This is a genomic window from Cryobacterium fucosi, from assembly GCF_004403515.1.
Classification (GTDB): domain Bacteria; phylum Actinomycetota; class Actinomycetes; order Actinomycetales; family Microbacteriaceae; genus Cryobacterium; species Cryobacterium fucosi.
In genome coordinates this window covers 57,672-107,569 of sequence record NZ_SOHH01000068.1, presented here as the reverse complement: position 1 = coordinate 107,569, position 49,898 = coordinate 57,672, and the positions used below count along the sequence as shown (strand labels likewise).

At 68.0% G+C, this 49,898-nt stretch carries 51 protein-coding genes, 1 tRNA gene and 1 pseudogene (1 of these 53 only partly in view); 24 read left to right on the top strand and 29 right to left on the bottom strand.

What is annotated here, in order from left to right:
- The 3 genes from mshC to E3T48_RS10150 form a co-directional block, all read right to left on the bottom strand.
- A partial coding sequence (mshC, locus tag E3T48_RS10160; RefSeq protein WP_134523943.1) for a cysteine--1-D-myo-inosityl 2-amino-2-deoxy-alpha-D-glucopyranoside ligase occupies window positions 1-1,203 on the bottom strand: 1,203 nt, incomplete at its 3' end.
- Between the two features lie 13 nt (window positions 1,204-1,216).
- Complete coding sequence (locus E3T48_RS10155; RefSeq protein WP_134523942.1) at window positions 1,217-2,071, bottom strand: undecaprenyl-diphosphate phosphatase; 855 nt, start codon at window positions 2,069-2,071, stop codon at window positions 1,217-1,219.
- 18 nt (window positions 2,072-2,089) lie between these two features.
- Entirely contained in the window at window positions 2,090-3,415 is a 1,326-nt protein-coding gene (locus E3T48_RS10150) for a M20/M25/M40 family metallo-hydrolase (protein WP_134523941.1), read from the bottom strand.
- A gap of 116 nt (window positions 3,416-3,531) precedes the next feature.
- Between E3T48_RS10150 and E3T48_RS10145 the strand changes: the two genes are divergently transcribed.
- From E3T48_RS10145 to E3T48_RS10130, 4 genes and pseudogenes are all read left to right on the top strand, one after another.
- Window positions 3,532-3,614 (top strand) — tRNA-Leu (locus tag E3T48_RS10145).
- Window positions 3,615-3,824: 210 nt separating this feature from the next.
- Entirely contained in the window at window positions 3,825-4,871 is a 1,047-nt protein-coding gene (locus E3T48_RS10140; protein ID WP_134523940.1) for an NYN domain-containing protein, read from the top strand.
- A gap of 260 nt (window positions 4,872-5,131) precedes the next feature.
- A pseudogene (locus E3T48_RS17250) lies at window positions 5,132-5,343 on the top strand (cobalt transporter); the annotation flags it as partial.
- Window positions 5,344-5,429: 86 nt separating this feature from the next.
- The gene (locus E3T48_RS10130; protein ID WP_134523939.1) at window positions 5,430-6,110 is read left to right on the top strand and encodes a M23 family metallopeptidase; all 681 of its coding nucleotides are present in this window, start codon (window positions 5,430-5,432) and stop codon (window positions 6,108-6,110) included.
- Between the two features lie 31 nt (window positions 6,111-6,141).
- Here E3T48_RS10130 and E3T48_RS10125 read toward each other — a convergent pair whose 3' ends face one another.
- The gene (locus E3T48_RS10125; RefSeq protein ID WP_134523938.1) at window positions 6,142-7,020 is read right to left on the bottom strand and encodes a bacteriorhodopsin-like; all 879 of its coding nucleotides are present in this window, start codon (window positions 7,018-7,020) and stop codon (window positions 6,142-6,144) included.
- Window positions 7,021-7,410: 390 nt separating this feature from the next.
- Between E3T48_RS10125 and E3T48_RS10120 the strand changes: the two genes are divergently transcribed.
- Window positions 7,411-9,027: an isocitrate lyase gene (locus E3T48_RS10120; RefSeq protein WP_134523937.1), complete on the top strand. Its 1,617-nt coding sequence runs from the start codon at window positions 7,411-7,413 to the stop codon at window positions 9,025-9,027.
- Between the two features lie 247 nt (window positions 9,028-9,274).
- Here E3T48_RS10120 and E3T48_RS10115 read toward each other — a convergent pair whose 3' ends face one another.
- The 3 genes from E3T48_RS10115 to E3T48_RS10105 all read right to left on the bottom strand — a co-directional run bounded on the left by E3T48_RS10115 (window position 9,275) and on the right by E3T48_RS10105 (window position 12,815).
- On the bottom strand, window positions 9,275-10,087 hold the full coding sequence (locus E3T48_RS10115) for a family 1 encapsulin nanocompartment shell protein (protein ID WP_134523936.1): 813 nt from the start codon (window positions 10,085-10,087) through the stop codon (window positions 9,275-9,277).
- Window positions 10,084-10,479, bottom strand: a complete 396-nt coding sequence (locus tag E3T48_RS10110; protein WP_134523935.1) for a ferritin family protein — start codon at window positions 10,477-10,479, stop codon at window positions 10,084-10,086. The genes E3T48_RS10115 and E3T48_RS10110 overlap by 4 nt, the downstream gene beginning before the upstream one ends.
- A 68-nt stretch (window positions 10,480-10,547) precedes the next feature.
- Complete coding sequence (locus E3T48_RS10105; RefSeq protein ID WP_134523934.1) at window positions 10,548-12,815, bottom strand: MMPL family transporter; 2,268 nt, start codon at window positions 12,813-12,815, stop codon at window positions 10,548-10,550.
- Between the two features lie 301 nt (window positions 12,816-13,116).
- Between E3T48_RS10105 and E3T48_RS10100 the strand changes: the two genes are divergently transcribed.
- A complete protein-coding gene (locus E3T48_RS10100) occupies window positions 13,117-15,633 on the top strand; it encodes an FAD-dependent oxidoreductase (RefSeq protein ID WP_134523933.1) in 2,517 nt (838 codons plus the stop codon).
- 115 nt (window positions 15,634-15,748) lie between these two features.
- Here E3T48_RS10100 and E3T48_RS10095 read toward each other — a convergent pair whose 3' ends face one another.
- On the bottom strand, window positions 15,749-16,111 hold the full coding sequence (locus E3T48_RS10095; RefSeq protein ID WP_134523932.1) for a hypothetical protein: 363 nt from the start codon (window positions 16,109-16,111) through the stop codon (window positions 15,749-15,751).
- A gap of 72 nt (window positions 16,112-16,183) precedes the next feature.
- On the opposite strand from E3T48_RS10095, the gene E3T48_RS10090 reads away from it, so the two are divergent.
- A complete protein-coding gene (locus tag E3T48_RS10090) occupies window positions 16,184-17,059 on the top strand; it encodes an HAD family hydrolase (protein ID WP_134523931.1) in 876 nt (291 codons plus the stop codon).
- Here the strand turns inward: E3T48_RS10090 and E3T48_RS10085 are convergent.
- On the bottom strand, window positions 17,056-17,991 hold the full coding sequence (locus tag E3T48_RS10085; RefSeq protein WP_134523930.1) for a J domain-containing protein: 936 nt from the start codon (window positions 17,989-17,991) through the stop codon (window positions 17,056-17,058). The two genes, E3T48_RS10090 and E3T48_RS10085, sit on opposite strands and share 4 nt — an antisense overlap.
- 132 nt (window positions 17,992-18,123) lie before the next feature.
- Between E3T48_RS10085 and E3T48_RS10080 the strand changes: the two genes are divergently transcribed.
- Window positions 18,124-18,771, top strand: a complete 648-nt coding sequence (locus E3T48_RS10080; RefSeq protein WP_241986758.1) for a DUF1345 domain-containing protein — start codon at window positions 18,124-18,126, stop codon at window positions 18,769-18,771.
- Between the two features lie 4 nt (window positions 18,772-18,775).
- On the opposite strand, the gene E3T48_RS10075 is transcribed toward E3T48_RS10080, so the two are convergent.
- The 3 genes from E3T48_RS10075 to E3T48_RS10070 all read right to left on the bottom strand — a co-directional run bounded on the left by E3T48_RS10075 (window position 18,776) and on the right by E3T48_RS10070 (window position 20,600).
- Window positions 18,776-19,621, bottom strand: a complete 846-nt coding sequence (locus E3T48_RS10075) for an SMP-30/gluconolactonase/LRE family protein (RefSeq protein WP_134523929.1) — start codon at window positions 19,619-19,621, stop codon at window positions 18,776-18,778.
- 6 nt (window positions 19,622-19,627) lie between these two features.
- Window positions 19,628-19,792 (bottom strand): hypothetical protein, encoded by a 165-nt coding sequence (locus E3T48_RS16740; protein ID WP_166789690.1) that lies wholly within the window; start codon window positions 19,790-19,792, stop codon window positions 19,628-19,630.
- A 94-nt stretch (window positions 19,793-19,886) separates the two neighbouring features.
- On the bottom strand, window positions 19,887-20,600 hold the full coding sequence (locus tag E3T48_RS10070; RefSeq protein ID WP_134523928.1) for an SOS response-associated peptidase: 714 nt from the start codon (window positions 20,598-20,600) through the stop codon (window positions 19,887-19,889).
- 118 nt (window positions 20,601-20,718) lie between these two features.
- Here E3T48_RS10070 and E3T48_RS10065 point away from each other — a divergent pair, with 118 nt between their 5' ends.
- The 4 genes from E3T48_RS10065 to cspE all read left to right on the top strand — a co-directional run bounded on the left by E3T48_RS10065 (window position 20,719) and on the right by cspE (window position 23,058).
- Window positions 20,719-21,522, top strand: coding sequence for a slipin family protein (locus E3T48_RS10065; protein WP_174844149.1), 804 nt, complete (start codon window positions 20,719-20,721; stop codon window positions 21,520-21,522).
- Window positions 21,523-21,552: 30 nt separating this feature from the next.
- Window positions 21,553-21,681 carry a hypothetical protein gene (locus E3T48_RS17410; protein ID WP_255455821.1) on the top strand — a complete coding sequence of 43 codons (129 nt, stop codon included), beginning with the start codon at window positions 21,553-21,555 and terminating at the stop codon, window positions 21,679-21,681.
- Between the two features lie 74 nt (window positions 21,682-21,755).
- The gene (locus tag E3T48_RS10060; RefSeq protein ID WP_134523945.1) at window positions 21,756-22,607 is read left to right on the top strand and encodes a DUF3097 domain-containing protein; all 852 of its coding nucleotides are present in this window, start codon (window positions 21,756-21,758) and stop codon (window positions 22,605-22,607) included.
- A 247-nt stretch (window positions 22,608-22,854) separates the two neighbouring features.
- Window positions 22,855-23,058, top strand: a complete 204-nt coding sequence (gene cspE / locus E3T48_RS10055) for a transcription antiterminator/RNA stability regulator CspE (RefSeq protein WP_035840308.1) — start codon at window positions 22,855-22,857, stop codon at window positions 23,056-23,058.
- A 183-nt stretch (window positions 23,059-23,241) separates the two neighbouring features.
- Here cspE and E3T48_RS10050 read toward each other — a convergent pair whose 3' ends face one another.
- Complete coding sequence (locus E3T48_RS10050) at window positions 23,242-23,721, bottom strand: Lrp/AsnC family transcriptional regulator (RefSeq protein ID WP_134523927.1); 480 nt, start codon at window positions 23,719-23,721, stop codon at window positions 23,242-23,244.
- A 106-nt stretch (window positions 23,722-23,827) separates the two neighbouring features.
- On the opposite strand from E3T48_RS10050, the gene E3T48_RS10045 reads away from it, so the two are divergent.
- Window positions 23,828-25,057, top strand: coding sequence for a trans-sulfuration enzyme family protein (locus E3T48_RS10045; protein WP_134523926.1), 1,230 nt, complete (start codon window positions 23,828-23,830; stop codon window positions 25,055-25,057).
- A 45-nt stretch (window positions 25,058-25,102) separates the two neighbouring features.
- On the opposite strand, the gene E3T48_RS10040 is transcribed toward E3T48_RS10045, so the two are convergent.
- Window positions 25,103-26,917 (bottom strand): DEAD/DEAH box helicase, encoded by a 1,815-nt coding sequence (locus E3T48_RS10040; RefSeq protein WP_241986757.1) that lies wholly within the window; start codon window positions 26,915-26,917, stop codon window positions 25,103-25,105.
- Between the two features lie 57 nt (window positions 26,918-26,974).
- On the opposite strand from E3T48_RS10040, the gene E3T48_RS10035 reads away from it, so the two are divergent.
- Window positions 26,975-27,763: an SGNH/GDSL hydrolase family protein gene (locus E3T48_RS10035; protein ID WP_134523924.1), complete on the top strand. Its 789-nt coding sequence runs from the start codon at window positions 26,975-26,977 to the stop codon at window positions 27,761-27,763.
- A gap of 44 nt (window positions 27,764-27,807) precedes the next feature.
- Here E3T48_RS10035 and E3T48_RS10030 read toward each other — a convergent pair whose 3' ends face one another.
- The gene (locus E3T48_RS10030) at window positions 27,808-29,043 is read right to left on the bottom strand and encodes a D-alanyl-D-alanine carboxypeptidase family protein (protein ID WP_134523923.1); all 1,236 of its coding nucleotides are present in this window, start codon (window positions 29,041-29,043) and stop codon (window positions 27,808-27,810) included.
- Window positions 29,034-29,873: a TrmH family RNA methyltransferase gene (locus tag E3T48_RS10025; RefSeq protein ID WP_134523922.1), complete on the bottom strand. Its 840-nt coding sequence runs from the start codon at window positions 29,871-29,873 to the stop codon at window positions 29,034-29,036. Before E3T48_RS10025 ends, E3T48_RS10030 begins: the two co-directional genes overlap by 10 nt.
- A 117-nt stretch (window positions 29,874-29,990) precedes the next feature.
- Between E3T48_RS10025 and E3T48_RS10020 the strand changes: the two genes are divergently transcribed.
- Window positions 29,991-30,842: a Sir2 family NAD-dependent protein deacetylase gene (locus E3T48_RS10020; protein WP_134523921.1), complete on the top strand. Its 852-nt coding sequence runs from the start codon at window positions 29,991-29,993 to the stop codon at window positions 30,840-30,842.
- 33 nt (window positions 30,843-30,875) lie between these two features.
- Window positions 30,876-31,475 (top strand): histidine phosphatase family protein, encoded by a 600-nt coding sequence (locus E3T48_RS10015; protein ID WP_134523920.1) that lies wholly within the window; start codon window positions 30,876-30,878, stop codon window positions 31,473-31,475.
- Window positions 31,476-31,532: 57 nt separating this feature from the next.
- Here E3T48_RS10015 and E3T48_RS10010 read toward each other — a convergent pair whose 3' ends face one another.
- Both E3T48_RS10010 and E3T48_RS10005 read right to left on the bottom strand, forming a co-directional pair.
- Entirely contained in the window at window positions 31,533-32,603 is a 1,071-nt protein-coding gene (locus tag E3T48_RS10010) for a glycosyltransferase family 4 protein (RefSeq protein ID WP_134523919.1), read from the bottom strand.
- Window positions 32,600-33,499: an alpha/beta fold hydrolase gene (locus tag E3T48_RS10005; RefSeq protein WP_134523918.1), complete on the bottom strand. Its 900-nt coding sequence runs from the start codon at window positions 33,497-33,499 to the stop codon at window positions 32,600-32,602. Before E3T48_RS10005 ends, E3T48_RS10010 begins: the two co-directional genes overlap by 4 nt.
- Window positions 33,500-33,612: 113 nt before the next feature.
- On the opposite strand from E3T48_RS10005, the gene treS reads away from it, so the two are divergent.
- On the top strand, window positions 33,613-35,310 hold the full coding sequence (gene treS / locus E3T48_RS10000) for a maltose alpha-D-glucosyltransferase (RefSeq protein ID WP_134523917.1): 1,698 nt from the start codon (window positions 33,613-33,615) through the stop codon (window positions 35,308-35,310).
- 61 nt (window positions 35,311-35,371) lie between these two features.
- On the top strand, window positions 35,372-36,058 hold the full coding sequence (locus E3T48_RS09995) for a 3'-5' exonuclease (RefSeq protein WP_134523916.1): 687 nt from the start codon (window positions 35,372-35,374) through the stop codon (window positions 36,056-36,058).
- Window positions 36,059-36,148: 90 nt separating this feature from the next.
- On the opposite strand, the gene E3T48_RS09990 is transcribed toward E3T48_RS09995, so the two are convergent.
- The 3 genes from E3T48_RS09990 to glgA all read right to left on the bottom strand — a co-directional run bounded on the left by E3T48_RS09990 (window position 36,149) and on the right by glgA (window position 38,573).
- The gene (locus tag E3T48_RS09990) at window positions 36,149-36,400 is read right to left on the bottom strand and encodes a type B 50S ribosomal protein L31 (RefSeq protein ID WP_134506572.1); all 252 of its coding nucleotides are present in this window, start codon (window positions 36,398-36,400) and stop codon (window positions 36,149-36,151) included.
- Between the two features lie 158 nt (window positions 36,401-36,558).
- A complete protein-coding gene (locus E3T48_RS09985; protein ID WP_134523915.1) occupies window positions 36,559-37,341 on the bottom strand; it encodes an ABC transporter ATP-binding protein in 783 nt (260 codons plus the stop codon).
- 50 nt (window positions 37,342-37,391) lie between these two features.
- Window positions 37,392-38,573 carry a glycogen synthase gene (gene glgA, locus E3T48_RS09980; protein ID WP_134523914.1) on the bottom strand — a complete coding sequence of 394 codons (1,182 nt, stop codon included), beginning with the start codon at window positions 38,571-38,573 and terminating at the stop codon, window positions 37,392-37,394.
- A gap of 80 nt (window positions 38,574-38,653) precedes the next feature.
- Here glgA and glgC point away from each other — a divergent pair, with 80 nt between their 5' ends.
- Both glgC and serB read left to right on the top strand, forming a co-directional pair.
- Window positions 38,654-39,898 carry a glucose-1-phosphate adenylyltransferase gene (glgC, locus tag E3T48_RS09975; RefSeq protein WP_134523913.1) on the top strand — a complete coding sequence of 415 codons (1,245 nt, stop codon included), beginning with the start codon at window positions 38,654-38,656 and terminating at the stop codon, window positions 39,896-39,898.
- Window positions 39,895-40,542: a phosphoserine phosphatase SerB gene (serB, locus tag E3T48_RS09970; RefSeq protein ID WP_134523912.1), complete on the top strand. Its 648-nt coding sequence runs from the start codon at window positions 39,895-39,897 to the stop codon at window positions 40,540-40,542. Before glgC ends, serB begins: the two co-directional genes overlap by 4 nt.
- Here serB and fabG read toward each other — a convergent pair.
- Complete coding sequence (gene fabG / locus E3T48_RS09965; RefSeq protein WP_134523911.1) at window positions 40,539-41,249, bottom strand: 3-oxoacyl-ACP reductase FabG; 711 nt, start codon at window positions 41,247-41,249, stop codon at window positions 40,539-40,541. The two genes, serB and fabG, sit on opposite strands and share 4 nt — an antisense overlap.
- A gap of 127 nt (window positions 41,250-41,376) precedes the next feature.
- Between fabG and E3T48_RS09960 the strand changes: the two genes are divergently transcribed.
- The 3 genes from E3T48_RS09960 to E3T48_RS09950 are packed head-to-tail and all read left to right on the top strand — an operon-like array spanning window position 41,377 to window position 42,736.
- Window positions 41,377-41,667: a DUF3099 domain-containing protein gene (locus E3T48_RS09960; protein WP_134523910.1), complete on the top strand. Its 291-nt coding sequence runs from the start codon at window positions 41,377-41,379 to the stop codon at window positions 41,665-41,667.
- Window positions 41,664-41,891, top strand: coding sequence for a hypothetical protein (locus tag E3T48_RS09955; protein ID WP_134523909.1), 228 nt, complete (start codon window positions 41,664-41,666; stop codon window positions 41,889-41,891). Before E3T48_RS09960 ends, E3T48_RS09955 begins: the two co-directional genes overlap by 4 nt.
- On the top strand, window positions 41,888-42,736 hold the full coding sequence (locus tag E3T48_RS09950) for an SURF1 family cytochrome oxidase biogenesis protein (RefSeq protein ID WP_134523908.1): 849 nt from the start codon (window positions 41,888-41,890) through the stop codon (window positions 42,734-42,736). The genes E3T48_RS09955 and E3T48_RS09950 overlap by 4 nt, the downstream gene beginning before the upstream one ends.
- 24 nt (window positions 42,737-42,760) lie before the next feature.
- Here the strand turns inward: E3T48_RS09950 and E3T48_RS09945 are convergent, their stop codons facing one another.
- The 7 genes from E3T48_RS09945 to sufB all read right to left on the bottom strand — a co-directional run bounded on the left by E3T48_RS09945 (window position 42,761) and on the right by sufB (window position 49,455).
- Complete coding sequence (locus E3T48_RS09945) at window positions 42,761-44,359, bottom strand: ABC-F family ATP-binding cassette domain-containing protein (RefSeq protein ID WP_134523907.1); 1,599 nt, start codon at window positions 44,357-44,359, stop codon at window positions 42,761-42,763.
- Window positions 44,360-44,453: 94 nt separating this feature from the next.
- Window positions 44,454-45,080 carry a TetR/AcrR family transcriptional regulator gene (locus E3T48_RS09940; protein ID WP_134523906.1) on the bottom strand — a complete coding sequence of 209 codons (627 nt, stop codon included), beginning with the start codon at window positions 45,078-45,080 and terminating at the stop codon, window positions 44,454-44,456.
- A gap of 171 nt (window positions 45,081-45,251) precedes the next feature.
- Entirely contained in the window at window positions 45,252-45,581 is a 330-nt protein-coding gene (locus tag E3T48_RS09935) for a metal-sulfur cluster assembly factor (RefSeq protein WP_134506592.1), read from the bottom strand.
- 4 nt (window positions 45,582-45,585) lie between these two features.
- Window positions 45,586-46,350 carry a Fe-S cluster assembly ATPase SufC gene (gene sufC / locus E3T48_RS09930; protein WP_134523905.1) on the bottom strand — a complete coding sequence of 255 codons (765 nt, stop codon included), beginning with the start codon at window positions 46,348-46,350 and terminating at the stop codon, window positions 45,586-45,588.
- Window positions 46,351-46,456: 106 nt separating this feature from the next.
- Window positions 46,457-46,783, bottom strand: a complete 327-nt coding sequence (locus E3T48_RS09925) for a non-heme iron oxygenase ferredoxin subunit (protein ID WP_134523904.1) — start codon at window positions 46,781-46,783, stop codon at window positions 46,457-46,459.
- A 2-nt stretch (window positions 46,784-46,785) separates the two neighbouring features.
- On the bottom strand, window positions 46,786-47,955 hold the full coding sequence (gene sufD, locus E3T48_RS09920; RefSeq protein ID WP_134523903.1) for a Fe-S cluster assembly protein SufD: 1,170 nt from the start codon (window positions 47,953-47,955) through the stop codon (window positions 46,786-46,788).
- An 81-nt stretch (window positions 47,956-48,036) separates the two neighbouring features.
- Complete coding sequence (gene sufB / locus E3T48_RS09915) at window positions 48,037-49,455, bottom strand: Fe-S cluster assembly protein SufB (RefSeq protein WP_134523902.1); 1,419 nt, start codon at window positions 49,453-49,455, stop codon at window positions 48,037-48,039.
- Window positions 49,456-49,723: 268 nt separating this feature from the next.
- Between sufB and E3T48_RS09910 the strand changes: the two genes are divergently transcribed.
- On the top strand, window positions 49,724-49,898 hold the beginning of the coding sequence (locus E3T48_RS09910; RefSeq protein WP_134523901.1) for a COX15/CtaA family protein. It continues 767 nt past the right edge of the window; the window shows 175 of its 942 coding nt (coding positions 1-175); it begins with the start codon at window positions 49,724-49,726; the stop codon falls past the right edge of the window.

Sequence of the window (49,898 nt, the reverse complement as noted above, 5' to 3'; positions counted from 1 at the left end):
GTCGAGCGCGGCCAGCGCCCCCGGGGTGTCGAGGTCGGCGACCAGGGCGGCCCGGAGCGCGTCGATGACCGCGCGGGCCTCCGCCGGTCCAGGCGTGGCTCCGACGCCGAACGCGGCTGTCCACGCCGCCAGCCGGGTGGTCGCGGCGGCCAGGTGCGCGTCGGTCCATTCCCAGTCGGCCCGGTAATGCTGGGCCAGCAGGGCGAGCCGGATGGCCCGCGGGTCGACTCCGGCGGCGCGCAGCCGTGAGACGAGCACCAGATTGCCGAGGGACTTGCTCATCTTCTCGCCCTGGTACGCGACCATTCCGGTGTGGCTGTACAGCCCGGCGAGCGGATGCCCGGAGAGGGCCGCGGCGTGCCCGGCGCTCATGTCGTGGTGAGGGAAGACCAGGTCGCTGCCGCCGCCCTGCACCGTGAAGTCCGTGCCGAGTTCCTTGAGCGCGATCACCGAGCATTCGATGTGCCAGCCCGGGCGGCCGGCGCCGACCGACGACGGCCAGGACGGCTCGTCGGCCCGCGCGGCGCGCCAGAGCAGCGGGTCGAGCGGGTCACGTTTGCCCGGGCGCTCGGGGTCTCCCCCACGCTCCGCCGACAGGGCGAGCATCTCGGGCCGGGCCAGGTTGCTCTCCTCGCCGAGCGTCCACGGCGCTAGGCGTTCCGCCGCCGCGATGTCGAAGTAGATGTCCGAACCGGCGGAACCGATCGTGCCGAACCGGGTGGTGTCGACGATGGAGTCGTTGGTCGGCACCGTGTAGGCGATCCCGGCATCCCACAACTGGGCGACGGCGGCCGCGATCTCGTCGATGACCTCGGTGACGGCGACGTAGTCGTTCGGCGGGATGATCGCCAGCGCCTCCATGTCGCCGCGGAAGAGCTCGACCTGCGAAGCGGCGAGTTCGCGCCAGTCGGCACCGGTCGCGGTTGCGCGCTCGAGGAGCGGGTCGTCGACATCGGTGACGTTCTGGGCGTAGTGAACCCGGTAGCCCGCGTCGAGCCAGACGCGCTGAAGGGTGTCGAAAGCAAGGTAGGTGGCCGCGTGGCCGAGGTGGGTCGCGTCGTAGGGGGTGATGCCGCAGACGTAGAGCCGGGCCGCGGCGGACGGCTTCGCCTCGACGAGGGTCTCCGTGGCGGTGTCGTAGAGCCACGGTGCGCCGGACCGGCCGGGGAGTTGCGGGATCTCGGGTCGTTGCCAGGCGCGCATTGAACCAGCCTAACTAGGCGGCGATGGTGTTGGTCGCCAGGAGGACGAACAGGGCCAGGCCGAGAACGATCCGGTAGATCACGAACGGGAGGAAGCTGCGCTTGGAGATGTAGTTCATGAAGAACCCGATCACGAACAAGGCGACGACGAACGCGATGACCGTGGCGACGAGGGTTTCGAACGGGCCGAAGACCTCGGGGGTGCAGTTGGTCGCGGCGGTGAGGCACGGCTGCGCGATCGACTTGTACATCTGGTAGAAGCCGCTGCCCAGCACTGCGGGGATGGCGAGCAGGAAGGCGTACCGGGCGGCGGCGCGGCGCTCGTAGCCCATGAACAGCCCGGCGGTGATGGTGCCGCCGGAGCGGGAGACGCCGGGGATGAGCGCGAGCGCCTGGGCGAAACCGTAGACGACGCCGTGGCTGACAGTGATGTCCTTGAGCCGGCGCTTCTTGGCCCCGACATGGTCGGCGATCCCGAGCAGGATGCCGAAGACGATCAGCACCGTCGCGGTGATCCAGAGGTTGCGGAGCGAGGACTCTATCTGGTCCTGGAAGAGGAGCCCGAGGACGACGATCGGCAGGGAACCGAAGATGATCAGCCAGCCCATCCGGGCATCCGGGTCCGTGCGCGGCACCTTGCCGACGAGCGAACGCGACCACTGGCCGATGATGCGCACGATGTCGCGCCAGAAGAAGAGCACGACGGCGGCCTCGGTGCCGATCTGGATGATCGCGGTGAACCGTGACCCCGGGTCGGCGCCGGTGCCGAGGAACTCGCCCACGATGCGGATGTGGGCGGTCGAGGACACCGGAAGGAACTCGGTCAGCCCCTGGACGAGTCCGAGGATGATCGCGTTGATGAGATTCACTTGCCGCCCGCTTTGCTGTCAGTAGTTCGAGAGCAGGTCGGTCAGGACCTGCCTGCCAAACACTAACGCGTCGAGCGGGACCCGCTCGTCGACGCCGTGGAACATGGCCGGAAAATCAAGATCTGCTGGGAGTTTCAACGGGGCGAACCCGTACCCTTTGATGCCCAGCGTGCTGAGCGCCTTGTTGTCGGTTCCGGCGGAGAGAAGGTATGGCAGCACCGGCGCACCCGGGTCGTGCCGACCGAGCGTGTCGACGACGGCGTCGACCAGCGGTCCGCCGAACTCGGTTTCCAGGCCGATATCGCGGTGCATGACGACGATTTCGATGTCGGGCCCCACGATCTCGGCCACCTCTGCCAGCACCTTGTCCTCGTCGCCGGGGAGGGTGCGGATGTCGATCAGCGCCTCCGCTCGGTCCGGGATGACGTTGTGCTTGTAGCCGGCGTGCAGCACCGTGGGGTTCGTGGTGGTGCGCAGGCTGGCCTGGATGAAACCGGAGGCCGTGCCCGTGGCCAGGGCCAGTTCGTCGGGGCCGACCCGCTGCGGGTCGACGCCCAGCACACTGGCCAGTTCGGCCAGGAGCGCGCTGGTGGTGTCGGTGAGCCGGATCGGCCACTCGCGCCTGCCCACCCTGGCCACCGCCTCGGCCAGCCGGGTGACCGCGTTGGCGTGGATCAGGCGCGATCCGTGGGCCGCCTCGCCGCGGGCGATGAGCTTGATCCAGATGAGAGCTTTCTCACCCGTTTGCAGCAGATAGGCGCGCTGGCCGCCGAGGGTGATCGAATAGCCGCCGACCTCGCTGATGGCCTCGGTTGCCCCCGCGAACACTTCGGGGTGCGTGTCGACCAGGTAGTGCGAGCCGAGCACTCCCCCGGCCTCCTCGTCGGCGAAGAAGGCCACGACCAGGTCCCGGGCCGGCTGCTGCCCCGAACCGAGGATGTCCTGCAACGCGGCGAGGATCATCGCGTCCATGTTCTTCATGTCCACGGCTCCGCGGCCCCAGAGGAGTCCGCCCTCGATCACGCCCTCGAACGGGTCCACCGACCATGCATCGGGGTCCGCCGGGACGACGTCGAGATGACCGTGCACCACGAGCGCGCCTCGGCTCGAGTCGCGGCCGGGAACACGGGCGACGACACTCGTGCGGCCCGGCTCGGAGTCGAACAGCTGCGGGGCGAGGCCGAGGGTGCGGAGGTTGGCGGCGACGTACTCCGCGGCATCCGTCTCGCCGTTGGAACGGCCCTCCCCGTAGTTGGTCGTGTCGAAACGGATGAGGTCGCGGGCGATCTCGGCCGTCAGGTCCAGACGGGCGTCGGCCGGGGTGTTCTCAGCGGAGGAAAGCATGGCCTTCACGCTACCGGGCGGCGTCGGATACCGGGGACGGCGGGTGCGGCCGGAGGGCGCCAAAATCCGTGCTAGATTATCTATTCGGCGGCCGGACAATGGCGGCCGAAGCACCAGCCCGGGTGGCGGAATGGCAGACGCGCTAGCTTGAGGTGCTAGTGCCCTTATGGGCGTGGGGGTTCAAGTCCCCCCTCGGGCACAGAGAGAAGTTCGGATAGTTCCGGACCTGCATTGGAAATAGGCCGTGATACGGATTCTTCGTTTCACGGCCATTTTTCATGCCCGGCTGCGGCCCGGCCACCCGATAAGCCTGGACCGCGCACCCGAGTTGCCCTCGCCACGTCGCTCGCAGCAGACTAGAGGCACCGGATCGCTATTGAGTCTTCCGCCCGCGGCTGAGGAGCTCACCATGACTGAACCGAACGACGCACGCGTCGGCCTCTACATCGACTTCGACAACATCGTCATCTCGCGCTATCAGCAGCTGCACGGGCGCAATGCCTTCCAGCGCGACGGCATCCGCGATTTCGATAAGTCGAGCCGGGATGCCGACCCCGAGATCGCCGCGAAGCTCGTCGCCGCGACGGTCGACTTCAACGCCATCATCGACTTTGCCGCCTCATTCGGCACCCTGGTCGTCAACCGCGCCTACGCCGACTGGTCAGTGCCCGTCAATGCGAGTTACCAGCGCCAGCTCATGTCTCGGGCGGTGGACCTGACCCAGCTGTTCACCACGACCACCAGGGGAACCAAGAACGGGGCAGACATCCGCCTGGCCGTCGACGTGGTCGAAGACCTCTTCCGGCTGCCCGACCTCACCCACGTCATCATCATCGCCGGCGACTCCGACTATATCGCCCTCGCCCAGAAATCGAAGCGGCTGGGTCGCTTCGTCGTCGGCATCGGCGTCGCGGGCTCGACGAGCACCTCGCTTGCGGCCGCGTGCGACGAGTTCGAGGACTACGCCTCGCTTCCCGGAATCGACAAGTCCGCCTCTACCACCGCCGTGGAGAGGCCCACGGCAAGCAGGAAGGCCGCGGAACCAGCCGACACTGCACCGGGCACTGCACCGGACACGGCCCCCAACAAGGCCCGCAGGCTCACGACGATTCCCATGTTCTCGCACACCGAAGACGCCCAGTTCGACGAGCCGGAGGCCGGCGACGACACCGACCCGCAGACCCTGGCGACGGAGCTCCTCGTGCGCGCGCTGAAGATCGGTCACGCCAAGGGCGACGCCGACGAGTGGCTCAACACGGGCACCGTCAAGAACCAGATGCGCCGGATGGACCCCTCCTTCAACGAGAAGCCGCTCGGCTTCCGTTCCTTCACCGACTTTCTCTCCTCGCGCAGCGATCTGGCCGAGCTGCAGGAGGACGGCCCGCAGCGGCTCATCCGGCTGCGCCCCGGGGCAGAACCAGACGCTAGGCCGGGATCCGCCGGTCGGCTTGGTTGAGTCGGGTCGTCAGCGTTTGATCTGAAATTTCTGGCGATGGGGACGACGGTGCAGCCGTCGCGTGCGGGGGCTGGATCTACCCCGCTCGTGCTGCTCATCAGAACGCCACATCATGTGCTGGGGCTACTACGGACGGCGCCCGCCCTGGGCAGGCTGCACGCGGCGTGATCGAGGCTGCCATCGCACTTGCCGCCTGACCGCAGCCAGCGATCGCCTGGTAGTTCGCAGCGCCTGACCCGGAGAAACCTGAGAAAATGCTAGAACGGCGTACCGGGCGCGAGCTGGGGTCTGTCTCGGCTGTGGCGGACTCGAAGCAGACCCGCATCTGCAGCTACCTGTCCGCGGCGCTCCTGTGCGGGTTGCTGCTCAATTCCCTCCTGGGGTGGGCGTGGGCGGATTCGATCGCGGCTGTCGTTCTTGTCGGGTTCGCCCGTCGGGAGGCCTGGAGGCATGGAAGGGTGACGGCCGTTAGTCGGTCCGGGTCTACTCGTGCTCCTCGATACACTGAGCGTGTCGCTCGGACGGGCCACACCACTTTGCTCGGCCGGAGGTGCTGGAATGTTGCAAACTTCTCCAGTCGTGCTGCGATTACCATTCCAGGGCCGATGGATCGCGCAGAACAGCCCGGCGAACCGCGTTCCTAGCCATGGCACTCATCTGTTCGGCACGACATTCGCGATCGACTTCGTCGCTATCAACGAACGCGGTCATTCGGGAAAGCGCGGTTGGCGCTCGGTGCTGGCTACTGAGTCCCCCGAGGTCTTTGTCGGATTCGGCGCACCTATCCTGGCGCCGGCATCGGGCACGGTCGTCGCCGCGATCGACGGCGAACTTGATCACGAGGCCCGCCGCTCGCAATTGGCGCGGATTCCTTACGCGGTCTCCCAAGCTCGCCGGATTCGGAAGGGCGTCCGCGCGATCGCAGGGAATCACGTGGTTATTGCGATGGATTCGTCCGGGCCCTTTGTGCTCATCGCCCATCTGCAGAGTGGATCGGTGAGCGTCGAAGTTGGATCTGCGGTCGAGGTGGGCGACACCATTGGTTCGTGCGGAAATTCGGGTAACAGCACGCAGCCGCACGTTCACGTGCAAGTCACGGACTCAACAATCTGGCCGACGGCTCGCGGCCGGCCGGTCATCTTTGAGCGCCCTCAGCTCGACGGTGGCAACTGGCTACCGAGGAACGGTGAGGCTTTCAACACTCCGGGCCCCAGTACCACGGCACGAAGGCGGGCCTGAAGCCGGGGCACTTGCGGCATCTACCCCACTCCTAATCGGTGCCGCGACCCGGCGCCCGCTTGGGCGCGGGCACCCCGCTGCGGGTCGGGGCTCCAGCCGTCACCTCCGGCGCCTCGTCGACCGACAGCTCCCGGGCGGCGAACGAGTCGTCGTCTGCGAACGACTTCATCCGGGCGATCCGGTAGATGATCAGGCCGTAGAGCGCCTTGGCGAGAATGTCGGCAATCGAGTAGCCGAGCTGTTTTCCGACCCAGGCATCCGCCCCATCGAGGCCAAGCATCGGCAGGAGGTAGGCGATCGGGTAGACGCCCCAGGTCAGGAGGAGCAACAGGCGAAGCTGACTGATCGTCCTGCGCACGCTCGCCGGCTGCCGGTCGAGTGAGCGGGTCAACTCGACGAAGAGCACGTACAGAATGTACGCGAACGGGATGGTGGAGAGCAGGCCGAACAGTCCACGAATACCGTTGTCCCCACTGATCTCCCCGGGGTAGCCGAGAGCGATCATCAGGGCCGACGCCGGGATGAGACGCGCGAGGAGACTCGTCTGCACGCGGCGGGCGAGGGCGAGCACCGCGATCAGTTCGAGGAGGAGCAGCGGCACGGTCAACAACCAGTCGACGTAGCGGTAGCCCTCGTTAAAGCCGGCGCCTGCGACCTGGAGGTAGTCCCCACGACCGCCGACGGCGTCGGTCACGAAAGCTGCCTTGAACGAGTCGAAAATGCGGAAGTAGTGGTAGGCGGCAATGCCACAGACGACAGCCGCCACGGTCATCGCCTGCCGGTACCTCGGCAGCACCCTGGTCAGGCTGACCAGCATGAAGATCGAAGCGAAGAGCTGCGCCGCGATCACGAGGGAGAAGAAGTTGTAGACGGTGTCGTACTGGGCCTGGGTCAGCGAATCGGGTATCACGGTGTCCTCCGGTGAGCGAAAAGATCGTCGAGTAGTGCGCCTTCTGAACGTGTTTCCTTTGCGTTGATCGGGCGGGAAAATCTCCCTTTCGAAAGCTACTTCTCGATCTGATGGCCGGTCGGATGCACCCCCTGACAAATTGCACAGCCAAAATTTTAGGAGGCACGGGGAGTTTGGGCGGCCTACCGGGGCTGGAACGGATGCCCCCGCTGCCGTTCCCGGCTCGACGCCCCGACTTACTTCTTCTCGTACGGAGAAGAATCGCCAAAGTTCTGCGGGGAACTCTGAAGAAGACGGGTTGCGCTTAGCGCATTCTTCAATAAGCAGCCGATAGCGGCCCGCAGAACCAGCCGTCCATCCCCCGCACAATTCAACGTCGAAGGAATGCACATGACCAACTATCAGAACGACATCGAGGCCATCGAAGCGCTGAAGCGTAGTGTCGGTCGCAGCTGGGATGCCATCGACCCGGAATCGGTCGCCCGGATGCGTGCACAGAACCGATTCAGGACCGGCCTCGAAATCGCCCAGTACACCGCGGACATCATGCGGAAGGACATGGCGGAATACGACGCCGACTCCTCCGTCTACACGCAGTCCCTCGGCGTCTGGCACGGCTTCATCGGCCAGCAGAAGATGATCTCGATCAAGAAGCACCTGAAGACCACGAACAAGCGCTACCTGTACCTGTCCGGCTGGATGGTCGCCGCGCTACGGAGCGAGTTCGGTCCGCTGCCCGACCAGTCCATGCACGAGAAGACGGCGGTTCCCGCGCTGGTCGAGGAGCTCTACACCTTCCTCCGTCAGGCCGACGCCCGCGAACTGGACCTGCTCTTCACGAGCCTCGACGCCGCCCGCGCCGCCGGCAATGACAGCACGGCTGCCGGAATCCAGGAGCAGATCGACAACTACGAGACCCACGTCGTGCCGATCATCGCGGACATCGACGCCGGCTTCGGCAACCCGGAGGCGACCTACCTCCTGGCCAAGAAGATGATCGAGGCGGGCGCCTGCGCCATCCAGATCGAGAACCAGGTGTCCGACGAAAAACAGTGCGGCCACCAGGACGGCAAGGTCACCGTGCCGCACGAAGACTTCATCGCGAAGATCAACGCCGTGCGCTACGCGTTCCTCGAGCTGGGCGTCGACAACGGCATCATCGTCTCCCGCACCGACTCGCTCGGTGCGGGTCTGACGCAGAAGCTCGCCGTGACCTACCAGCCGGGAGACCTGGGCGACCAGTACAACTCCTTCCTCGACGTCGACGAGATCACCGAGGCCGAGCTCGGCAACGGCGACGTCGTGATCAAGCGCGACGGGAAGCTGCTGCGTCCGAAGCGCCTGGCCAGCAACCTGTTCCAGTTCCGCCAGGGAACGGGCGAGGCGCGCTGCGTGCTCGACAGCATCACCTCTCTGCAGAACGGCGCCGACCTGCTCTGGATCGAGACGGAGAAGCCGCACGTCGCCCAGATCGCCGGAATGATGAATGAGGTGCGCAAGGTGATCCCGAACGCCAAGCTGGTCTACAACAACAGCCCGTCGTTCAACTGGACCCTCAACTTCCGCCAGCAGGCCTACGACACACTGGCCGCCGAGGGCAAGGACGTCTCGGCGTACGACCGCGCCAAGCTCATGAGCGTGGCCTACGACGACACGGAGCTCGGCCAGATCGCGGATGAAAGCATCCGCACTTTCCAGCGTGACGGCTCCGCCGAGGCCGGGATCTTCCACCACCTCATCACCCTGCCGACGTACCACACTGCTGCGCTCTCGACCGACGATCTGGCGAAGGGGTACTTCGCCGACCAGGGCATGCTCGCCTACGTGAAGGGCGTGCAGCGTCGGGAGATCCGCGAAGGAATCGCCACGGTCAAGCACCAGAATATGTCCGGATCCGACATCGGCGACAACCACAAGGAGTACTTCGCCGGCGAGGCCGCGTTGAAGGCCGGTGGCAAGAACAACACGATGAACCAGTTCGAGGAGCCGGTTGTGAGCAGCCACTGATTCGAGGCTCCAGTTGAGGTAGCACCGAAGAAGCCCCAGTCGCATGACTGGGGCTTCTGTGCAGGTGCGGGCGACGCTGTGGGCGCCTGCTCCCCGGCCACGCGCGGCGATGTCTGAGATTTCGACTACGCTGATCGCAGACTTCCGTGAGTAGTTCTGCTGCGAACGGACGAGCGCTGGTTGAGACAGTGCATGAGGCCCCGGTGTTCTTCGCCGGGGCCTTTCTCGTGCCGTTTCAGCGCCCCTTCTACTTGCGGGCGAGCACCACTGCCGCCTCCGGCGTGGCAACCCGGAAGCTGAAGCTCTGCTCCAGGTAGAGGTGCACCTGGCCGGCGTCGTGGTGGTCGTAGCCGATGGAGACATCCTGCCCGGATTCGAAGAGGAAGTCCCCGCCGCGCAGGCTGAGTACCACTCCGCCGTGCACGCCCGGCGTCCAGACGATCGGCCCTTCCAGGATCTCCCCGACATGCCTGAAGACGGAGAGCCCGCCGTGGTCGATGGCGGACACGATCGCGGTGTAGTCGGCGGGCCCGACGGCGAGGCCGTATGGTCCGCCGACTCCCGCGCGCCGGAGCAGGTCGACGGCGTCGGCGATCCGGCCCGGGTAGTCGTTGAAGTCCTCGACCCGCGGCACGTCGGGATGGACCGTGGCCTCGGTGATGCCGGTGAGTCCCGCGCCGGCCCAGCCGTGGAACACGGCCATGTTTTCGATCCGCGCCATGCTTGCGACGGCGTCGTCGAGATTGCCGAGGTCGGTCGCCACGGCTCCCCTGTCGTAGTCCTGGAGTTGCTGCCGGGACAAGGCAAAGTCTGCCTTGACCTCGACGAGCGGCAGCACTCGCCGTCGCAGCACGGTGATCCCGTCGACGGGAACGGCCGGGGCCGGCTCGGTCGAACCCAGGCTGGTCGCGGAGTGCCACCAGCCGTGCGGCCCGGCGAAATCGACCAGGCGGCGGGCCCCCAGCTCGACGCCGATGCGTTCGGCGGCCTCGGCGTCGATGAGGGCCCAGCCTCGATCCGAGATCGGGGCGAGGTGGCGCAGAAGGTGATCCTGGCTCATGAGCTCGTTCCCTTCAGGCTCCCGATGCCCAGTGAGTCCGGCCCCGGCCGGTCAGGGGCACCGCCCGAGCCCTGGCCGGCGCCGGCGGCGGCCTCCGTGTTCTCCCCGTTTTCGACGATGTCGCCGGCCTGGAAGAGGATTCCCCGGGCGATTTCCCGCCAGAGCGGCTTGCGCCGCAGCAGGAACTCAAGGTCCATGCTGAAGTGCTTGTACTCCTCGCCGAGCGAGTCGGCCATGATGGCCCGGGCGACAGGATCAGGCTCGAGGGACATCCGTTGTTCGTACCAGCCGATCGCCTCCGCCTCCTCCGTGAGGTTCGCGCACATGCGCGCGAAGGTGCGGGTCTCCGCCGAGAGCTCCCCGGCCGGCTCGTGGTACTGGTCGAAACCCATTTCTTGTCCTCTCCTGGGCGGGCGTCCGCCGTTGTCGCTGTCGAGGATACGCCCGGGCGGCCCTCCTGTCAGTGTCGTCCTCGGCGTGGTGACCACCGCGGCGCCCACCACAGGATCCGCTCCAGCGACGTCATCACCGAGGGAACGAGCACGGCGCGAACGAGGGTGGCGTCAAGGAGCACCGCGACCGCCAGCGCGATTCCGATCTGCTTCATCTGCATCAGGTCCCCCGTGGCGAATCCAGCGAACACGAGCACGATGATCAGGCCGGCCGAGGTGATGATCCGGCCGGAGCTCTGCAGGCCGGTCTCGATCGCCAGCCGGGTGCTCTCACCCTGGTCGTGGTGTTCCTTGATCCGCGACAGCAGGAACATCTCGTAGTCCATGGCGAGGCCGAAGCCGAAGGTGAGCACGAGGGTCAACACGAGCGGGTCAACCCCCGAGATGGTCGCGGGATCGAAGTTGAGCACTCCGGAGAGGTTGCCCTCCTGGAAGCCCCAGACCAGCACCCCCACCGAGGCCCCGAGGGAGATCGTGCTGATGACCAGGGCCGTGACCGGAATGACCACCGACCCGGTCATCAGGAACAGGAGCACGAACGTGGCGACGGCGATGATGAGCGCCGCCCACGGCGCCCCGCGCTGCAGGGAGTCGGTGTAGTCAACCGACGCGGCATCCGACCCGCCCACCCAATTGGTGAAGGCGGGACGGTCCGCCCGGATCTCCCGCACGACCGCCGGGCCCTCGTGGGTGTCGACGCTGACCCGGGAAACCCAGTGGCCGTTGACGTCGGCGGGCGGTGTGGCGTCGGTGACATGCGGCAGGGCCCGGACCTGGTCCGCCCAGGCAACGGCGGAGGCCTCGTCCGTGTCGGCGACCAGTTGCACCTTCGCCCCGGTGGCCAGCGGGAAATGGTCGTTCAGGGCGGTCACGAAGCCGTACTGGCTGGACGACCTCGGGATGGCGTCCGAGCCGCTGTTCGTGACGTTCATGCCGAGCACGGGGCTGCCGAGCAGGAGCAGTGCGGCGATCCCGACCAGGGCGATCAGGGTCGGGGCGCGCTGGACACCCCGGGTGAGTTTCGAGAAGACTCCCTCCTGAGGCGCCACATCGCCGAACCGGGTGAGGAGGCCGCCCAGGCCGGGGATGCGGGTCAGGAGGCCGGGGTGCAGCAGGCGCTCACCGAAGTACCCGAGCAGGGCCGGCACGAGCACGAGCGCCGTCAGGATGGCGATCAGCACAACCGAGACGGCCCCGACGGCGATGGCACGGATGATCGTCGGCTCGAAGACGAGCAGGCCGACGGTGGCGATGGCGAAGGTCAGCCCGGAAAAGAGCACCGTGCGCCCCGCCGTGTCGATGGTGGTCCCCACCGCCTGGAGCATGAGTTCGTGGCGCTCATCTCGGCTCTGGTGCGCCGCGGCATCCTGCCCCTCGTGGGCGGGCAGGGGCGTTGCGGGCGGTCGGAGACCGAGCGCCCGGAACGCCTCCCGGAAGCGGCTGACGATGAGCAGGCCGTAGTCGATGGACAGGCCGAGGCCGATCACCGTGATGACATTGAGCACGGTCGTGTCGATGTCCATCAGGAAACTGAACGCGTAGAGCGTGCCGAGGGCGCCGACAATGGAGGCGATCGCGCCGATCAACGGGATGCCGGCCGCCAGGAACCCACCGAAGATCAGGAGCATGACCAGCAGGGCGATGGGGAGGGAGATCAGCTCGCCCTTCTGCAGGTCGGCCTCGGCGACGGCGACGAGCGAGTCCACGAGCAAGGGGGTGCCGCCCACCTCGACGGTCGCATCGGGCGCGGCCTTCCGGAGGCCGGCGGCGGCCGCCTCGAGCCGGGCCCGGACGGGCGTGAGCACCGTGTCGCTCAGCCGGCCGTTGCTCGTGGACATGGCGACGGTCAGGAGCAGTCCCCGGCCGTCCGCCGCGAACAGCGGCGCCGCGGCTGGGTTGGGCCGGTCGTCCGGCAACGGCGGGATCTCCAGCGGGTTGACCACCTCGGTCACGCCGTCGAGATTCCTCAGGTCGGCCGCGGCCTCGGCCAGGATCGTGGCCGGCCCGGCCTCGCGAGCCTGGGCCGAGGAGAGCACGACACCGTAGACCAGCAGCGACAGCGATTCGGTGTCCTGGTTCCGGGTGCTTTGGAGCAGTTGCTCGGCCTCGCTGGCCTCGCCCTGGACGGTGGGGCCGGCGCTGGAGAGCCGCTGGAAGAGGGTCTCCCCGGCGACTCCGCCGAGCGCCGTCGCGACGAAGGCGGCGATGAGGACCACCCAGGCGATGAGCACGATGAAGCGGTGGCGGGCGATGAAGACGCCGAGGGGGTGCAGCATGGTCAGTCGTCCTTCGGAATATGAGCCGCTGACGCCAAAGTACTCCCCCGGGGTCACGACTGGGGTGCGGTCCTGCCGCCGTGCGCCCTCGTCCGCTGTCGGGATATTCCGGCCGCCGGCTGACCCGACGTGCGCATTGCCGTCCACTCCCGCCAGAGCGCCAGCCGCCGCGCGCCCACCGGGTGTCGATTCGGCCCGAGGACCGGTCGAGGTGTACCCTCAGCAGAAGACCCCAGCATACCCTTGGGGGTATTTGCCGGGTTGGCCCCATCGCTGATCCGGCCAACCGAAAGGCACTTCCATGAAGATCGTCGTCGTTGGCGGGGTGGCCGCTGGCGCCTCAGTCGCCGCGCGTGCTCGCCGCCTGGATGAGTTCGCTGAAATTATCGTGCTCGAACGAGGCCATCACGTCTCCTTCGCCAATTGTGGCCTGCCGTACCATATCGGCGAAGTCATCGCGGATCGCAGCCGACTCCTCTTACAAACCCCGGAGAGCCTGCGTGAGTCCCTCGACATCGATGTGCGGGTCGGGAACGAGGTCACCGCGATCGACAGGGCGGCGCAGACGGTGACGATCCGTGAGGTCGACAGCGGACGCGAATACGTCGAAAATTATGATGCCCTTGCCCTCTGCACCGGCGCCGAACCGCTGCGCCCTCCCCTGCCGGGCATCGATCTGGCGGGCGTGCACGTGCTGCGGCGAATCGGTGACATGGACGTGATCAAGGCGCAACTCGACGCCGCCATCGCCCAGGCCGCCGCCGGCGCACGCGGGCCGGTCAAGGCAGTTGTGATCGGGGCCGGCTATATCGGCCTCGAAATGGCCGAGAACCTCAAGCACCGCGGCGCACTCGTCGACGTCGTCGAGATGAGCGACCAGATCCTCCCGCCACTCGATCACGAGCTGTCCGTTCCGGTGGAGCACCACCTACGCAGCAGGGGAATCACCCTGCACCTGTCCACGGCGGCCGCCGCATTCACCGAACGGAAGGGCGGCGGGCTGCACGTCGAGCTGACCGACCTGTCCGTGCTCGAGGCCGATCTGGTCATCCTCTCCGCCGGCGTGCGCCCGAACACCCTGCTCGCCACGGCCGCCGGGCTGGAGCTCGGCCCGCGCGGCGGCGTGACCGTCGACACTCACATGCGCACCTCCGACCCTCACATCTGGGCCGCAGGCGACTCCGTCGAGACACCGCACACGGTGCTGCCCGGCCAGTGGCTCGCTCCGTTGGCCGGCCCCGCGAACCGGGAGGCCCGGGTGGCAGCCGAGAATATCTGCGGCCGCACGACCGAGTACCGGTCCACCCAGGGCACCTCGATCGTGAAGGTGTTCGACATGGTCGCGGGCGGCACCGGCGCCACCGAGCGCCAGCTGCTCGCCGCCGAGGTGCCCTACCGCGCGGTGCACGTGCATCCGTCCGGGCACGCCGGTTACTATCCCGGCACGGCCATGATGCAGCTGAAGGTCCTCTTCTCCCCGGACACCGGTCGAATCCTCGGCGCCCAGGCTGCGGGCTTTGACGGGATCGACAAGCGTCTCGACGTGCTCGCCACCGCCCTGCGCGCCGGCCTGACCGTCTACGACCTCGAGGAACTCGAGCTGGCCTACGCCCCGCCGTTCGGCTCGGCGAAGGACCCGGTCAACATGGCCGGCTTCGTCGCGAGCAACGTGCTGCGCGGCGACCTCACCCTCTGGTACGCCCAGGACTACCCCGAGGCCACCCGCGGCACCCGGCTGATCGACGTGCGCACACCCGAGGAGTTCTCGATCTGGCACCTGCCCGGGGCCGAGAACGTGCCACTTGGCGACATCCGCACAACCAGCGAAGCCTGGGACCGGACGGCCCGGTTCCGGCTGTACTGCGCGGTCGGCTTCCGCAGCTACCTGGCCTACCGGGCGCTCGTGCAGCGCGGCTTCACCGACATCGCCACCCTCTCCGGCGGGTCGGACACGTTCCGCTCCTGGCACGAGGTCAAGCCGGACAGTGACGAACCGCCCCTGCCGATGACCGCGTACGCGGAGTCCGCCGATATAGTCGCGGCCGCCGCCCGGTCGACCGTCCTCAGCCAGGGCACGGGGCTCCGCGTCGACCTGGACTGCTCAGGACTGGCCTGTCCCGGGCCGATCATGAAGCTCTCCGACAAGATGAAGTCGCTCACCTCGGGTGACGAGCTCGTCGTACACGTGTCCGACCCCGGTTTCGCCAGCGACGCTCCGGTCTGGGCCAGGCGCAACGGCCACCAGCTCCTGGCCATCGAGCCGGAGGGCTCCGGTTACGTCGCGACCATGCGCAAGGGCGGGGCGGCCACAACTGCCGTGACGGCGATCACGTCGGCGGAGCCCAGCCCGAGCAAGACCTCCTTCGTCGTCTTCTCCGGCGATCTCGACAAGGTCATCGCCGCCTTCATCATCGCCAACGGTGCGATCGCGATGGGCGAGGAGGTGTCGATGTTCTTCACCTTCTGGGGACTCAACTCCCTGCGCCGCATCGACCCGCCCAAGCGCGAACGCAAGCTGATGGACAAGATGTTCGCGACCATGATGCCGTCCGGCGCCGGGAGCATGCCGTTGTCGCAGATGAACATGCTCGGCGCCGGGGCGGCGATGATCAAGAAGGTCATGAAGGACAACGCCGTTGCCTCCCTGCCCGAGCTGATCGCGTCGGCCCAGGCCGGCGGCGCCCGCCTGATCGCCTGCACGATGACCATGGACCTGCTCGGCATCGCGCCGTCGGACCTGATGGACAACGTCGAACTCGGCGGGGTCGCCACCTTCCTCGGCGAGGCGGCGGAGTCGAACACGACACTGTTCATCTGAGCCGACTCCCCTGAGCCGACTCACCTGAGCCGACTCCCCTGAGCCGACTCATCTGAGAAGACAGGGGCGGGCCACCGGTCGGCGGCCCGCCCCTCACGTCATGGACGGCCCGCGATCAGGGAATCTCGTCGACGATGCCGATGAACCGACTTCCGATCCCGTCGACCTCGGTGCGGCTCATGCCGTCCGCCGGATCGGGCAGTTCATCCGATCCGTGGTGGTCGCAGGTCAGATAGGTGAAGGCCGGCCACCACTTCTTCGGGCGTGCCGCCTCGGAGAAGCCGCAGACGTCACAGCGAAGCTCCACCCAGACCGGCTTCTTGCCGGTGCGATTGGCACGCGACTGCACCAGCCAGGCCGGCGGATTGCGCTCGATCGCGCTGAGCTCGGCCTCGGTCATCCGCGACGGGAGCTCGTGCCGCTGCGCCATTTCCAGCGGGATATCCAGCCGCAGCGCGGCCATTCGTCTCGTAATCATCTCGATCAAGGATAGGCGCTGCGTGCGCCGGCGTGTGGCCCGGTCACCGGCGGCACATGGAACAATGGAGGCATGCCCGAACCACTCTCCCCTCTTGGACTCCTGCTCGATGTGGACGGGCCGATCGCCAGCCCGGTGACCCGCACGATCGCCACACCGAGCATCATCACCGATCTGATCACCCTGGCCGGCGCCAACGTTCCGATCGCATTCGTCACCGGCCGCTCGGTGGCGTTCATCCGGGAGCAGGTCGTCGTCCCCCTCCGGGCCGCGGGGCTGCCCGAGACGATGCGCATGTACGGCGTCTGCGAAAAGGGGGCCGTCTGGTTCCCGATCACCGCCGACGGCATCGGCGAGGTCGTCGTCGACGACTCCGTCGCCCTCCCGCCCGCGGCCGTCGACGCCCTGCGCCGCCTGGTGGCCGACCGGTTCGCCGACACCATGTTCTTCGACGAGACCAAACAGGCGATGGTCTCCGTCGAGCAGCGTACGGATGCCGACCACGCCGTCTACCAGGAGGCCGCCGCCGAGTTCAACGAGGCCGCGTTCTCGGTGCTGACCGGTCTCGGCCTCGGCGTGCGTTTCGGCAATCGCGTCGCCGTCGACGCGGACGGCGCCGTGCCGTTCCGGATCGATCCGACGATCATCTCCACCGACATCGAGTCGGTCACCCTCGACAAGGACCGGGGAGCGGAACGCGCGCTCGCCTTCTTCGCCGAATCGGGCCCCCTCCCGAGCGTCTGGCGCTCGCTCGGGGACTCCCGCAGCGACTACCTGATGGCCGACCACCTGCATGCTGCGGGCTACGACGTGTCCCACGTCGACGTGCGGCCGGCCTACGGCATCCTCGACCGGCCCTACCCCATCATCGTCGAAGGCGATCTCATCCACGACGAGGCCGGGGCGCAGTTCCTCGGCTTCTGGGTGGACAAGCTCGGCCTGCGCTAGTCCGCGATGAAGCGGATGCCGTCCTGCAGGCGGCTCCGCAACTCGAACACCTTCTCGAAGCTGCCCCGCTCCATGCCGGGCAGGCCGTCGCGCAGCAGCCCGACCAGCCGTGACCGGGGAACGGTGATCACGGTGGGGCGACGCCCGCGACCCGGCACCGTCAACGGCTCGGAGACGGCGCCGTCGGGCAGCACGATCACGATCGCGGTGAACCGCACCCGCAGCGACCTGGCCAGGGCGCGGGCGGCATCCGTGAAGTTGTCGACCGGGTGGTCGTCATCGTGGAGGGACTCCCCGACCAGCTCACCCCGCCGCAGCTGGACGGGTGCGCCCCAGTCTTCGGAGAGCACCCCGAACAGCCCGGCCGGCCCGAGCACGACATGGTCGACCTTGTCGACCTGGCCGCCGGCCGCGATGTCGTGCCAGGCGGTGAAGCCGATCCCGAGTCCGCTGATCTGTTGGGCGGTGGTCTCCTCGGCGAGGGCCTTCGCCAGACAGTGGCGGATCTCCCGCGGCGCCGAGCGCACGAGCGCCGGCGCGTAGGGGTCGTCGATAGTGGTGCCTCGGCCGGCCCATTCACGCAGGAGGTCGAGATAGCGTTGCCGGGCCAGGCCGCCCGGGTGGCCGTACATTCGCGCCTTGAGCCCGGTGCGGGTGGGCTGGCCGGATGTGTGCGCCGAGGCGTGGGCGGCGTGAACCGGCTGCTCGGTGGAGTCCGGGTACCGCCGGCGGTCGTAGGCGGCCCGGCTGTCGGGGGTGCCCACCCGCTCCCAGGCCACCTGTACCGCGTGGAACTGGACGGCACTGCCGCCGACATCGGGGTGCGTCTGGCGGAGCAGGCGGCGGTAGGCACGGCGAAGTTCGTCGTCGCTCGCCGACGGCGTGACGCCCAACACCTCGTACGGTGAAGCCGCGGCCGGGCTTTCTGACATCCTCGCGGTCACTTTCAGGTTCAACGATCGGTATTCCTGTCTTCACCCTACCGATCGTTGCTGGAATGTCGCCGCACGCGCCGCGCCGCCGCCCAGGGGTGCCCCAGCCGGTTCTTGTGGGACGATCAGCGGGTGAAGCCCGTCGGAGTCCTGAAGATCCATCGCTCGAGCACGCGTCTGGTCGTGATGGGCGTGCTGGGAATCGCGGCCGCGGCGCTCGCGGGCCTCTCCGGCGACTGGGCGCTCGCGCCGATCGCCGGCTGGGGCGTGGCCTGCGTCACCTATGTCGCCTGGGTCTGGCTCACGATCGCCCCGATGGATGCCGCCACGACCGCCGGCCATGCGACGAGGGAAGACCCGTCGCGTGGCGTCGCCGATCTCCTCATCGTCCTGGCCAGCCTGGCCAGCCTCGGTGCGGTCGCGTTCCTGCTGCTCGAGACCCAGACCGCCGCCGGCCGGCCGGGCATCCAGGCCGGGGTGGCCGTGCTGAGCGTCGCCCTGTCCTGGTTTCTTCTGCACACGCTCTTCACGCTGCGCTACGCGTCCCTGTACTACTCCGGCGTCGATGGCGGGGTCGACTTCAACCAGACGGCGCCGCCGAGCTACGGGGACTTCGCCTATTTGGCCTTCACCCTGGGGATGACCTTCCAGGTGTCGGACACGAACATCGAGGACCATTCCGTGCGGATGACCGCGCTCCGCCACGGCCTGCTGTCATACCTGTTCGGCTCGGTCATCCTGGCGACCCTGATCAACCTCGTCGCCGGGCTCCTGCACTGACGGCTCAGCCGGCGAACTCCCGAACGGGCCGTCCGGTCACTCCGACGTCGGCCACGAACAGGGACCCGGCGAGCGGATCTTCCCCGGGAACCAGGTCTTCCCGTGACGTGGTGATGAACAGCCGGTCGAGGCGGGGGCCACCGAACGTGCAGGCCGTCACCCGGTGTGCGCCTACCTCCACGACGCCGTCGAGGATGCCGTCCGGCGTGTAACGCCGCACGGCTCCTCCCGCGTAGAGCGCCACCCAGACGCAGCCCTCGCTGTCCACGGTCAGCCCATCGGGGTATCCGGCGTCGGCGGGGATCTCGGCGAAGGTGCGCAGCCCGGTCAGCCCGGATTCGGCGTCGTAGTCGAAGACGGCGACCCGGCCGGTGGGGGTGTCGTTGTAGTAGGCGAGGGAACCGTCCGGGCTCCACTCGAGCCCGTTGGAGATGGTCAGGTCCTCCTGGACGACGGTGACCTGACCGTCGCCGTCGAGCCGGTAGAGCGATCCGGCCCCCGCACGTTGATCCCAGGCCATCGAGCCGCAATAGAACCGGCCGTGCGGGTCGCAGCCGCCCTCGTTCATCCGCATGCCGGGGGTGCTCCAGAGCTCGTCCTGCCGGGTCAGTTCACCGGCAGCGTCCTCGAGGGCGAACCCGCGTTCGAGGGCGATCACCGCTCCGCCCGAGGCGCGGGGTCGCAACGCCGCCACGAAGGGGCCGACGTTGCGACGGTTGACCGTGTCGCCGTCGAGCGAGAGGATGTCGCCGGCGAACATGTCCACCCAGCGCAGGCCGCCCCAGGCATCCGACCAGACCGGGCCTTCGGCGTGGAAGGCGACCGGGTCGGTGAGTTGCTCGGCGAGCATGACGGCCTAGTCGCGGAGCAGCTGGACCGGGATGTACACGGCCAGGGAGACGCAGAGGATTCCGCCGAAGAAGATCGGCAGCTGGCCGGCGGTCACCGTGAAGGCGAGCCCGAAAAGCCAGAATCCGAGGATGAAAATCGCCATTGCGACGATGAAGGCGACGACATTCATGGGGTGGTCCTCTCGAGCGGTGCCCGCACAGGTTCGCCGGGCCAATGAGTCGAGCGTACCGGTTGGACGCCTCGCGGAGGGAACGGGCGGATGGTCAGTGTGCGCCGCGCGCGCCGACCGGCTCGATCAGCTCGGGGCCGTTCCCGGTCACCGGGGCAACCTCATGGAAGCGGAGGGCGGCGCTCGGCTCGCGGGACGCCTTGACCGCGGCGTCGACCAGGGCCTGGTCGCCGACCGTGTGCGGATCGAGCCAGTGGTCCCACCATTCCTCCGGGAGCACCACCGGCATTCGCTCGTGGAGTCCGCGCAGCGGACCATCCGCGTCGGTGGTGAGGATGGTGGCCGTGAGCACCCAGCGGGCCGGATCGTCGGCGGCGAGGACCGGATTGCGCCACCAGGAGTAGAGACCGGCGAACGCGAGCGGGAGGCCGTCATCGGAGTGGACGAAATAGGGCGTCTTCTCCGTGCCGACCGTGTGCCACTCGAAGTAGCCGGTCGCGGGGACGAGCGCGCGCCTGGCCGCGACCGAGGCGCGGAAGGTGGCCTTCTCCGCCGCCGTCTCGGCACGGGCGTTGAAGGTGGGGTAACCGACCGCGATCTCGGTGGAGAAGGACGGTACCAGGGACCAGCGGGCGGATTCGAGGCGGCGCACGACGGGCCCGGACTTGGTCGATTCGAGCACGATCGGTATCTGCTCTGCCGGTTTGATGTTCCACGAGGGCTCGGGGAGGTTCTCGCCCTCGTGCGGGACGTCGAACATGGCGGCGAGGTCAGGCGCCGTATCAGTGATGATGAATCGCCCGCACATAGCGACAGGCTACTACCGTCGACTCCCCGTTCGCTGCGCGCCCGGGCACTGGCGGGCCGGCCCCGGCGGGAGCAGAATCAGGGCGTCGGCACATTCGTGCCGCGGAAGCGAGTCGCCCATGATCGTGTTCATCGTGGTTCTGGCGGTCGTGGTCGTGCTGGCGGCTGTCGTCGCCTCGAATTCGATCCGGGTGATCAAACAGTACGAGCAGGGCGTGGTGCTCCGGTTCGGTCGTCTGATCGACACGCGCGCACCCGGCCTGACCTTCATCATCCCGTTCGTCGATGTGCTGCACCGCGTTGGGATGCGGATCGTGACCCTGCCGATTCAGTCCCAGGGCATCATCACCCGGGACAACGTCAGCGTGGGCGTGTCTGCGGTCGCCTACTTCCGGATCGTCGACCCGGTGAAGTCCGTGATCGCCATCGAGAACGTGCACGCCGCGATCGACCAGATCGCGCAGACCACACTGAGGAAGGTCGTCGGCCAGCACACCCTGGATGAGACCCTCGCCGAGACGGACATCCTCAACGTCAACATTCGCGAGATCCTCGACGTGCAGACCCTGGACTGGGGCGTGGAGGTCACCCTGGTCGAACTCAAGGACATCCTGCTCCCCGACACGATGAAGCGCGCGATGGCCAGGCAGGCCGAGGCCGAACGGGAGAAACGGGCCAAGATCATCAACGCGGAGGGCGAGTCCCTTGCTGCGGCCGCGCTCGGCGACGCCTCGGACACGATGATGGCCCACCCGCTCGCCCTGCAGCTGCGGAATCTCCAGAGCCTCGTCGAAATCGGGGTGGACAAGAACACCGTTGTCGTCTTCCCGGCGCCCCTGATGAGCACAATCGGTGAACTCGGATCGTTCCTCGCCCGCGAGACCGCGGCAGCGACCGGGACTATCTCCGAGAGGAACCCGTGACCAAACCGAGATACGTTCGATTGTGGTGGTGTGGTCAGCGCAACAGCCACCGTGTCGCCCCCGCCCCGGGGCGGGGGCGTGGTGCGGGGTGGTCTGATCGCCGACCGGTTCGAACCGCTCACCGTCTCCGCCGCCACGACCTCGCGTGACTTCCGCTAGCGTCGATCGAGGCGGCAACCTGCGCCAGGGCCCCTGAGCCCCCGGACCGACGACCAGGAATGGACGACCGAGACATGCACGATGGCAACCCGCAGGACCGGTACAGCGCGGATGTGCTCACACCAGGCTGGCGGGACGTGGGCCGCACCGTCATTCCGTCCCAGGAGGCCACCGCCGGCCTCGTCGTCGAGGAGGCCGCCACCGGCTTCTGCGGCGCCGTGGTGCGGATTGAGAGAAACGTCGTCTCGCTCGAGGACCGCCACGGCAAGCTGCGTCTGTTCCCGCTCGGGGGCGGCTTCCTGATCGACGGCCGGCCCGTCGCGCTCGTCCTCCCCGCCCGGGCGGCATCACGGAAGCCCGCCCGCACCGCGTCCGGCTCCCTGGCCGTGTCGGATGCCCCGGCCCGGGTCGCCCGCGGCAGCCGGATCTTCGTCGAGGGGCGCCATGACGCCGAGCTGGTCGAGAGGGTCTGGGGCGCCGACCTCCGGATCGAGGGCGTCGTCGTCGAGTACATCGAGGGCGTGGACAACCTCGAAGAGCTCCTCGCCGAGTTCAAGCCGGGGCCGACCCGCAAGGTCGGGATGTTGGTGGACCACCTCGTCGTCGGCTCCAAGGAGAGCCGGATCGCCGATGCCGTGGCGCGCGGGCCCTACGGCCGCAACGTGCTCGTGGTCGGGCATCCGTACGTGGACGTCTGGCAGGCGGTCAAGCCCGAGCGCCTGGGACTGTCCGAATGGCCGGCCGTTCCTCGCAGCATCGAGTGGAAGCACGGGATCTGTGAGGCCCTCGGCTGGCCCCACGAGGACCAGGCGGACATCGCCAGGGCCTGGCAGCGGATCCTCGGCCGGGTGCGGACCTTCGCCGACCTCGAGCCGCAACTCCTCGGTCGGGTGGAACACCTCATCGATTTCGTGACCGCGGAATAGTGCAGACAACCCGACTTTGTGCACAACTTTCAGGAAACGTAACGCTTTAACCTCGAATTTGCACGGAATTCAGTGTGAACCGGGCCTCGTGGGCTAGTGTTATCTCAGTAGTTGTAGTGCTTGCACGTCTTAAAACGCGGTGACCTCGGTTCCCGCGGCGTATTCCTTTCGGAAGCGGACGACGAATACCGCGACGAACGGCCTCGAAAGTCGAGGCTTTTCTAACACTCCTGGAGGAGTTTCAAAAATGGCAACAGGTACCGTGAAATGGTTCAACGCTGAAAAGGGCTTCGGCTTCATCGCTCCCGACGACGGAAGCGCCGATGTCTTCGCGCACTACTCCGCGATCGCATCGAACGGCTACAAGTCGCTCGACGAGAACCAGAAGGTCGAGTTCGAGGTAACCCAGGGCCCCAAGGGTCCCCAGGCCGAGAACATCCGCGCCCTCTAAATAACAGCCACACAAGCTGCTTCAACGCTCCCCGCTTCGGCGGGGAGCGTTGTTTTTGTTAGTGAGGGTCTCGACAGGCTCGACCACCGGGTCGAGGGTCTCGACAAGCTCGACCACCGGGTCGAGGGTCTCGACAGGCTCGACCACCGGGTCGGCGGGCTCGACACCGGGTCGGCCCGTTCGTTACCTGACCAGGTCCTGCCAGCCGTCCCCGTCGACGTACTCGAAGATCAGGTTGGTCTCGGTGTGGGCGACGGCCGGATGCTCCGCGAGGTGCTCCAGGACGAAGTCGCGCAGGTCGGAGGCATCCGCCGCCGCCACGTGCAGGAGGTAGTCGTCGGCGCCGGCCGTGTGGAACAGGCCGATCACGCCGGGCCAGTGCGGCGCCGCGTTGCGGAAGTCGTCGATCTGCACCCTGGCGTGCTTGACCAGGCGCACCGAGATCAGCGCCTGCAGGGAGGCGCCGAGCGCGGCCAGATCGATGTTCGCCCGGTAGCCGCGGATGTGCCCGAGCTGCTGCAGGCGGCGCAGCCGAAGCGACACGGTGGACTCAGCGACGCCGATCTCCGCGGCAAGGGCGGCGCCGGAGGCCCTGGCGTTGACCGACAGTGCGCGGAGGAGCGCGCGGTCGACCCGGTCGATTTCGGATTTCTTCGGTTCCATGGACCCACTCTTCCCTTGACGAACAGTTTATGCGATATTCCCGGTGCAGACGGAAGACTCTGCAGGAGGTCTTGTGCAAGGGCACAGAATCTGTTTTCGTCTGAGGATGATGCCAACGACGCCGCACCTGGAAACGATCGCCGTGCACGCCGGGATGGGCGGTCTGACCGAGTCGGGGGTGCACGTGCCCGGGATCGACCTGTCGACGACGAACCCGCTCGGCGGGGTCGAGTCCGGCGGCGACTCCTACGAGAACCTCGCCACGGGCGGCACACTGGTGCCGGGCGAGTCCGCCGTCTACCAGCGGCTCTGGCAGCCGGGCGTCGCCCGGTTCGAGACGGCGCTGTCCGCTCTCGAGGGCGCGGAGGCCACCGTCGCCTTCGCCAGCGGGATGGCCGCCCTGGCGGCGGTGCTGATCGCCACGGTGGCGGCAGGCAAGCCGCACGTGGTGGCGCTGCGGCCGATCTACGGCGGAACTGACCACGTGCTGGCGACGGGCCTGCTGGGCACGACCGTGACCTGGGTCGACGCGGCGGGAGTGCGCGCGGCGATCCGGGCCGATACCGGGCTGGTCATCCTCGAGACGCCCGCGAACCCGACCCTGGAGCTGACCGACATCCGGGCGGTGGCGGATGCTGCCGGCGAGGTGCCCGTGCTGGTCGACAACACCTTTGCGACGCCGGTGCTGCAGCGCCCGATCGACTCCGGGGCCACCCTGGTGCTGCACAGCGCGACGAAGTTCCTCGGCGGCCACGGCGACGCGATGGGCGGGACCGTGTCCGGCCCGGCAGACTGGGCCCGGCGCCTGCGCCAGGTGCGCGCGCTGACCGGTGGGATCCTGCATCCGTTCGGTGCGTACCTGCTGCACCGGGGCCTGCGCACGCTGCCCGTGCGGGTTCTCGCCCAGCAGGCCACGGCGGCCGAGATCGCCGGGCGGCTCCTCGGTCACCCGGCACTCGCCCGGGTGCACTACCCCGGCCTGCCCGGCCAGGACCCGCAGGGTCTGCTGGGCCGGCAGTGCGGCGGCGCAGGGTCGGTCATCGCCCTCGACCTGGCCGGCGGCTTCGACGCGGCCGTGCGCTTCACCGAGGCCTGCCGACTGATCACCCACGCGGTCTCGCTCGGCGGGGTCGACTCGCTCGTGCAGCACCCGGCGTCGCTCACGCACCGTCCGGTCGAGGCCGGCGCCAGGCCGGCCGCCGCGGTCGTGCGGCTGTCGATCGGGCTGGAGCACGTCGACGATCTGATGGCGGACATCGTGGCAGCCCTGGACCTGGCGACGCTCGGGCTGGTGCCCGTGTCGACGGACGACCTGATGGCGACCCGGAACAGCTGATCGGGTCTGGACGAGGCGGCCCGGGTGGAGCCCGCCTGCCAGGCCTCAGCTGCGACCGAGGCGGCGGCGGAGCAGGTCGATTCGTTTCTGCAGCTGGGTGACGCTGGCCTGGGCGACGGCCGGGCCGCCGCATTCGCGACGGAGTTCGGCGTGCACCATGCCGTGAGGTTCGCTGGCGAGCTTGGACCACATGCCGACCAAGCTGGCGAGCAGGGTGCGCTGTTCCTTCAGCGTGCGGTACAGCGGCGGCGGTTCCTCCGGCGCGATCTCACCGGTCACCGGGTCTTTGCGCCGGTCCGATGACCGCTTCGCCTGGCGGGTCTGCCGCTGGCGGAGCAGCTCGGAGACCTGTTCGGGCTCGAGCAGGCCGGGAATGCCGATGAAGTCGAATTCCTCGTCGGTCCCGGGCTCCGCCAGCTCGCCGAACTCGTCGCCGTTGAACATGACCATGTCGAAGGTGGCCTGGGAGTCGATGGCCTGCCACAGGAACTCCTCGCCCAGCTCGTCAGAGCCCTTCTCCTCCTTGTTCGCGGCGGCGACCATGGCGTCTTCGGGGTTGTACATCCCGTCGTCGCCGTCGTCGCGGTTGCTGCGGTCGAGGGCGTGGTCCCGCTCGAGTTCGAGCGCGTTGGCGAGGCTGAGCAGGCCGGGCACGTTCGGCAGGAAGATCGAGGCGGTCTCACCGCGGCGCCTGGCCCGCACGAACCGTCCGATCGCCTGGGCGAAGAACAGCGGGGTGGACGCGCTCGTCGCGTAGACGCCCACGGCCAGCCGGGGCACGTCGACGCCCTCTGACACCATCCGCACGGCGACCATCCAGCGCCGACTGTTGTGGGAGAACTCGTCGATCCGGTCGCTGGATTCCTTCTCATCGGAGAGCACGACCGTGACCGGCTCCCCCGAGATCTCCTCGAGGATCGTGGCGTAGGCGCGCGCCATGCTCTGGTCGGTCGCGATCACCAGTCCCCCGGCATCCGGGATGCCGTGACGCACCTGGGTGAGCCGGGAGTCGGCCGCGCGCAGCACCGCCGGTATCCATTGCCCGGTGGGCTCGAGGGCGGTGCGCCAGGCCTGCGCGGTCACGTCCTTGGTGTTGCCCTCGCCGAGCTTCGCTTCCATCTCGTCGCCGGCCCTGGTGCGCCACTTCATGTGTCCGGCGTAGACCATGAACATGACGGGGCGCACCACGCCGTCCTCCAGCGCGCGGCCGTAGCCGTAGTTGTAGTCGCTCTGGGAGAGCCGGATGCCGTGCTCGTCGGGCAGGTAGCTCACGAACGGGATCGGCGAGGTGTCGGAGCGGAACGGGGTGCCGGTCAGGGAGAGCCGGCGGGTGGCCGGCTCGAAGGCCTCACGGATCGCGTCGCCCCAGCTCAGCGCGTCGCCGCCGTGGTGCACCTCGTCGAGGATGACCAGGGTGCGGCTGGACTGGGTGAGTTCGCGGTGCAGGGCTGCCCGGCTGGCCACCTGGGCGTAGGTGACGGCGACGCCGTGGAAGTGGCTGCCGTAGCGCCCGTTCGCGTTCTTGAAGCTCGGGTCGAGCCGGATGCCCGCCCGGGCCGCGGCATCCGCCCACTGGCGTTTGAGGTGCTCGGTCGGGGCGACGACGGTGATCCGGTCGATCAGCCGCCTGGCCTTCAGCTCGGCCGCCAGCCTCAGCGCGAAGGTCGTCTTTCCGGCGCCCGGCGTGGCCGCGGCGAGGAAATCGCGGGGCTGGTGCACGAAATACGCCTCGAGCGCCTCGGCCTGCCAGGCGCGAAGCTTGCTCGCCGTGCCCCAGGCGGCGCGCTCAGGGAAGGACGGGGACAGGTGTTCGGCTGCACTCGTTCCCTGGATTGGTCCGAAGGCAGGCAAAGTAGTCACTCCCTGAAATCTAGCAAGGTGCGCCGACACTTTGGTGCGAACGGGGACAATGGAAGCATGACGACGCCGATGCATCCGTGGTCCCGCTATGTCGCACTCGGCGATTCCTTCACGGAGGGTGTGGGAGATCCGGAGCCGGCCAGCCCGGGCGGGCACCGCGGCTGGTCGGACCGGGTCGCCGATGTTCTCAGCCAGGGCACGGAGGATTTTGCCTACGCGAACCTCGCGGTCCGCGGGAAACTGATCGGCCAGGTCATCGAGGAGCAGATCGAGCCGGCTCTCGCGCTGCACCCCGACCTGGTCACCATCTCCGCCGGCGGCAACGACGTGCTCCGGCCCGGGTCCGACCCTGACCTCATTGCGGCCCGGTGCGAAGAGGCCGTGCGCCGGCTCGCCGCCGACGGCGCGACCATCGTGCTGTTCACGGGCGCCGATGTCGGGTTCTCCCCCGTCTTCCGCGGCATCAGGGGCAAAGTCGCGATCTACAACGAGAACATCCGGGCCATCGCGGCGAAATACGACTGCGTGGTGGCCGATCTCTGGTCGCTGACCGAGCTCCAGGCAGCGGGAATGTGGGCTCCCGACCGGTTGCACCTGAATGCGCTCGGCCACCACACCGTGGCCCGGATGGTGCTCGCCGTGCTGAACGTGCCGAACACTCTCGAAGCGTTGGTGCCGGAGCCGATGCCGGGCACGACCTGGCGGAAGGCCCGCAGTGAGGACATCCTGTGGGCGCGCGAGTACCTCGTGCCGTGGGTGCTGAGGCGCATCCGCCACCAGTCCTCCGGCGACCACGTGCTGCCCAAGCGGCCGGAGGCAGGGCCGTTCGGTCACACTCCGGCCTAGCCCGGGCTAGCCCGGCCTAGCCCGGTGGCTGGCGGGCGTCGCTTCTACTTCTCGGCGGCGAGTTCACCCGGATGGCTGAACCGCCACTCCGGGCCAGGGTCGCTGATGGTCTTGTCGAGCACGAGCGGCACGCTGACGGTTTTGCCGCCCACGGCGAAGTCGACCGCGCCGACCGTGTCGCCGGCGTCGCCGAGGGTGACCGGACGGGCCGTGGCCACTGCGGTGACCGGGGTGTCCGACCAGACGAGAACGGATGCCGCCTTCGCCGCGACCGCGTGGCTGGCCTGGCCCCATCTGGTGTCGTAGGAGGCGTATGCGGCGCCCTTGTCGGTCAGGGCGACCTCCCGGAACCCGGGCTTCACGCTCTCGATCAGGGCGGAGACGGAGGCGTTGAGCTCGGTGTGGTCCGTGCCGCCGAGCACGACGCCGACCAGGGTGATGGTCTCGGAGCCGACGGCGAATTCCGCCGAGAAGAGCAGGCAGGCCCCGGCCTCGTCGGTGGTGCCCGTCTTCAACCCGGTGACGCCGTGCTTGCCGAGGAGTTTGTTGGTGTTGGTGACGGTGCCGATGGTGGGCAGGTCGGCGGTGCGCTCGGAGACGATCGAGGCGAGGGCAGGGTCGGCGACGACGAGCTTGCCGATCTCGATCAGGTCGGCCGGGGTGCTTTTGCTGCCCGGGGAGAGCCCGCTCGTGTCCGCAACGGCCGTGTCGTCGAGGCCGTGCGCCGCCAGCCAGTCCTGCGCCGCGGCCAGGTAGGCGTCGACCGAACCGAAGGCCCAGACCGCGAGGGAGACGCTGTAGTTGTTCGCCGACGGCAGGATCATCGCTTCCATGGTCTGGCGCTGGCTGAGGACCATCCCGGAGGAGACGGGTGCGACGGACCCGTTCTCGGCGATCACGCCGTAGTAGATGTCGACGTCCTTGTCGGTGAACGTGATCTCCGGGCCCGCCTCCTTGCCGGTCAGGGGCTTCTTGTCGAGCACGACGAGCGCGGTGATCATCTTGGTGATGCTCGCGATCGGCACGGTGCCCTGTTCCCCGCCGGAGCCGAGCACCCCCGGGTAGCCGACGGCGCCGATGGCGCCGGAGCCTTCGCCCGGCCAGGTCAACTGGGCGGCGGGCTGGGTCAGGGCGGCCGGCTGGCTGAGGCTCGCGGCTGCCTCGGGCACAGGGGCCAGGCCGGTGCCGGCGAGGTAGCCGACGCCGCCCAGGACGGCCGCGAGAACCCCGACTACGGCGAGGCGGCGACGGCGGAAGGTTTGGCGTCGGGTCAGCGGCATCCGTCAATTCTACCGTCGGCCGCCGCGGGGACGCGCAGGGCATACAGGGCGACGGCGCTGGCGGAGGCCACGTTGAGCGAATCGACTCCGCGCAGCATCGGGATCGTGACGACCGTGTCGGCGGCGGAGATGGCCAGGGCGCTGAGCCCGTCGCCCTCGGTGCCGAGGATGAGGGCGAGGCGCTCGGGCGGGTCGGCGGCGAAGCGGTCCAGGCTCACCGCATCGTCGGACAGGGCCAGGGCCGCGAGGTGGAAGCCGGCGTCGCGGAGCAGCGGGCCGGCGTCTCCCCACTCGGGCAGCCGCGTCCACGGCACCTGCAGCACGGTTCCCATGCTGACCCTGACGCTGCGCCGGTAGAGCGGATCGGCGCAGCGCGGGGTGATCAGCACCGCGTCGGCGCCGAGTCCGGCGACCGAGCGGAAGATCGCCCCCACGTTCGTGTGGTCGACGATGTCCTCGAGGATGACGATGCGCCGGGCGTCCCGGATCAGGTCGGCGACCGCGGCCAGGGGCGGGCGGTGCATGGCCGCCAGGGCGCCGCGGTGCAGGTTGTAGCCGGTCAGCTTCTCGAGCACGGCCGACTCGCCCACGTAGACGGGCACGTCGGGCCACTCCGCCAGCAACGGGAGCACGTCCGGCAGCCACTGCTCCTGGACGAGCACGGAACGCGGTCGATGCCCGGCCGCCAGCGCCCGCACGATGACCTTGCTCGACTCGGCGATGTACAGGCCCCCCGCCGGTTCGGCGACACGCCGCAGCGCGACATCCGTGAGCCGTGCGTAGTCGGCGAGACCGGGCAGGTCGAGGTCGGTGATGTGAACGATCTGCACAGCGATGGCGCCTTTCGAGGGAGTGAGCGACTCCAGCCTGTCAGGTCCGTCACCCGGCACTGTCACCCGGACGAAAACCCGCGAGTTTAGACTCGGGTGTACAGAGGATGGAGCACCATGACCACCGAGACGCTTCCGGTCTCCGACGCGGTCGCCGCCGAGGCACTGGACACCGTCGCGGAGTTGCTGCGCGGCAGGCAGACCGCGGTGCTCACGGGCGCCGGGATGAGCACGGATTCCGGCATCCCCGACTACCGGGGCAAGGGTGCCCCGGTGCGCACCCCGATGAACTTCCAGACCTTCGTCGATGACGAGCGGGCGCGGAAGAGGTACTGGGCGGGCAGCCATCTCGGCTGGCACCGGTTCCGGACGGCCGAACCGAACCTCGGCCACCGGTCGCTGGCGCGGCTCGAGCAGCACGGCGCCATCTCCGGGGTGATCACCCAGAATGTCGACGGCCTGCACACGAGGGCCGGTTCCCGTCACGTCGTCGACCTGCACGGGTCGATGGATCTCGTGGTGTGCCTCGCCTGCGGGCAGGCGTTCGGCCGGGACAGCGTGGCGGCCCGCCTCGAAGAGGCCAATCCCCTCCTGGGCACAGCGGATGCCGTGCGGGTGGCCCCCGACGGCGACGCCGAGGTCGCAGACGTGGAGGGTTTCGTCATCCCCGCCTGCACGGTGTGCGGGGGAATGCTCAAGCCCAACGTCGTCTTCTTCGGCGAACTGGTGCCGACCGTCAAGTTCACCGAGGCGACCGCCCTGGTGGCCGGGGCGGAGGCCCTCGTCATCGCCGGGTCGTCCCTGGTGGTGAATTCGGGCATCCGTCTGCTCGAACAGGCCAGGCGTCGCAAGTTGCCGATCGTCGTCATCAACCGGGGGGTCACCAAGGGCGACGGCCGGGCGCTGATTAAGCTGGAGGCAGGGACGTCGGAGACGCTCGCGGGCCTCGCGGCCCGACTTGCGGACTGATCCCGGTCCATGCTCGATGACGGAACGGCGGCAATGACCAGACTCTCGATAGTGCGGCACGGGCAGACCGAGTGGAACCTGCGCACCAGGATCCAGGGCAGCACGGATATCCCGCTCAACTCGACCGGGAGAGCCCAGGCCGCGGAGACGGGCCTGCGGCTTCGCGGCCGGCACTGGGACGCGATCGTGACGAGCCCGCTGGACCGCGCGCACGAGACGGCGCGGATCATCGCCGGTGAGCTCGAACTGGCGCAACCCGAGGTGGTCGAGGCGCTCACCGAGCGTCACCACGGCCAGATCGAGGGACTCACCTTCGCCGAACGGCAGTCCCGCTTCCCCAACGGCGTCGCCGTGCCCGGCCTGGAGTCACGCCAGGAGGTGCTGGACCGGGTGCTACCCGCCCTCGGCCTGGTCGCCGCGGCCCGGCCGGGCGAGTGCGTGCTCGTCGTCTGTCACGGCGGCGTGATCGGCACCCTGATCCGAAACAGCACGGGCGGCGAGCGGCCCCGCCACGACGAGCTCATCGCCAACGGGTCGGTGCACGATTTCGTCTGGCGCGAGGGGCGGCTCGAACTCGAGTACTTCGACGCGACCGTGCGCACCCTCACCGAGAACACGCACTACACCGGCTGAGGTGTCGAAACCGGCGGAGGTGTCGAAACCGGCTCAGGGCGCGAAGGACCGGCCGGGTCAGTGCGGCGCGGCCGTGGCGGTGATCAGGGCCAGAAGCTTCCGGGCCGACTCGGCCCAGGTGAACCGGGACGCCAGGGCCACGGAGTGCCGTGAACGCTCGGCCCACTCCCCCGGCCGGTCGAGTCGGGTGATCGCCTCGGCGAGGGCCTCCGGGCTTGCCGGATCGAAGTACAGCGCCGCGTCTCCCCCGATTTCACGGAAGATGGGGATGTCGCTGACCACGATCGGAATTCCTTGGCTCATCGCCTCGACCAGCGGAATACCGAAGCCTTCATCCAGGGAGGCGGTGACCAGCGCGGTCGCACTGCGGAGCACCGCGGAGTACTCGTCGTCGCTGGCGCCGTCATGGAAGACCAGCCTCGCCTGGGGGGCGAGCGCGGCGAGCCGGGCACGCTCCGCCTCGCCCACCCGGCTCATCAGGTGCAGTTCGTGGCCCGGCAGCCCGGCGGCGGCGCGCACGAGCGTGTCGACGTTCTTGTAGGGCATGAACGAGCCCATGTAGACGAGCCGCCCCGTCTCGGGCGTCGTGCGCCGCACCGGAGCCGCGCTGAGAGCGCCGGCGGCATTGGGGACCACCGTGACGGGCCGGTGGGTGAGACGGTGGTCCCGGATCAGGTCGCGGGTGGTCGCCGAGACCGTCACGATCGCGTCGGCACGGTTCAGGAGCATCCGCTGCGGCCACCACGCCAGGTGATACAGGCGCCAGAGCAGACGGACCGCGGCGGGGAAATCACGCGGCGGGGTGCGGTTGCGGTAGTAGATCAGGTCGTGCACGGTGAGGATCAGGCGGTACCGGCGACCCCAGGACCCCATGGTCTGCATGGGGCTGAAGACGACGTCGGGATGCAGCCGGTTGATCTGGCGGGCGAGGAGCGGTTCACGGATGCCGGTGGGGCCGCTCACGAGCTGCCAGGGCAGGGCAGGCAGGAGGTCGAGCTGCCGGTGGTCGCTGATCAGCATGATCACGGGGTGCAGCTTGCCGAGCTCGGTGACCAGGCCAGCGGTGTACCGGCTGATGCCGTCGTGCCGGTCGAACCGGGTGTAGCGGCAATCGAAGACGATCTTCATTCCGGCCGCTCCTGGGCGAGGAAGCGGCGGATCTCATCCGCGGCCCGGGCGGGAACCTCATAGTGGATCAGGTGGCCGACATCGGGGATCACCCGCAGGCTCGCGTTCGGGAACAGCGCCTGCAACCGGTGTTGGGCCGCGACCGGGGTGATGTCGTCCTTGTCGGCGGCGACGAGCAGGGTGGGTTGCGGGATGGCGGCGGCGAACTCGCTGACGTCGGAGCCCACCGACGCGGTGAACGCTTCGAGCACGACCGCACGGTCGGCGAACGCGGAGAAGTACCGGTCGTGCTGGTTGTGGATCCAGCGGCGGAGGTCCCGGTCGCCGGTCTTTGCCATCGTGATGCTCATCGCCCGCACGATCACGCGGTTGCGGAGCAGGGCGAAACCGAGCCGCTCCGGCAGTTTCGCCGCCGCCCAGTAGTAGAACACGGCCAGGCGGGTCAGGATGCCGCGTGGCCCGGACAGGGCGGGCGCGGCGATCGGGTTCACGAGCACGACCTCGTCGGCGGTGAGGCCGCCGGCGATCGCGGCGGCCACGATGATCGATCCGAATGAGTGCCCGAGGATGACCGTGCGCCCGGGGATCGACAGGGCGTCGACGAGTTCGGACAGCCACCGGCCGTAGCCGGCGATATCGTGCCGGATCGGGGTCAACGGACCCGATTCCCCGAAGCCGGGAAGGTCCGGGGAGATGATCCGGAAACCGGGGAGCTGGGCGACGACCGGCTCGAGGCCGTGGTGGTCGCCCCGGAACCCGTGCACCATCACGATGGTGGTGGTCGCTGCCGGGTCGCCGTAGTCCCAGTACCGGGTGTCGCTTCCGAGCACGGTCACCGTGTGCACGGTGACGGGAATCCGGGCGAGCAGTTCGTCATACGGCGAAGGAACGTTCATCAGACCCAGTTTAGGGCGCACGCTCCGCTCGGGCTGGACAGACCCGGTACCGGTGAATCTAGACTCGTGCTGTTCCCGTCGATCAGAGCCCTTCGGGGGCCGGAAGGAATCCTGTGAGTTTCACCGCACCCATCCAGCTGCCCGGTCTCACCCTCGATCCGCGCTGGTATCGCCGCGCCGTGTTCTATGAGGTCATGGTCAGGTCCTTCGTCGACAGCAACGCCGACGGCTCGGGCGACCTCGCCGGCCTGATCTCCAAGCTCGACTACCTGCAGTGGCTGGGAATCGACGCGCTCTGGATCCCGCCGTTCTTCTCCTCCCCGCTGAAGGACGGCGGCTACGACGTGTCCGACTACCGGTCGATCCTGCCGGAGTTCGGCACGCTCGAGGAGTTCAAGGAACTGGTCACGAAGGCCCACGAACGCAATATGCGCATCGTCATCGACCTGCCGTTGAACCACACCTCCGACCAGCACGACTGGTTCCAGCAGTCCAGGGAGAACCCGGACGGGCCGTACGGCGACTACTACGTGTGGAGCGACAGTGACGAGAAGTACCCGGACATCCGGATCATCTTCACCGACACCGAGGAGTCCAACTGGGCCTTCGACTCCGTTCGGCGGCAGTTCTACTTCCACCGGTTCTTCTCCCACCAGCCCGACCTCAACTTCGAGAATCCGGCCGTGCACGAGGCGATCCACGAGGTCGTCCGGTTCTGGCTCGACCTCGGCGTCGACGGATTCAGGCTCGACGCGATCCCCTACCTGTACGAGTCGGAGGAGGGCAACGGCGAGGGCGAACCTCCCACCCACGAATTCGTCCGGAAGCTGCGGGTGCTGGTTGACCGGGACTACCCGGGGCGGATCATGATCGCGGAGGCGAACCAGTGGCCGCGGGAGGTGGCGGCGTTCTTCGGCACCGACGCGGAGCCGGAGTGCCACATGGCCTTCGACTTCCCGGTGATGCCGCGCATCTTCTACTCCCTGCGATCCCAGCGAGCCGACGAACTCGTGCGGGTCCTGTCGGAGACGACGGACATTCCCGCGTCGGCGGGCTGGGCCGTCTTCCTCCGCAACCACGACGAGCTGACGCTGGAGATGGTCAGCGAGGAATACCGCCAGGCCATGTACGGCTGGTACGCCTACGACCCCCGGATGCGGGCGAACATCGGCATCCGCAGGAGGCTCGCCCCGCTCCTGGACAACTCCCGTCACGAGCTGGAGCTCGCCCACGCCCTGTTGTTCGCCCTGCCCGGCAGCCCGTTCCTGTACTACGGCGACGAGATCGGCATGGGCGACAACATCTGGCTGCCCGACCGGGACAGCTCACGCACGCCGATGCAGTGGACGCCCGACCGGAACGCCGGGTTCTCCGCGGCCGATCCGGGCAAGCTCTACCTGCCGCTCGTGCAGTCACTGGTCTACAACTACACCCAGACGAACGTGGAATCCCACCTGGCCCAGTCGGGGTCGCTGCTGCACTGGATCCGGAACGTCATCCACGTGCGCAAGCTTCACCCGACGTTCGGCCTGGGCGCGATCAGGGTGCTGGCCACCGACCACGAGTCCGTCCTCGCATTCACCCGCGAATACGCCGGGTCCGGCACGAATTTCGGCGACCAGCCGGAAACGGTGCTCTGCGTGTTCAGCTTCTCGCACAACCCGGTCGCGTTCCGGATCGACGACCCGGACCTGGCCGGCACCCGCCTCTATGACATCTTCGGCGGTGCGGTGTTTCCGAGCTTCGACGACGCCGGCGTCCTCACCCTGACGCTCGGGGCGCAAAGCTTCTACTGGCTTCACTGCGGTTAGCGGCTGCCCCGCGCTGGAGTGGCACCCGAGCAGTGACGGTGGTCGCCCGTAGGCTGTGCCCATGAGCAACTGGAGCGACACCCTGGCCGTATTCGACCTCGAGACGACCGGCATCGACGTGGAGACGAGCCGAATCGTCTCGGCGACCGTGGCCGTCATCGACCGTACCGGGGAGGTGCTCGAGCGGGTGGACTGGCTGCTGGACCCGGGCATCGAAATCCCCGCCCAGGCCACGAATGTGCACGGCATCACGACCGAGTACGCGACGGAGAACGGCCGTGGGGCCGCTGAGGGGGTCGCCGAGATCGTGGCGACCATCCGCGAGCACCTGGGCCGCGGCCTGCCGCTGGTGGCCTACAACGCGCCGTACGACCTCACCCTGCTCAACCGGGAGTCGCTGCGTCACGGCGTCTCTCCGTTGGTGGCGCCGTCGCCGGTGGTCGATCCACTCGTGATCGACAAGGCGGTCGACCGGTACCGCAAGGGAAAGCGCACCCTGGAGGTCACGAGCGCGTTCTACGGCGTCTCCCTTGACGACGCGCACGATTCCGGTGCGGATGCGATCGCTGCCGGCCGGGTCGCGCAGGCGATCGCCCGCACCCACGCGGCCACGCTCCCGGTCACCGTCTCCGAATTGCATGACCTGCAGGCGAAGTGGTCGCTCGAGCAGGCCGAAAGCTTCCAGGCCTACATGCGGCGGGAGCGCGACCCGGAGTTCGTCGCATCCGGTGGCTGGCCGGAGCGCTGACCTGAATTGCTGACACAGAAAAGGCGACCAGCCGAAGCTGGTCGCCTTTTCTCGTGCACCACGGCGTCTCGCCGCGAGGCTGGGGCCTGGTTACTTGCCGAAGCCCTTGTAGCGCGAGTTGAACTTCTCGACCCGTCCGGCGGAGTCCATGATGCGCTGCTTGCCGGTGTAGAACGGGTGCGACTCGGAGGAGATTTCCACGTCGATGACCGGGTAGGTGGCGCCGTCTTCCCAGTCGATGGTCTTGGAGCTGGAGACCGTCGAACGGGTAAGGAACGTCGCACCCGACGCGAGGTCGCGGAAAACCACGGGAGCGTACGTGGGGTGAATGTCAGACTTCATGAAGACTTCCTTATTGCTGTTCGATTGGTGAGGTGCGCTTCGATCGGCGAGAACAGTCTCGCCAGGTGCGGCGGAAAAGCTATGCGGTCCTGGGACCGACTGTCGAGTTTAGCAGAACCCGGCCGTTGCGACGGCCAGTCCGTCGGGGTTGGGTCCGGTCAGGCCGCGCGGGCGGTGAAGCGCCCGTCGGTTTCACGCAGTTCGATCGGAAGGCCGAACGCCTCGGTGAGCGCCTCGGCGGTGAGCGCCTCGGAGAGGGGCCCGGCGCTGACCACGCCACCTCCGGACAGGAGCAGCGCATGGGTGAACCCGACCGGGATCTCCTCGACGTGGTGGGTGACCATGATGATGGCCGGTGACTTCGGTTCGCTCGCGAAGCCGCCGAGCAGGCGCAGCAGTTCCTCACGGGCGCCGAGGTCGAGGCTGGCGGCGGGTTCGTCCAGGAGCAGAACCTCGGGGTCGGTCATGATCGAGCGCGCGATCTGCACGCGCTTTTGTTCGCCGTCGCTGAGGGTGCCGAACTTCCGGTCGGCGAGGTGGTCGAGTCGCCATTCGGCCAGTACGCGCTGGGCGCGGCGCTCGTCGATCGTCTCGTACTCCTCGTTCCAGCGTCCCGTCACCGAGTAGGCGGCCGTCATGACGACGTCGAGGACCTTCTCGTTGGCGGGAACCTTGCGGGCCATCGCGGTAGACGCGAAGCCGATCCGGGGGCGGAGCTCGAACAGGTCGGTGCCGCCGATCGGCTCCTCAAGGACCTCGGCGCGGCCGCTCGACGGGTGGATCAGGGCGGCCGCGATCTGGAGCAGCGTCGTCTTGCCCGCGCCGTTCGGGCCGAGGATCACCCAGCGCTGATTGTCTTCAACACTCCAATTCACTGAGTCGAGGATGGTTGTGCCAGCCCGGACGACGGAGACGTCGGTGAAGTGTAGAACGTTGACCATACAGCCATGTTATCTGCCGTCGCCGGGCGCCGGGCACGCCGCGGCCGGTGCTAGAGCAGGGAGGCGTAGATCTCCCGGGTGCGGGTGGCGATCTGGCTCCAGCTGAACATTTCCTCCGCGCGGACCCGTCCGGCGCGGCCCATCCGGGCGGCGAGTTCGGGATCGGACAACACCTCCGCCAGGGTCCTGGCCAGGTCGGCGACGAACCGCTCAGGGTCGATCGGGGTGCCGGTGCCGTCGGTGGCCTGGTCGATCGGCACGAGCCTGCCGGTGACGCCGTCGGCGACGACCTCGGGAATGCCGCCGGTGGCGGTGCCGACGACGGGCAGCCCGCAGGCCATCGCCTCGAGGTTGACGATGCCGAGCGGCTCGTACACCGACGGGCAGACGAAGACCGTTCCGGCGGTGAGGACGGCCGCGAGCTCGTGCTGCGGCAGCAGCCGGTCGATCCACACGACGCCGGTGCGCTCGCGTTGCAGCGCCTCGACCCCCGCGGTGACCTCGGCGAGGATCCCGGGAGTGTCAGGTGCGCCGGCGCAGAGGACCAGCTGCACGTCGGCCGGGAGGGCCGCTGCCGCCCGCAACAGGTAGGGCAGGCCCTTCTGCCGGGTGATCCGGCCCACGAAGACCACGGCGGGCCGGTCGGGGTCGATGCCGAGGGCACGCACGGTGTCGCGGTCGACGGTGGGTTTCCACCGCTCGAGGTCGATGCCGTTGTAGACCGTCTGCACCCGGGCCTCGTCCAGCGCCGGGTAGCTGCGGAGGATGTCGCGGCGCATGCCGTCGCTGACGGCGATCACGGCATCCGCGCCCTCGAACGCGGTGCGTTCGATCCAGCTGGACACACGGTAGCCGCCGCCCAACTGTTCGGCCTTCCATGGTCGGAGCGGTTCGAGGCTGTGCGCGGTGACCACGTGCGGCACCCCGTGGAGCAGCTTCGCGATGTGGCCGGCCCCGTTCGCGTACCAGGTGTGCGAGTGCACGATGTCGGCGCCCTGCACGTCCTGGGCCATCTGCAGGTCAACGCCCAGGGTCGCCAGGGTGGCGTTCGCATCGGCGAGCTGGGAGGGGACGCCGTAGGCGAACGTGTCGGCGGCGTCCCGAGGAGCGCCGAAGCAGCGAACGACCACCTCGATGTCCGTGCGCAGGGCACGAACGAGCTCGGCGACGTGCACGCCCGCTCCGCCGTAAATCTCCGGGGGGTACTCCTTGGTCAACAGATCCACTCGCATGCTGTAAAGCTAGCGCAGCCCGACCCAGGACACACCCATCCGTGCTGGTCCGGTGCTCCGGATGGCCCTACTGTAGGGGTATGGAGTCGAAGAAGATCTTTGGAATCGTGCTTGCCGGCGGCGAGGGAAAACGGCTGATGCCGTTGACCGAGGACCGCGCGAAGCCGGCAGTGCCGTTCGGCGGCCACTACCGGTTGATTGACTTCGCGCTGTCCAATCTCATCAACTCGGGGCTCACCCAGATCGTGGTGCTCACCCAGTACAAATCGCACAGCCTGGACCGCCACGTCTCGCAGACCTGGCACGTCTCCGGCGGCCTGTTCAACTCGTATATCGCCTCGGTGCCGGCCCAGCAGCGGCTCGGCAAGCGCTGGTTCAGCGGATCGGCCGACGCGATCCTGCAGAGCCTGAACCTGATCCACGACGAGAAGCCCGACATCGTCGTCGTCGTCGGCGCCGACCACGTCTACCGCATGGACTTCAGCCAGATGATCGCCGCCCACATCGCCTCCGGGGCGGCAGCGACGGTTGCCGCCATCCGGCAGCCGATCGAGCTGGCCGACCAGTTCGGCGTCATCGAGGTCGACGCGGCCACGCCGGACCATATCCGTGACTTCCGTGAGAAGCCGAAGGATGCCGTCGGCCTCGCCGACGCCCCGCACGAGGTGTTCGCCTCGATGGGCAACTACGTCTTCAACGCCGACGCGCTGATCGAGGCCGTTCTCCGTGACGGCGAACGCACCGATTCCAGCCACGACATGGGCGGCGACATCATCCCGGACTTCGTGTCCCGCGGCGAAGCCGGCGTGTACGACCTGCAGCGCAACGTCGTGCCCGGCTCGACCGACCGCGACCGGTACTACTGGCGCGACGTCGGAACGATGGACTCGTTCTTCGAGGCTCACCAGGACCTGATCAGCGCCCTCCCGGTCTTCAACCTGTACAACCAGAAGTGGCCGATCTTCAGCCAGCAGCTGAACTCGCCGCCCGCGAAGTTCGTCCGCGACTCGCACGGCGCCCTCGGCACCATGATCGACTCGATCGTGTCCCTCGGCTGCGTCATCTCCGGCGCGCACATCGAGCGCAGCGTGCTCGGCCCGTGGGCGGCGATCGACTCCGGCGCCCAGGTGGTGGACTCGATCGTCTTCGACCGGGTGCAGATCCAGCCGGGTGCGATCGTGCGCCGGGCGATCCTCGACAAGGACGTCATCGTCGGCGCCGGCGCCGAGATCGGCGTCGACCGCGACCGCGACCTGGCCAGGGGCTTCAGCGTGACCGATTCCGGCATCACCGTTGTCGGCAAGGGCGTGCACGTACACCCGTGACCGTTCCCCCTCGATTCCTCGTCGTCCTTGATGCCGATTCCACCCTCATCGAAAACGAGGTCATCGAGTTGCTGGCGGATGCCGCCGGTTCCCTCGATCTCGTCGCCGAGGTCACCGAACAGGCCATGCGCGGTGAGATCGATTTCGCCGAGAGCCTCCGGGCCCGGGTGAAGACCCTCGCCGGGCTGTCCACCGGTGTCTTCGCGGATGCCCTCCGGCTGATCCGGCCGACGCCGGGAGTGCACGACCTGATCTCTGGGCTGCACGCCAACGGCTGCAGCGTCGGGGTGGTGTCAGGCGGGTTCCATGAGGTGCTCGACCCGCTCGCCGCCCTGTTCGGCCTCGACCACTGGCGGGCCAACCGCCTGGAGGCGGTCGACGGCCGGCTGACCGGCGGCCTGGTCGGTCCGATCATCGACGCCAGGGCCAAGGCTGCCGCCCTCAGGGAGTGGGCCGCGGCGGAGTCGCTGCCGCTCCGGCAGACCGTCGCCGTCGGGGACGGCGCGAACGACCTGCTGATGATGCACGCGGCGGGCCTGGGGATCGCCTTCAACGCGAAGCCCGTGGTGCGTGCCCGGGCCGACCTGGCGATCGACGTCTGCGACCTCAGCCAGGTGCTGCCCGTGCTCGGTCTGCGCGGTTAGTGCCCCATGCCCAATCCGCCGTCGACGGGGATGACCGCGCCGGAGATGTACGCGGCATCGTCGCCGGCCAGCCAGGTGACCACCCGGGCGACCTCGCCCGGGGTGGCGAAACGTCCGGCCGGGATGCTCTTCCTGTAGTCGGCCTGCTGGGTCTCCGACAGTTGCGCCGTCATGTCGGTCTCGATGAAGCCGGGCGCGACCACGTTCGCCGTGATCCCCCTGGCCCCGAGTTCCCGGGTGACGGACCGGGCGAGCCCGACCAGGCCGCTCTTGGACGCGGAATAGTTCACCTGCCCGGCGGAACCGTACAGGCCGACCACACTGGAGATCAGGACGATGCGGCCGAAGCGGGCCTTGAGCATCCCCTTGGACGCTCGTTTCACGACCCGGAACGCACCGCTGAGGTTCGTGTCGATCACCGACGTGAAGTCGTCCTCGGTCATTCGCATCAACAGCGTGTCGCGGGTGATGCCCGCGTTGGCGACGACGACCTCGACCGGGCCGAGCGCGGCCTCGATCTCGGCGAACGCGGTGTCGATCGACACCGCGTCGGTGACGTCCGCGCGCACGGTCAGGCTGCCCTCCGGGCCCTGCCCGGAGCGGGCGGTCACCGCCACCCGGTGGCCCTGCGTGACGAATTCCTCGGCGATGGAAAACCCGATGCCGCGGTTTCCCCCGGTCACGAGAACGGTCCTGACAGTCGTCATGGATGGTCCAATCTTTTCCCAGCGAACGAACAGCCGCACGCACGTAGATTTCAGCTTACGGCGTCCCCGTCCCCGGTCGACGAGACGTAGGCTTATCAGGCGGATCTTTCGCCGGCCGACCGGAGCGATGGCATTCATGAAACAGCAGTCGATCACCTCTTTACCTCCGTCACCGGAGGCCGAACGACGCGCCCGGATGATCAAGTACTCGGTGGCCATGGGCATCCGGATGGTCTGCATCGTGCTGATGCTGTTCGTGAACGGGTGGTGGCTGCTGGTCTGCGCCGCCGGGGCCATACTCCTTCCGTACTTCGCCGTCGTCGTGGCGAACGTGCACGGTGGCGCCCCGGCCGGCACCGTGGTTCGGCCTGGCGCGATCGAGGTCTACCGTCGGCCGGACGACGGGGGCCCGAAGTGATCGGTCTCGGCACCGACCTCGAGTCGGCGACCTGCTCCCGGGCCGGCTGCCGGCAGGACGCGCTCTGGCGGCTGGACTGGCGTAACCCGCGCATTCACACGGGCGAACGGTTCAAGACCTGGCTTGCCTGCGACCAACACGTCGACTTCCTCCGGGACTTCCTGGCGGCGCGCGACTTCCCGCTCACGGTGGCCCCCCTTCCGGGCGAGACGGACCAGGCGTGATCGGCTGGAAATTCGCGTTCACCCGGCGTTGGGCCGGTTACCTCGCGCTCACCATCCTGTTTGCGGCGATCTGTGCGGGACTCGGAACCTGGCAGCTCGCCCGCCGGGCAGAGGCCCTGGCCGAGATCGTCAAGGTCGACGCCAACTTCGACTCGGAGCCGATCCCGCTGGCGGAGGCCCTTCCCGGCCGGCGCGCCTTCACGGAGTCGCAGAAGTGGCTGCCCGTCGTGGTGACCGGAACCTACCTGAAGGCCGACGAGCTGATCGTGCGGAACCGTCCGCTCAACATCCACCCCGGCTTTGAGGTGCTCACGCCGCTTCGGCTGGATGACGGCACCGTCTTCATCGTCGATCGGGGCTGGCTGCCGACCGGCGAGACACCGGATGCGCCGGCGTCCGTTCCGGAGGCACCCGACGGCGAGGTGACCGTCGTCGCCCGGCTGAAGGCGGGCGAACCGTCCCTGGCCGGTCGGTCGGCGCTCGGGGACCAGATCGCCACGATCAACCTCACCGAGGTCGAGGGCAGGCTCGACCTCCCGACCTACACCGGCGCCTACGGCCTGATGAAGTCGGAGGACCCGGCTCCGGCAGAACGCCCGGTGGCGGTCGCCCGGCCGGCACGGGACGAGGGCCCGCACCTGTCGTACGCCTTCCAGTGGTTCGTCTTCGCCCTGCTCGCGTTCGTCGGGCTCGGCTGGGCGATCCGCCAGGAGTTCCGGTCGGTCAACGCCGACGACCCGCAGGAGCGCGCCAGGGCGCTCGAGCGGGCCCGGCGCCAGGCCGCCAGGCCGCCAAGCGACGCGGAGATCGAAGACGACCTGATGGACGCCCCGCGCCGACCCTGAACGCGCTGAACGCGCCCCGGCAGGTCAGGCCAGGGTGATCAGGTCGAGGTAGTCCTTGTTCCAGTGGTCCTCTGTACCGTCGGGCATGATCAGCACCCGCTCGGGGTTGAGGGCTTCGACGGCGCCCTCGTCGTGGCTGACGAGCACCACCGCACCGCTGTAGTGGGCGAGCGCGTCGAGGATCTCCTCGCGGCTGGCGGGGTCCAGGTTGTTGGTCGGTTCGTCGAGGAGCAGCACGTTCGCGCCCGACACGACGATCATGGCCAGGGCGAGCCTGGTCTTCTCGCCGCCGGAGAGCACCCCCGCCGGCTTGTGCGAATCGTCGCCGGTGAACAGGAACGAGCCGAGCACCCGCCGCGCCTCCATCTCGGTGATGTTGGGCGAGGAGGAGACCATGTTCTCAAGCACACTGCGCTTGACGTCGATCGTCTCGTGCTCCTGAGCGTAGTATCCGATCCGCAGGCCGTGGCCGGGTTCGATCCGTCCGGTGTCCGGTTTGTCCACGCCCGCGAGCATCCGCAGCAGGGTGGTCTTGCCGGCGCCGTTGAGGCCGAGGATGACGACCTTGGAGCCGCGGTCGATGGCGAGGTCGACGGCGGCGAAGATTTCCAGGGAACCGTAGCTCTTGGACAGGTCGGTCGCCATCAGCGGGGTGCGGCCGCAGGGAGCGGGCTCGGGGAACCGCAGCTTCGCGACGCGGTCGACGGCGCGCACGGCGTCGAGTCCGGAGAGGAGCTTCTCCGCGCGGGCCACCATCTGGTGGGCGGCGGCGGCCTTGCTCGCCTTGGCGCCGAACCTGGCGGCCTGCAGCTGAAGCGTGGACGCCTTCTTTTCGGCGTTGGCGCGTTCCTTCTTGCGGCGGTCGGCATCCGCGACCCGCTGGCGCTGGTAGTTCTTCCAGTTCATGTTGTAGATGTCGATGACCATGCGGTTGGCATCGAGGTAGAAGACCCGGTTGACGGTGTCGCCGACCAGTTCGATGTCGTGGCTGATGATGATGCAGCCACCGCGGTAGCTCTTGACGAACTCGCGCAGCCAGACGACGGAGTCGGCGTCGAGGTGGTTGGTCGGCTCGTCGAGGATCATCGTCTCGGCGGCGGAGAACAGGATGCGCGCGAGCTCGATCCTGCGGCGCTGTCCACCCGAGAGGGTCTTCAGCTGCTGGTCCAGGATGCGGTCCGGGAGGTTGAGGTTGCTGGCGATCGAGGCCGCCTCCGCCTCCGCCGCGTACCCGCCGAGGGCGTTGAACTGGTCGGTCAGAGTTCCATAGGTGCGCATCGCCTTCGCTGCGATCCGGGGGTCTGCGCTGCCCATGTCGAGGCCGGCCTGGTGGAGCCCCAGGGAAATTGTGCCGAGGCCGCGCGCATCGAGGATGCGGGTGCGGGCGAGCATCTCCGGGTCGCCGGAGCGGGGGTCCTGGGGCAGGTAGCCGATCTCACCGGTGCGGTCGATCTCACCCTTGGTCGGCACGGTCTCCCCCGCCAACGTCTTCGTCAGGGTCGTCTTGCCCGCGCCGTTGCGGCCGACCAGGCCGATCTTGTCACCGGCCGAGACCCGGAAACTGACGTCTTCCATGAGCACGCGCGCCCCAACTCGGATCTCGAGATTTTGCACACTGAGCACAGCAATAGTCCGTTCACGGGGTTGTGGGAGTCTCCGGCCCGACCGGGCCGACTATCAAGTATATTTGTTCGCTCGGGTCCGTGCGCGCGGGAAGCTAGGACAGCGCCCCGGAGAGCGTCTTTTCGACCCATTCCCGGTACGCCGCGACCGACCAGCCGAGGTCGAAAACCAACGACCGATAGGCCTGCGGATGCCCGATCGCCCAGATCGCGGCCGCCGCCTCGTGGTCGCTCAGGCCCGCTCGCAGTCCGCGCAGTCCGCGCAGGGTCGAAGCGGCCTCGCCGTACTGGAACAGTCGCCGTGACGACTGCCGCAGTTCGAGCTTCGCCACGTCCTGGTCGACGCCCGCGGCCTGAGTGATGATCCGGTGAACCCCGGCGGTACGAGCGTTCACCTCGACGATCTCCGCCGCCAGCATCCGGATCACCTCGCCCGCCGATCGGGCCCTCGACCCCTGTTCCCGTCCGGCATCGCGGACCGGGCCCGGGGGCCCCGGGGCCTTGGTACGGTCGAGCACCGCGGCGAGCACGTCGGCCTTGCCGCCGATCGAGTTGTAGATGGTCTGCACGGCGACGCCGGCGTTCTCCGCGATGGCGGCGATCGAGGTCGGGATGTACCCGCGTTCGAGCATGAGTCGCTGTGCGGCCTCGACGATCACCTCTCGGGTGGCCGCGGCCTGCGTCGTGCGTCGCGTTGCCGGTGATTCAGGCGTTCCGTCCATGGCAGTTAGCATACCGCTCCACTCACTGGAACGACCCTCCACACACGTGATGGCGCGACTGAGACGCTGCTTCGGCTCCCGGACGAGAAAGCGGATGCCCGCGCGGTCAGGACCGCGCGGGCATCCGCTTTCTGCAGAGGAACCCAGCCGGCCGGGCCGGGAAGTCGGGGCTCAGATCGAGAAGCCGAGGGCGCGCATCATGTCGCGGCCGTCGTCGGTGATCTTCTCCGGGCCCCACGGCGGCATCCAGACCCAGTTGATGCGGAACTGGTCGACGACGCCGTCCAGGGCCTCTGCGGTCTGTTCCTCGAGCACATCGGTCAGTGGGCAGCCCGCGGAGGTCAGCGTCATGTGGATGATCAGGGCGTCGTTCTCGTCGTCCCAGCCCAGGTCGTAGATCAGACCGAGGTCGACGACGTTGATGCCCAGTTCGGGGTCCATGACGTCTTTGAGCGCTTCTTCGATTTCGTCGAATCGCGCCGGTGTCAGCGATGAAACCATGCTTTTAGCCTACGTTCGATTCGGTCAGAAAGCGATCGTAGCCCTCGTCCTCGAGCCGGTCGGCGAGTTCGGGGCCGCCCTGTTCGGCGATCCGTCCGTCAACGAACACGTGCACGAAGTCGGGCGTGATGTAGCGGAGGATACGGGTGTAGTGCGTGATCAGGAGCAGTCCGAGGCCGGTGTTCTCCTTGGCCCGGTTCACGCCCTCCGACACGATCTTGAGCGCGTCGACGTCGAGTCCGGAGTCCGTCTCGTCGAGCACGGCGAACTTGGGCTTGAGCAGTTCGAGCTGGAGGATCTCGTTGCGTTTCTTCTCGCCGCCCGAGAAACCCTCGTTGACGTTCCGCTCGGCGAAGCTCTTGTCCATCCGGAGGCGCGCCATCGACTCGCGGACGTCCTTGATCCAGGTGCGGATGGCCGGAGCCTCGCCGTCGATCGCGGTCTTCGCGGTTCGGAGGAAGTTCGTCACGGTGACGCCGGGGATCTCGACCGGGTACTGCATGGCCAGGAACAGTCCGGCCCTGGCGCGCTGGTCCACGGTCATGGTAGTGACCTCCTCGCCGTCGAGCAGGATCGAGCCGCTGTCGACCTTGTATTTGGGGTGACCGGCGATCGTGTACGCGAGGGTGGACTTGCCGGAGCCGTTCGGGCCCATGATGGCGTGGATCTCGCCCTCGTTGATGGTCAGGTCGACCCCGCGCAGGATCTGCTTGGTGCCCTGGTCGGTCTCGACGCTGACGTGCAGGCCTTTGATCTCAAGAACAGACATGGATTCGCTATCTCTTTCATTCTCCGGCGCTGGCGCCGGTACGTTGGGTGGCTGGGGGCCAGAGGGTCGGTTGCCGACCAGGCCGGAGGGTCCGTTGCCGACCAGGTCAGACGGGCACGATGACGGATGGGTCGATGTAGACGTCGCCGTCGATGAGTTCGACCTTGAAGACCGGTACCGGCTCGTAGGCCGGTAGGTTCAGGGGCTTGCCTGTCTTCAGGGAGAACTTGGAACCGTGAGCCCAGCATTCGACGGTGTCGTCCTCGACGAACCCCTCGGACAGGGAGATGTCCCCGTGCGTGCAGGTGTCGCCGATGGCGAACACGTCGCCGGCCGCGTCGCGAACGACGACGATGGGCACCCCGTCGATTTCGACCTTGACTGCCTCATTCGGTTCGAGTTCGTCGAACGCGCAGATTTTTGTGGACGCCATTGTTACTCTTCCTCTGTTCCGCGGAGTTCCGCTTCGATCGCTGCCTGGAGCCGGTCCTCGAGCGGTGCCGAGCCGATCTGCTGCACGATTTCGCTGAGGAAGCCGCGCACGACGAGTCGGCGTGCCTCCTCCTCGGTGATGCCTCTGGCCTGCAGGTAGAAGAGCTGCTCGTCGTCGAAGCGCCCGGTCGCGCTGGCGTGGCCGGCACCCTTGATGTCGCCGGTCTCGATCTCCAGGTTCGGGATCGAGTCGGCGCGGGTGCCTTTGGTGAGCACGAGGTTGCGGTTCTGCTCGTAGCTGTCCGTGCCGGCCGCCTTGCGGCCGATCAGCACGTCCCCGATCCACACGGTGCGTGCGCCCGTGCCCTGCAGCGCGCCCTTGTAGGTGACCCGGCTGCGGCTGTTCGGTGCGTCGTGGTTGACGTAGACCTGCTGTTCGAGGTGCTGCCCGGCGTCGGCGAAGTAGAGGCCGAGGAGCTCGGCCTCCGAGCCGGGGCCGGCCAGCCGCACGGACGGGTTCACCCGAACGATGCTGCCGCCGAGCGAGACCACGATGTGCTTGAGGCGCGCGTCGCGTCCGATCGAAGCGAAGTGGTTCGCGAGGTGCACCGCGCCGTCGTTCCATTCCTGGAGGGTCACCACGGTGAGGTTCGCGGATTCGCCGAGGATGATCTCGACGTTCTCGGTGAGCCGCGCGTCCCCGGTGTTCTCGAGGATGACCACGGCCTGGCTGAACGGCAACGCGTCGATGATGGTGTGCGCACCACGCGGTGCGGAGCCCAGGCCGGCACGGGTGACCGTGACCTCCTTGGCTTCCTCGCCACTGACGGTGATCGCCAGGGCCTGGTCGAAACTCGACCAGGCGTTGGCTGCGGCGCGTTCCTCCGGGGCTCCGGCGGTGCCGATCCGGGAGTCGTCCCGGTCGACCCAGCCGACGGTGATGCCGGCGTTCGGGGTGGATTCCACAGGGTAGACGGAGCCGTCGAGTTCGCCGGCCGTGAGGTCGGTGAACTTGGCGACCGGGGAGAGCTTCCAGACGGCTTCGCGCCCGGTCACCGGCGCGAAATCCGCGACGTTGACGCTCTTGAACCGGTCGGACCGGGTCTGGACCGGTACGAAACCGAACCGTCCGTCCGAGTGTTCCTTGATTCCGTGCTGCTCTGCGGTGGGCATTGCTTCGGTTGTTGGCACCGGGGGGGTCACTGCCGATTCTTGAGTGGGTGGGGCGTGTGTAGGTGTGGGGGCGGCGGACATTTAGCCGACGGATCCTTCCATGCCCATTTCAATGAGCTTGTTGAGTTCGAGGGCGTACTCCATGGGGAGTTCCCGGGCGATCGGTTCGATGAAGCCGCGCACGATCATGGCCATGGCCTCGTCTTCGGGCATGCCGCGGCTCATCAGATAGAACAGCTGCTCTTCGCTGACCCGGGAGACCGTGGCCTCGTGGCCGAGCTGCACATCGTCGACACGGATGTCGATCGACGGGTAGGTGTCCGACCGCGACTGGGTGTCGACCAGGAGGGCGTCGCAGCGCACGGTGTTCGCGGAGTGGTGCGCGGTGGCATCCACCCGCACCTCGCCGCGGTAACCGGAGCGGCCGCCGCCGCGGGCGATGGACTTCGAGACGATCGACGACTGGGTGTAGGGCGCCATGTGGATCATCTTGGCGCCGGCGTCCTGGTGCTGGCCGGGGCCGGCGAAGGCGACCGAGAGGGTCTCGCCCTTGGCGTGCTCGCCCATCAGGTAGATCGACGGGTACTTCATCGTCACCTTGGAGCCGATGTTGCCGTCGATCCATTCCATCGTGGCGCCCTCGGCGGCCGTGGCGCGCTTGGTGACGAGGTTGTAGACGTTGTTCGACCAGTTCTGGATGGTCGTGTAGCGAACGCGGGCGTTCTTCTTCACGATGATCTCGACGACCGCGGAGTGCAGTGAGTCGGAGGAGTAGATCGGTGCCGTGCAGCCCTCGATGTAGTGCACGTAGCTGCCCTCGTCGGCGATGATCAGGGTCCGCTCGAACTGGCCCATGTTCTCGGTGTTGATCCGGAAATAGGCCTGAAGCGGGATCTCGACGTGTACGCCGGGCGGCACGTAGACGAAGGAGCCGCCGGACCAGACCGAGGTGTTCAGCGCGGCGAACTTGTTGTCGCCGGAGGGGATGACGGTGCCGAAGTACTCCTCGAACATCGCCGGGTGCTCCTTGAGCGCCGTGTCGGTGTCCATGAAGATGACTCCCTGGGCTTCGAGCTCCTCGTTGATCTGGTGGTAGACCACCTCTGACTCGTACTGGGCGGCAACGCCGGAGACGAGGCGCTGGCGCTCGGCCTCGGGGATGCCGAGCTTCTCGTAGGTGTTCTTGATGTCGTCGGGCAGGTCTTCCCAGGTCTGGGCCTGCTTCTCCGTGGACCGGACGAAGTACTTGATGTTGTCGAAGTCGATGCCGGAGAGGTCGGCGCCCCAGGTCGGCATGGGCTTGCGCTCGAACAGTTCGAGGGCCTTCAGTCGACGCTTCAGCATCCAGGCCGGCTCGTTCTTGAGCTTGGAGATGTCGGTGACGACCTCCGGTGAGATTCCACGGCGGGCGGATGCGCCGGCCGCGTCGGAGTCGGACCAGCCGAATTCGTAGACACCGAGGCCCGCGAGTTCGGGGCGGTCGAGCAGGACGTCAGACATATATACCTCTTCTCCCATCCACGACAACCCGGATATTAGTCCGGTCATTCCCGGACGGGTCTTCCGAAGGAGACCCGGCGAGGGAACGGGTTGTGTGGGCGGCTACGTTGCGTACCTAAGATGTTCAAGGACGACGTGGTTCTCGGCCGCGGTTGTGTCAGCCGCAGTCGAGCCACCCAGGAAACACCTAATTCTACAGGTTAGCTGTGTGATTGGTAGTGCGATCCGGCGTTTTCACATGTGCCAGAGCAAAGAGGGAGCAGAACCGGTGAATCGGATTTCGGAATGGTTGCCCACGAGCGTTGACAAGCGGGTTCGAGTGGTTGCCTGGATCTACCTCGCCGCCCAGATCCTTCTCGTGGGCACGGGAGGCCTGGTACGGCTCACCGGCTCCGGCCTCGGGTGCCCGACCTGGCCCAGGTGCACGGACGGTTCCTTCGTCA

Bases quoted from the DNA above. Each gene is read 5' to 3' on its own strand.
- E3T48_RS10150 (WP_134523941.1), bottom strand. From the start codon at position 3,415: ATGCTTTCCTCCGCTGAGAACACCCCGGCCGACGCCCGTCTGGACCTG.
- E3T48_RS10140 (WP_134523940.1), top strand. From the start codon at position 3,825: ATGACTGAACCGAACGACGCACGCGTCGGCCTCTACATCGACTTCGAC.
- E3T48_RS10130 (WP_134523939.1), top strand. From the start codon at position 5,430: ATGTTGCAAACTTCTCCAGTCGTGCTGCGATTACCATTCCAGGGCCGA.
- E3T48_RS10120 (WP_134523937.1), top strand. From the start codon at position 7,411: ATGACCAACTATCAGAACGACATCGAGGCCATCGAAGCGCTGAAGCGT.
- E3T48_RS10115 (WP_134523936.1), bottom strand. From the start codon at position 10,087: ATGAGCCAGGATCACCTTCTGCGCCACCTCGCCCCGATCTCGGATCGA.
- E3T48_RS10110 (WP_134523935.1), bottom strand. From the start codon at position 10,479: ATGGGTTTCGACCAGTACCACGAGCCGGCCGGGGAGCTCTCGGCGGAG.
- E3T48_RS10105 (WP_134523934.1), bottom strand. From the start codon at position 12,815: ATGCTGCACCCCCTCGGCGTCTTCATCGCCCGCCACCGCTTCATCGTG.
- E3T48_RS10100 (WP_134523933.1), top strand. From the start codon at position 13,117: ATGAAGATCGTCGTCGTTGGCGGGGTGGCCGCTGGCGCCTCAGTCGCC.
- E3T48_RS10095 (WP_134523932.1), bottom strand. From the start codon at position 16,111: ATGATTACGAGACGAATGGCCGCGCTGCGGCTGGATATCCCGCTGGAA.
- E3T48_RS10090 (WP_134523931.1), top strand. From the start codon at position 16,184: ATGCCCGAACCACTCTCCCCTCTTGGACTCCTGCTCGATGTGGACGGG.
- E3T48_RS10085 (WP_134523930.1), bottom strand. From the start codon at position 17,991: ATGTCAGAAAGCCCGGCCGCGGCTTCACCGTACGAGGTGTTGGGCGTC.
- E3T48_RS10075 (WP_134523929.1), bottom strand. From the start codon at position 19,621: ATGCTCGCCGAGCAACTCACCGACCCGGTCGCCTTCCACGCCGAAGGC.
- E3T48_RS16740 (WP_166789690.1), bottom strand. From the start codon at position 19,792: ATGAATGTCGTCGCCTTCATCGTCGCAATGGCGATTTTCATCCTCGGA.
- E3T48_RS10070 (WP_134523928.1), bottom strand. From the start codon at position 20,600: ATGTGCGGGCGATTCATCATCACTGATACGGCGCCTGACCTCGCCGCC.
- E3T48_RS10065 (WP_174844149.1), top strand. From the start codon at position 20,719: ATGATCGTGTTCATCGTGGTTCTGGCGGTCGTGGTCGTGCTGGCGGCT.
- E3T48_RS10060 (WP_134523945.1), top strand. From the start codon at position 21,756: ATGCACGATGGCAACCCGCAGGACCGGTACAGCGCGGATGTGCTCACA.
- cspE (WP_035840308.1), top strand. From the start codon at position 22,855: ATGGCAACAGGTACCGTGAAATGGTTCAACGCTGAAAAGGGCTTCGGC.
- E3T48_RS10050 (WP_134523927.1), bottom strand. From the start codon at position 23,721: ATGGAACCGAAGAAATCCGAAATCGACCGGGTCGACCGCGCGCTCCTC.
- E3T48_RS10045 (WP_134523926.1), top strand. From the start codon at position 23,828: ATGATGCCAACGACGCCGCACCTGGAAACGATCGCCGTGCACGCCGGG.
- E3T48_RS10035 (WP_134523924.1), top strand. From the start codon at position 26,975: ATGACGACGCCGATGCATCCGTGGTCCCGCTATGTCGCACTCGGCGAT.
- E3T48_RS10030 (WP_134523923.1), bottom strand. From the start codon at position 29,043: ATGCCGCTGACCCGACGCCAAACCTTCCGCCGTCGCCGCCTCGCCGTA.
- E3T48_RS10020 (WP_134523921.1), top strand. From the start codon at position 29,991: ATGACCACCGAGACGCTTCCGGTCTCCGACGCGGTCGCCGCCGAGGCA.
- E3T48_RS10015 (WP_134523920.1), top strand. From the start codon at position 30,876: ATGACCAGACTCTCGATAGTGCGGCACGGGCAGACCGAGTGGAACCTG.
- E3T48_RS10010 (WP_134523919.1), bottom strand. From the start codon at position 32,603: ATGAAGATCGTCTTCGATTGCCGCTACACCCGGTTCGACCGGCACGAC.
- E3T48_RS10005 (WP_134523918.1), bottom strand. From the start codon at position 33,499: ATGAACGTTCCTTCGCCGTATGACGAACTGCTCGCCCGGATTCCCGTC.
- E3T48_RS09995 (WP_134523916.1), top strand. From the start codon at position 35,372: ATGAGCAACTGGAGCGACACCCTGGCCGTATTCGACCTCGAGACGACC.
- E3T48_RS09990 (WP_134506572.1), bottom strand. From the start codon at position 36,400: ATGAAGTCTGACATTCACCCCACGTACGCTCCCGTGGTTTTCCGCGAC.
- E3T48_RS09985 (WP_134523915.1), bottom strand. From the start codon at position 37,341: ATGGTCAACGTTCTACACTTCACCGACGTCTCCGTCGTCCGGGCTGGC.
- glgA (WP_134523914.1), bottom strand. From the start codon at position 38,573: ATGCGAGTGGATCTGTTGACCAAGGAGTACCCCCCGGAGATTTACGGC.
- glgC (WP_134523913.1), top strand. From the start codon at position 38,654: ATGGAGTCGAAGAAGATCTTTGGAATCGTGCTTGCCGGCGGCGAGGGA.
- fabG (WP_134523911.1), bottom strand. From the start codon at position 41,249: ATGACGACTGTCAGGACCGTTCTCGTGACCGGGGGAAACCGCGGCATC.
- E3T48_RS09960 (WP_134523910.1), top strand. From the start codon at position 41,377: ATGGCATTCATGAAACAGCAGTCGATCACCTCTTTACCTCCGTCACCG.
- E3T48_RS09940 (WP_134523906.1), bottom strand. From the start codon at position 45,080: ATGGACGGAACGCCTGAATCACCGGCAACGCGACGCACGACGCAGGCC.
- E3T48_RS09935 (WP_134506592.1), bottom strand. From the start codon at position 45,581: ATGGTTTCATCGCTGACACCGGCGCGATTCGACGAAATCGAAGAAGCG.
- sufC (WP_134523905.1), bottom strand. From the start codon at position 46,350: ATGTCTGTTCTTGAGATCAAAGGCCTGCACGTCAGCGTCGAGACCGAC.
- E3T48_RS09925 (WP_134523904.1), bottom strand. From the start codon at position 46,783: ATGGCGTCCACAAAAATCTGCGCGTTCGACGAACTCGAACCGAATGAG.
- sufD (WP_134523903.1), bottom strand. From the start codon at position 47,955: ATGCCCACCGCAGAGCAGCACGGAATCAAGGAACACTCGGACGGACGG.
- sufB (WP_134523902.1), bottom strand. From the start codon at position 49,455: ATGTCTGACGTCCTGCTCGACCGCCCCGAACTCGCGGGCCTCGGTGTC.